The organism is Dictyobacter formicarum, from assembly GCF_016587435.1.
On record NZ_BNJJ01000022.1, the window covers coordinates 57,672 to 114,294 of the forward strand.

A 56,623-nucleotide genomic window follows, 5' to 3' on the forward strand; every position below is an offset into this window, starting at 1 on the left:
TTTTCTAAGAAGTGGAGTAAGATTGAAATACACACAAATAGAGCGCGAGGCAGGGACCTTGCAACAGCCAGTACCCCCAGAGATGATTGAGAAGATGTGTATGCGGGCGTTTGGGAACGCAGTAAACGTGGTGACCGCTCAAGAGTTAGGCAATGGCGAGTATAACAATGTCTACCTGCTAGAGTTTGCTAACAGAGATACTGCGATACTGCGTGTAGCTCCCCAGTCAACAAAACAGGGATTATGGCTTGAACATAGTTTCATGCGACGTGAGCATATGCTCCAGCCATACTTTGCTCCGATAGCACCATTGCTCCCAAAAATTCTCATGATAGACTTTACCCATCAGCTTATTGAGCGGGATTATATGTTCCAAACGTATATGCCTGGCAAGTTGTGGTCAAACGTAATGGGTGAGTTGACTGAGGATGAAAATGATGCATTGTGGCGACAGTTTGCCCATATTGCCAGGACAATATCCACGATCAAAGGGGATATTTTCGGTATACCTTATCCAGGATTGCAATTTGCCACCTGGAGTGAGAAAGTAATCAAGACGCTCGAACAGTCGCTGCAAGAAGCCATGCGCAATGGACTCAATTGCGAACCGATACAGATGCTGTGCCATATCGCTGCAAATCATGCAGGCTTGATTGATGAAATTACCACACCCTGGTTGCTACACGGAGATCTCTGGCCCTTCAATATTCTGATAGAGCGCAAAGAAAACGGGCCAAAAATTAGCGCTGTTCTTGATGCCGATAGAGGCTATTGGGGCGATCCCCTGGCCGACTGGACATTTAATTTGCTGGAGCGCAGGGTTTCTCCTCATGTACGAGATGTGTTCTGGCAAGAGTTTGGTCGACCGACGGAAACACCTGGGTTACGCTTCAGAGCGTGCCTCTACAGAGGTATGCATTGTTGTAACGCGCTCAACGAACTGCAGCGGCTCAATCTCAGGCAACAGACGGAGAAGGTGTACGCAGATTTGCATAAAGCGCTAGACGAGTTGCAGGTCTTCAAGCTATAGAAAGAGCGAGGGACTACCACATGTAGTCATAACAAGAGAGGTACAACCCACGCGCCTGAGCCCTCTCATCATTTGGCTCGCAGGATGTTGCAATGGACTTCGGATGGCAAGCCGAAGCCCATTGCAACGTCTAGGCTTGCTCACGCAGTTTCCGTTTGTTGATGTAGGTGTTGAGAGAATAGTGGTTTGAGTATCCCAGGAGCTTCGCAATCTTTCGTACAGAAAGCCCTAATACCAGCAATTCCTTGATCCGTGGGAGGTCAGCATCAAATTTACTTTTCTGAATGGTTCCCTTGGGCTTTCCCAAAGTAACCCCTTGGATGCGTTTGGCATTGAGCGCCTCTTTCGTGCGCAGACTAATCAGGTCACGTTCCAGTTCGGCGAAGAGGGAAAACAGCGTGATGATGATTTTACTGTTCATATCATGTTTATAAACATCAAGGTTTTGTTTTAGGATAATCACGCGAATGTTGCGAGAAACGAGTTCATTCACGAGCGCAATGACTTCAGCAGTACTACGGCCTAAGCGAGAGAGTTCTGTCACGACCAACGTATCCGAGTCTTGGAGCGTTTGCACCATTTCATCAATGCGCCGTTGCTTGCTTGTTTTACGAGAAGAGATGGTAATCTCGACAAAGTCATCCACATAGAGCGCTTTCTGGTGGGCCCACTCTAAGATTTCTAATTTCTGGTTCTTGACATCTTGTTTGTCTGTCGAGGCTCGCAGATAGGCAATGGTTTTTCCCATAAAGACAGCCGTCTCCTCTTAATCAAATAAATCTCGTAAATAGTATACATCCTGTAGAGGTTTTATACAATATAATACGTGCCATTTTGTAGAGGCAAAAACGATCGTTATCACTTCTACAAATTGGCCATTTCGTGCCTTCGTTTTCTGCTTGCAAATCTCTCTGAACAAGAAGAAGATCAGAATTAGTTCTTTTGATATTTTTTTGTATGTTTCGGGTATTCGTTCATACAATATAATATCCATAATATGAGGACTATCAGCTATGCTGAACATTGGTAGATGCAACACAAGAAAAATATTGCTACTTATCCTGAAACGCAGCGCACTAAAGTATTCAGGCGTTTTCATATTATTCGGACATATCTGGAAGATGGTGTTCCTCTGACACGCATTGCCACAGAACACCATCTTCCCGCTAAAGCACCAACGTCGAGTTTCTTGAAAAGGATGATGGAAGATGGGACAGCAACACACCTCTCTTACCATGCTGACAGAGGCGAAGCTCGCTGAGGCGTTACGGCGCTTTCACCTCATTCGCCCCTTTCTCGAAGATGGTGTCCCGCTGACACGGATTGCAGGGGAACACCAGATTCCGGTCAGAACATTGCGACGGTGGGTCCAACGCTACCGGATTGATGGCCTAGCAGGGCTGAGCCGACCGATGCGAAAGGACAAAGACCAGAGGCGTGCCGTGACAGCACAGGTTCAGCAATTCATTGAGGGCCTTGCCTTGGAGAAGCCTCGGCGAACTATTGCCACCATTCATCGGGAGGTTGCCAAGCTCACCAAAGCACGTGAGTGGAAAACGCCTAGTTACAGCACCGTCGAGCGTATTGTGCAACAACTTGATCCCACTCTGATGACGCTTGCTCATGAGGGATCGAAAGTCTATCGAGAGAAGTTTGATGTGATTTATCGGAATACAGCCAGTGCTCCCAATGAAGTGTGGCAAGCTGATCATTCGCTCCTGCCCATTCTGGTGCGAAACGAGCAGGGCAAACCTGCGAGGCCCTGGCTCACCATTATCCTGGATGACTACAGTCGTGGGGTTCCCGGATACTATTTGGGGTTTGCCAGTCCAACCGCCTTACAAACGGCGTTGACACTTCATCAAGCCATCTGGCATAAAGCGGATGCTCGCTGGCATCTCTGTGGCATTCCCACCCGTTTTTACACCGACAACGGATCAGATTTTACTAGTCACCATCTCGAACAAGTTGCCGCTGATCTCAAAATCGAACTGGTGTTTTCCTGGCCTGGTCATCCGCGTGGACGTGGGAAAATTGAGCGTTTTTTTCAGACCGTCGAACAGATGCTCCTGCCACACCTTCCTGGCTTTGAGGGTGCAAACGGGAAAACACCAGGCACACTTCTCTCTCTTTCCGCCTTCGACACCTGCTTTCGGACTTGGCTGCTCGAAGACTATCATCAACGGGTTCAAGAGGAAATTCGCTCAGCTCCTCAAGCTCGTTGGGAAGAGAGTGGCTTTTTACCACAGATGCCGGAGTCCTTGGAGCAACTGGACTTGCTGCTCCTGAGTGTGGTGAAAGGGCGAAGAGTGCAGCAGGATGGCATTCATTTTCAAGGACAACGCTATTTTGAAACGACGCTGGCCGCCTATGTTGGCGAAGATGTCACGATCCGGTACGATCCACGTGATCTTGCCGTCATCCGAGTTTTTTATCAGGGACGCTTCTTATGCCGTGCCATCTGTGCTGAATTTGCCGGACAGTACATCAGCCTGAAAGAGGTGATCCAAACACGTACCCAACAGCGCAAACGTGTTCGGCAAGGCATCAAGGATCGTTTGTCAGTCGTTGAACAGATCCAGACGGGAACCTCATCTGAATCATCCCAATCTGAACACTCCCCATCGCCTGTCGAAGCAACACCACCGCCCATCACCCCTCGGCTGAAGAGGTATTTCAATGAGTAAGCAACCACCAGTGTTCCAGATGGCCTTTCTGGAGACACAACAATATCGCCTGTTTACCGAGCTGTGCGACGCCTGTCGGCACTACCATTACATTGGCATCTGCTATGGCCTGCCAGGAGTTGGTAAGACCTTTTCTGCGAGATATTATGCACAGTGGCCACAGATCGAACCCCTCCTTGCCCTCAGAGGGGCAGAGTCACCCCTCAACACAAAGATAGCATCCTGTAAGACCGTGTTGTACACCCCAACGATTGCCGCCTCGCCCAAACAGATTCAGCGGGAAGTGGGAGAAATACAGGCGTGGTTACGTTTCTACCGGAAAGAGATTCTTCATCGTGAACAAAGCCATGAGAGCTGGGAACAGCCATTGCCTCCTCCTGAGGAGATGGACTTACTGATGGTTGATGAAACAGATCGTCTCAAGTTAACAGGCATTGAGCAAGTACGTGATATTTATGATCGTAATCAGACTGGTATGGTGTTAATGGGCATGCCAGGCCTGGAAAAACAACTGGCGCGTTATCCGCAACTGTATTCACGCGTCGGATTTGTGCATGAATTCCGACCGTTGGAATTTGAGGAAGTTCGCTCATTACTGCAACGGCAATGGCTTCAGTGGGGTTTCGCTCTTCAACCAGACGGCGTGGCAGAGAAAGAAGCTATTGCCGCGATTATCCGCATAACAAAGGGGAACTTTCGACTCCTGCATCGGTTGCTCACACAAATCGAACGGATAGCGCAGATCAATGCACTGAGAGTCGTCACCAAAGAAGTGGTTGAGATTGCACGCCAGCAACTCGTGATCGGGCCGGATTGAGAACAGAGGGTGACAGTGATTCTGATGACAAAGCAGTCATTTATTGTGGTGATTTACAGGCCAGGAAAGGGAACCTTCTTGATGAGTTCAGAAAACGGTCGTTATCTAAAGGCGATAAGAGAGTCATCATCATAGTCTTTAATGAGAGGAAATACTCCTTTTTTTACTGACTGTTGACGATATAACGCAGGTCCTGTAAGATAGTCTTCAACGTTCGTGATATGGGACGTTGATGAGGTGGATGTTGAAGGTGGAAAGAGGAACCCTCCATGCGTGTCCAAGAAATTCTTACTGCTGACCACGAGATCCGGTATGTGATCGTTGATGAGAGCGGAAATCTCATCATTCCTGTCGTGCGCTATCTTAAATATCTCCACGCCATTGGCCGCGCACGGAATACGCTTCGTGCGTATGCCCACAGCCTTTCATTGTACTTTACGTATCTCACCCAAGAGCGCCTTGACCATGCTTGCGTAACGCTCGATGACATGGCAGGCTTTGTGCTCTGGCTTAAAAATCCCTACCGTTCCCTGAAAGTGCTTCCTGTTCAGCCGGTGACGCAGGCTCGTACCAATACGACCATTAATCAGTGTATTACCGCAGTTGCAGGCTTCTACGACTATCTGTGGCGGCGAGATGAACTCACAACTGATTTCAATGAGCAAACGCGCAGTTACCTGCCAGCCAGGGCCCGTTCGTACAAAAGTTTCCTGCATCATATCACCAAAAGTCAGTTAGTCGAAAAGAATCTCCTCAAGCAACAGGTACCAAGACAGCAAAAGCCGAAGACGCTTACCACTGCGCAAATTGAAGCACTGGTCAACGCTTGCGAGAATCTGCGTGACAAGTTGCTCTTACGGCTCTTGTATGAAAGTTCTCTGCGGATCGGGGAGTGCCTTGCTCTCTGGATTGAGGATCTCGACATTGAGCGCTGTCAGATCTCGGTCCGCGACCGGGGCCAGCTCGTCAATAGAGCAGAAATCAAAACGCCTGCAAGTTGCCGAAAAGTTGATGTCTCACGCGAATTGATCAATTCCATCTTGGATTACCTCGTGGTTGTTCACACCGAGGAGGTGGAAACCAATCACGTGTTCATTAAGTTACACGGTAAACGCTCTGGGCAGCCCCTGGAGTACGCCGATGTCAACGATCTGTTTCAGAGATTGAAAAAGAAGACGGGAATTGATGCTCATGCTCATCTGCTTCGTCACAGTTCTTTAACCAGTTTGGCCAAACATGGATGGCGACCAGAACTGCTCCGAGAACGAGCCGGACATACCCAGATCTCCTCGACCTACCAGCTCTATGTGCATCCAGGCGACGAGGAGTTACGAGAGGCGTGGGAACAAACGCAGGAACGGCTTCGTTTGAGCCAACCAGGACAGGAGGAAAGGTAATGCCTGCATCACATTCCCACGTTTCTCCGTTTCCTTTCCCTGATCCGGTTGAAGCAGAGTTTGCCAAAGACATTTGGGATGCCCGCTGCATTCCGGGAACCCGCTATTCCCCTTGCAGAAGCGTTTTCCTCCTAAATTTCACGTACATTGCTCCGGCATTGCGTCCTGTCGTGAAGAGGCACATCCAGTTGACGCTCATGAAATACTCAGTCGATCATTGCAGAAACAAGATCCGTCATCTTGAGACCTTTCTTGATTTCTTCCTATCGCGGCACCCAGGCGCTACCCATTTTCAGCAGTTAGATCGTGCAGACATAGAAGCATATCTGGTCTATTTAAGAACCGATCATGGGAAACACTGGAGTGAGCAAGAGATGATTTATGCGCTTTCGACGCTCAAGCAATTTCTGGAATACCTCCAACAACGCTCAGCGTTTGAAGCACCTCACCAATCGATTGGGAAACTCATTTGGCCCGATGATGTGGGCAGGAAAGCCAATTACTACAATGGCGAGACGGTAAAATATATCCCAGAAAGCGTCTTGCAACAAATTGATCAGCAGATCCATCTGTTTCCAGCAGAGCATTTGCCTGTCTTCATTCTGTTACGGGCGTCGGGCTGGCGTATCTCAGATGTGCTTAATTTACGATGTGATACCTGTCTGGAACATTCTCCGAGTGGGTGGTGGCTCTGCGGCGATATTCGCAAAACCAATGTACTCAACCACAGAGTACCGATCTCTGACGAGATCGCAGCGCTGGTGACGACCCAGCAAAAATATGTTGAGGAGCATATTCCTCCTGAGAGAAACCCTCGCAAGTATCTTTTCCCAGCGCAAAAAGAAGACCGAACTGGGCTGGCTCAAAGTGCCGATGATTTTCGGTATGTGCTCACTTCCTTCAGTAAGAAAGCCGAACTGACTGATGATGCGGGAAAGCCCTTCCGCCTCAAGGCGCATGCCTTTCGTCATACCAAAGCCGTCGAATTGATCAACAATGGGATGAGCCTTTTCTATGTGCAGAAATGGATGGCTCACCTCTCACCGCACATGACTATGGTGTACGCGAAACTCCTTGATCCTACCATGCGACGAGCCTGGGAAGAGGCATTTGCGAGAGGAGCGGTGCGCATTGACCCAGCAGGAGCCCCAAAGCCAGTCGATCCTGCGCAATTAGTGAAGGAGCAAGAGATCGAATGGGAGCACATCCGGCACAACCTCGATGCTGTTCGTCTCCCCAATGGGTACTGTTTCAAACCAAAGAAGGCGAATTGCCCAACACAGGAAACTCCTTGTTACACCTGCCACCATTTTTGCACAACGCCCGATTTTCTCCCACAGTTTGAGCGAGAAGAGCGGGAGATGCGCGAACTGATCGAATTGGGGAAGAAAGCAGGAAGTGAGATCTGGGTCGAGCGGAACACCCAGAAAATGGGCAGACTGCTTCCAGTGATCCAGATCCTGCGAACAGGTGATCTGCATCATCCGGCTGGCAAAGCCTTACGTGAATATACCCCGGAAGAAAGGGCAAAGCGAGTATGAAAAATGAACCATCAGTTCAGCCAAATACACGTGGTCTCCTGGCACATGCGCAGCGCAAAGCAGCGGAAACCCAGCAGCGCGTCCACCAGACCATTGACCAACTTCTGCGAGAACAAGAAGTCGTGAATTTCAACAGTGTCGCGAAGGCGGCACAGGTGACGAAGAGTTATCTGTATGCAAACGCCGACGTGCGAGAGCGTATTGAAGCGTTACGAGCAAAGTTCAGTCTGGAGCGCGTTGAGCGACAACAAGCGGAACGAAAGCTGTACCAGGCTCGCACAGACAAAACAAAAGAGGTATTGCTTGCAGCCAAAGATCGACGCATCAAGGTCCTGGAAGAGGAAAATTGCAAGTTGAAAGCACAACTTAAGGAAGCATATGGTAAACTTTACGAGCAGGTGTAACCGCTCATCTTTTCTCTCTGAGGAAATCGCCTATGCCATTTCAAGAACTCCCATCAGACGTACTGGAGATGCTCACAAAATATGCTGCGTCACCGAGATTAGTCGCTCATCTAACTATCGTGCATGATGTTGCTATTACCCTTATGAAACAGATAGATGCTTGCTGGCCTCTGCTTGACTATGACCGGGACCGTGTTCTAATTGGAGCCGCAACTCATGACGTGGGAAAAACCGTGTATCCCAACGAACTGACCGGCCCTGGCTCTCAACATGAGGAGATTGGGCTGCAGCTCCTTCTGGACAGTGGTTTTCCCGAAACCCACGCACGTTTTGCTCGTACCCACGGCCAATGGGGCCAAGAAGCATTGGTGCAGTTGGAAGATACTCTGGTCGCATTCGCCGATACAATCTGGAAAGGAAAACGAAACGAATCGCTGGAGCAAGAGATTGCTCAGCAAATTGCGAAGCAGGGCCAGGAAGAAACCTGGGAGGTGTTCATGAAGCTCGACGATATTGCATGCGAGCTGGCAAAAGATGCTCACGATCGCATTCTTTGGCAGGGAAAATATCCTCTCTAAACGGACAGGAGGAACATCGAAGATATGTCTTCAATGTTCCTCCCACTCATTTTTGGGCTGAACTTTAGATAACGACCGTTTTTTGTACTGCTCGTGTGGGCTGCGGCTCGCGCGCTCCGGCTCCTCCGTCCCCGGCTGTGACGGTTGGCCGGGAGTCACACCGCCGGCGCTTGGTGCGCACTGTGACGTACGATCGGCTGTCACGGCTGTGGATCTCCGCTGTTCATGCCAATTTTCGCACGGCTGAGGCAAGAGTGTAATGTTTTGGGGGTAAATCTTACAAGCCGTTTGGGGACGCCTACACCTCTCTCCCTACCTTCGCTTTATCCTGCGAACCCATTTCATTAGATCATCTCGATCAACTTTGCCCAGAATAAATTGGTCCTGAGAAACCCGTTCGAGTGCACCACGAGTAAGGTAGGTCGATGTGACGATAATCCCCTTACTCGCTTTATGTTGCGTACGCGTATCAGCTAATTCGCGGATAACAGAAAGTCCCACCTTTTTCTCTGGCACGAGTTTTTTCGCTTGCCAAACAGACATGAATGACCCAACGCCCTCCAGCTCTTTCATCGCGATGATATCTTGCCCGCCATCTTTTGTTCCGCATCCTAGCTTTACTTGGTAACCATCTTTTTCAAGCAAATCCGCAATGAGCTCTTCAAACTCTCGCCAATGAAGCCGGTCCAGAGGTGCACCTTGTTGGTCAAGAATCTTCTCAAATATCCGGAAACTAGGGGAAAGACGTGCAATCTGCTGTCGAGTTTCAAGTGAGGCTAACGCTGTTTGACTATAAAGCGTATGTGCATATGCTTGCCCTGCATCCTTTTTATGACGCAATCGAGCGCTACGTCCGAAGGTCTGAACATACTGAATCATATCCTCTTCTGGATTATTTTCCTGGAGAAGTGATACTATATAGCTTGCTCCTCCTATTTCATCTAGCTTACGGTGTCTCACTAATTCATCACAAACATCGATGAAATCATAAATTCTTCCTTTTTCAGCAAAGGAAAGAACAGCCCTATAAATAGTTTGGTGTGCTTCAAGGGAAAAATCCTCTGGGCGTAAATGATCTTTCAATGAAAGGATGTACTCTGGGTTAAACAGGAAATGGCCTAATACTTTGCGCTCAATCTTACTATCTTCATCTATTTCTTTGTGATTCATATGACACGCTTTCAGTGAATATAATGGGGTCTCGACATATGCACAAAATTGCGAGGGTCTTAGCCTGCCCTTCTTTTTATTTTGCTAGAAACCCAACACACCCAATGCAACCAATGCACCTGTCAGAAAAATATATCCCCACAAAACAATATACTCCCCTGGCGTCCGATTTGAGAACGCTCCGATTCCTATGTATTCCTTATCAGGCCAAAGCATGCGGACTTTCTGGGTTGTCAGACTGTCCGCAACGATATGTGAAATGATTCCCACCAGAAGCCCGAAGGCAAGGCACCAAAATTCTTCTGGAAAGAATTTATTTACGATAATATGTCTTGTTACAAGCCAAGTTGTACCTACAACGAAAATGGTAGAGATTCCCATGATAAGTAAAAACACCAAGCAGCAACTATGCGTGAAACCTCTGTGCCCTGGTCTCGGTTCTCCTGGTGGTCGTCTTTCTATTTGATCGGGAAGACGTGCACAATAGATCAGCATAAGGTAAAACGAAAGTTTGTGGATGAAGGTGGGAACGTCGAGGAATACGTGCCCATGGAGTGCCGCGACGATGAAAGGGTAACTCCAAGGGGTCCCCATTGGATGAAAAACAACAGTAAGTTGTTGGGAGGATGGTTGGAACATAAAGCCAAAGAAGCTGTTTACAGTGATCCCGCTAGCGAGCGCGAAACCTACATGAGAATGCCCTTGCATCATCATTTCCTTTGAAAATCAATACATACATCTATATCTTCTATTATACGATATAATCGGTTGTTCTTTGGTTCTGTGTTAGATGGGGTAGCTACGTTTTTCCCCTCCAGATTACTCTCAATGGGAGGGCAAAATGTTGGGAGCCCATTCTGGCATAGCATCCCAAAGGAGACAATCGTAACGCCCTGGGCTGGCACACCCAAACACAGCAGACCGCCACGACTGCCTAGAACGTGCTACAATGCTCCATCTTCTTCCTGCCCACGCAATAAGCGATAAACGCGATGACGCAATCCATGCTGATCGAGAAACGCCTGAAGCTGACAGCGATCTTCGCGCTCAACAAAGGTCACATCCAACATTAAATCCTTCTGGGGGTAGTTCTGCCACCAACCAAACCCCTCCTGGAGGAGTTCGACTGTCCAATTATCACACTGATCAACTTCGACCTGGACGAACGGATCAACTATCAACCAATAGAACCACGTGTGTGTTTCTTGAAACTCATCAGAAAGAGTGATCATCTTGCCTCGTATCTTCCATGAACAGACCAACAGACCAGTGCCACTCAGGGACACAGGCATACGGAGCCACGTCTACAAAGATGCCCTAACAGACGATGCCACGAGGAAGGCCAGTTAGGCCCGGCGACGAAATTTACAACGTTAAGCGCCCCACGGTGCTGAGAATCTTCATTATCGGCAACGTTAGTGCCCAAAATGGCCTCGACGCTGCCGATAAGATGCAAGTTTTGAGCCCGCACGAGCACAAAAGACACTGCTGATAACCTTGCACTGCTGACGTTGGCGCAGCTCAAATCTGGCTTAACGTTGTATTTTTCACGGGCGGGCCTAATTGGCCCTTATACTCTTTTTTTGGGGAAGTAAAATTTGAACCCAGGTGTGACCATCAGCATGATGGGGGTGTTCAAGAGCAGAATTGACGTACCTTTCGTGTAAAGGGAGGCTATTAACGTGGCGAGGATAGCCATAGTGGCACATAGAGCAAGGATGCCTCTAATAATGGATAACAAGGATGGCCATCTACGAGATCTGCTTTGGTTGTGGTGTTCCTTCATAGGATCGGTCATAGGATCGGTTTGCATATACTCTTCTTCTTTCTATCTGGTCTGAATAACGTGAATTAGCTGAAAGAACAAACGAAAGATGAAGAGTATTAGTAGTTCTTCTTCTCTTGCAAGTACAGGCTTTCTAGAGTTGGCGGGCTAGAGCAGTCTTGCAAAGGATATCGTTTGTTCATCAGCTTAATACCATTTTAACATGTATAGGTTTGGAAAGCAGAATATTTGCATTTTTTGGTGGTGAAGTAGTACCTTTTGCGTATGTGATGTGTAAAAAACCGTATAGAAGTGTAGCCATTTTTGGTTGCTTATGCGGAAGGGCCTGGAATTGTGCTATTATAGTATTGATACTGGAATTTAAAAACGTACTTAGGTATGTTTTCCTATCTCTATTTCATACAATCACACTGATGATGTCTTGGCGGGCTAGAGCAGTCTTGTAAAGGAAATCGCGATAGGAACGGTTGAGAAAAATGGACTTCATTCGATATGCAATGAAGTCCATTTTTGTTAATTATGCCCCTATTGTGACCACCTCGCCGGCGTCACATGCTCCGGGCCTGGTCGCCTTCGTGACGTGGCTGCCACCGTCACTGTTGGAGATCTCCGTTGCCTCTCCTGTGACGGCCAGCCCCGTGTCACCGCTCCCAGCTCGCGGCTTGTTTGTGACGGAACGATTATTTTTTCACATCCATATAAAGCGACTCAATCAAAGCCGCCGAGCAACAGATTACAATGGTTCACCAAGGAGCTGTTCAAGTGTTTTTTTCGGAATACGATACGTCGTGCGGGGACCAGCTGCAGGGAGGCGAATAGCTTCTAATATCCCTTTCTCAATCCACCGGCGCACCGTCGTATCATCCACTCTCAAGACTTTCGCAACTTCAGGAACAGTCAGATATTCGAACATGAATTTCCTCTTCTATCAAGCAAGATGTCTGACGCCCATGAATATGGGAAACCGCTGCGCCGAGATCATGAGCGCATCAGCATCAGACGTATGTAACATTCTATGACCTCTCACATGTTCAATACCGTTCGCAGACCAAAAAGCGGAAATGCATTCACCGCCGTTCATGGATTGGCATTTATCCACACAAAACTGGAGTTCTACACACCACATCCACACAATCTAGCCACAATCTGTGGATAAACCGCTTACCACAACGCGTGCTGCTCCTGTACACTTTGAATAGGAATACCACCATCACTCACCTGTTATCATGATCAGCAGCAGGAGAACCAGCCATGTCTTCCATCATGGGACTCACGCCGCGCAGCGCGCTGCGACACCGTCCAATCAATAACGCATTCACCGACATCCCGCCCTGGGTTCGTGCCTCACAAGCGCTTCAGCAGCCCAGACCGCACCACCAGTTTCCGGGCCAGGCCGTGCTACTCCACTTTCAAACACGGTTCCCATCAGCCTCGCTGGCGACCCTGGTGAGCCTGGGTATGGTGATCATGCTTCTGCTCATTCTCATCGGGCAGGGGATCGCCAGTTGGACCAGCACGGTGGTTACCGATTGGCAGTATGGGCGGCCGCGCACCTTTCAGACAGACGCCTTTGTGGGTCATGAGCAGACCGGACAGCCCAGCCATTTCGTAGCGCTGAATGTCCGTGGCCAGGTCGAGGTACTTGAGCTCCCAAGCAACGACCCATCGCGTGCCCGACTCATCCTTGGCCCCCATCTTTCTGGACCGCAGGCCGATCTGATCCCCGTCACCATCCACTTTGTCCCGTCGTCCACTCCCCATGCTCCAAATATGCGCCTGGATATTGGGTCCACCTCCATTCTCTTTTACAATACGCATGGACAATTTCAAGCGCATATATAGTTATCCCGATGGGAACAGACAGGTACACTTGCATGTCATGAAGAATGATAAGCAAGCAAACTATGATATACTAGCGGCGGCAATGTGGAGATTTTACCCCTTTTCATTGCCTGAAGAACGCCTGGGAACAAACCGAGACCCAGACGTTCTTCTTTGTTCTGCCAAGGTGGTAACACACCAACGCCTCCAGGTACTCGCTTCCCTGAAGGCGCTCGCGTTGATTACGAATGCATTCCAACTCATTCGCGAGATTATTGTATCAGATAGCTGCATATCACTCTATCCATAGAAATCCAATGGTGACAGAAGCATGGAGCGACATCACTCGTTCGGCCCCCAACAGAAGAAGTGGGAATGATAAGCTCCTAATGCTCGGTGTAACGAGAGTATGAGTTGACGGGCCAGTGCCTAGTTGGCCTTTGCCTACGGTGGGAACAGGAATTTGGAATAGGAAGCAATGGAACGGCAAACAACGAAGAACATCGAACCTTCAAGGTGTTTCCTGATCAGCCTGTAAGCAGCAACGAATTCATGCTATAATGCTCTGGTTGCTATGAGAGGCCATCAAGGAAACATAGGCTCAGGTGGAGTAACGCGCACAATAGGCGCAGACCACCTGCGAAAAGAGATTGGTACGAACTCGATACAAGAGTCTCATTTGAGGGCTGCGTTCCTCTGCTACCAAAGGTTAAATCAGAGAATGATGCAGCATAACGAGCAGCAGAATCAAAAAGAGAGGGATGAAATGTGTCCAGAAACACTTCCAGGCTCTGGCCATCTCCCCCATTTACTACTCCCCCATTTACTCATGGAAGCCATAAGGTAGCCTTCTGCACAACTCTTGCAGACCAAATTTGGGAGCGTGACTAGCCATGTCGACACAGAAACATGTAAAAAGCTCTATTACTCGCAGCGGAGCGCGGAGACTCGGCGATGAATACCAGGACCTAGTTGCCTTGGAGATAATGGTCGATTGGCTTGAGCATGCTGAGCGATACGAGTGGATGCGAGTTGAAGCTGATGATGCGGGGGCACTTGATGATATTGTCGCACGCAAACGAGATGGCACAGGAGTGTATCGCCAGAGCAAGTTCGCAGTGCATGCTGACCAGGCAAATGATCTGTGGACCTGGAAGGCACTGCTCAAACAAGCTACTGGCCGCAAAGGCCAGAAATTGCCCTCGCTGTTGCAGGATTGGGCCACGTCACTCCAACTCCTCTCGGCCTCAACACCGCAAATGAACGCGGCGCTGTATTCTAATCGGGATGCTACCTACGAAATCCGCCAGGCCTGTAGGCAGGATGATGCTACCCTGCTCGACTTTGCCTTACTGCCCATGGAAGCGCGCCAAGAGATTACTGCACAGTTGGTGAACGAGGAAAACGCCCAGCGCTTCTTTCAACACTTTCACTTCCTCTTCAATCAGCCACATCTTCCGGAACTGGAAGACGGGCTCAAGCGACGATTCTTCCGTCTTGCAGGCACCATACAGGGGTGGCTCTCGTTGAAAGGCGCGCTTCGCTCCTGGGTATGTCATCGCAACTCGCCGCCTCCCGACGGACACATCCGTCTGTCCGATATACGGCGTGCGGCTCTCTGGAATGAGCTGGCAGAATTAACGCAAGAGTTTGCCATTCCAAACGATTATGTACCACCGAAGGCCTTCCTGCAAAGCTTCACACAGGATGTGTTGTGTAGTCACGCGCGTTGCATCGTCTTATCTGGGAGCCCTGGCATTGGCAAAAGTACCTTTATCAGCTACCTGTACAAACATTTCCGGGCAAAACTCCTCCCTGTAGTGCGCCACCATTACGATCTAGGGAGCAGTGACCACACTCCTGGCTTCCGATTGGATCACTGGCGCGCAGCCACATCGCTGATGCATGATCTCGCACATGATCACACTCAGGCGCTTGGTTCCCTTACCAATACGAATCCTCAACCTGGAGACTTGCGTCCCTGGTTGATAGCCTGTGGTGCCTATTATGCGCGAGCAGGCAAGACGCTTACGATTCTGGTGGATGGCCTGGATCATGTCTGGCGCGAACGCCGCTCCGTGGAGGATTTGACCCGCCTTTTGGAATACCTTTTACCAGCGCCAGAGGGGGTGGTGATAGTATTTGCAACGCAACCGGTAGATGACCATCAACTGCCTCCTCTCTTGCTTCGTCATGCTCCACGCGACCACTGGGTCGCGTTGTCCTCACTTGATGAGCCTGCCGTTGAGCAGTGGGTACGCAAGCATGCCAGCGACTTTCCACTGCAGGCGGGGCAACTCCAGTCAACCGTGGTCACTAACCGCTTGGCCAAAGCGCTGTATCGCAAGGGCAATGGCCATCCCTTGCACTTACACTACACCTTGAAGGCGATGCAGGAGCGTCAGTTGGCGTTCACTGAAGAAACGATTGAAGCCTTACCAGGGTGTCCCCATGAAGGCATTACTGCGTACTATACAGAACTCTGGCGAGCACTTCCTGAAGAGAGTAAGGCCATTATGCACTTGTTTGCAGCGTCCCGGTTCCCCTGGCCCTCTGAGGGCATCATTGCCTGTCTGGACCCACAACGCTACCAGATTGCCCAGGTTCGTGACCATTTGCTGCAGGTGCGCCACTTGCTGGTGTACGGCGATCTGGGCTTATTCCCGTGCCATAGCAGTATTATTGCGTTTGTCTCCCAATTGCCGGAGTATCAGGAGTATCGCAAGCCACATCTGCAGAAAGCGCGCCTCTGGCTCCAGCAAGAGGCTCCGGACTACTGGCGTTGGGCATATATGTGGGAAATCGAAGCGGCCCTGGGCAATGACGCGCCACTGTCCCAAGGCCCGAACCGCCAGTGGGTCATTGATGCGCTCGCGGCGCGCAGGCCAAGCAGGGATATCACCAATCTCCTGCATTCCAGCATGCAGAGGTCGTTGCACCAGGCCAATCTCCCACGTCTCATTGAACTTGGACTGCTGCTCGACTATGGTGTCCAGGCATGTGAGTCCTACCGCGACATTCGGGAACAACTTCTCTATGCACAACTCCAGTTGGAAGATGATCCCTATATCCGTACATGGCTATTGGCTCATCTAGACGATGTGACCGACGGTGAACTTGTGCTGTTGGCGGAGCATGCCCTTGCACAAGGCGATCAGCAGACATTCAACCGCTGTTGCCTCCTCGTTTCGGAACGTTTGCTGCTTAGTCGCAGGCAGCAAGAGACCAGCATTTCTCGCTCCTGGCAAGAGCGCTACACGCCGCAGCTGGCTCTGGATGCTATGAGCGATGATGAACGTACCATGAAGCAGGCCCTCGCATTGCTGACAAAAAACCGAGGGAACCACGCCATCTCGCAGGAGATCCTGACCCTCTACAGTGAGCACTTACGCATCTGGCATAACATCGATCCCCTACGGACACTGCTGACCTTCCCTATCGCAGAGCAGCAAACCGAACAGATAATACAGGAAGAACCGGTGCTTCTGACCGAAGAGGCCATGCTACTGCGGCGTCACACTGCTCTCCTTGCATTGGAAGAAGATCTGGACGTTGATGAGCTCGTGTCTTCTGCTGCCGAGGGCGATCCATGCGTCGCGCTTTATGCCGCTATCCACCATCTCCCGTATGATCCTCTGGGGATCATGCACTTGCCCGATCACACGCTGCTCAATTTGCGACGATATGAAGTCTTTGAGCGCCCATTCGAGGTACGTGAGTGCTTCGCTCAAGCATTCTTTGGCTTCCTGGCTAATCATCTCTCTGGAAAGAGAGAGCGCAATGGCGCCTGGCTACGTGTACCAGGAACACGCACCTGGGCTTTGCGCTTTCTCCAGGAGTTAAACGCATGCACAGCTATCGTAGCCGCCAAGATCCAGGCCTCTGCTCCCATAGACTTTGGGGCCTTCTTTGTTAACCTCAGCCGCATAGTGCCCCCTGACTACGAGGAGGAGGACCGTGCTGCATTCTACTACTACAAAGCCGCCTGTGATGCGGCTGTAGACATCGGACTCGACCTGATGATAGTGGTCGGGGCAGCCTGTGGAGATGGTATCGTGATCACACAAGCCCAGCTTACGCAGGCCTTAGCCTCGCCATACTGCGACATAGATATCTTTCTCCAACGTGTTGTAAGCCGACGGCGTCCGGTGTTGGAGGATGCCGCGGTGCAATGGTTGCTCGATGACCAGGAGAGGTTCTTACGAACGGCGATTTCCCCTTGCGCCGATCGTGCCAAACGCTGCGCACAGCTCAGTGCGCTTGCTATTCTTCATAGGAATACAGAACAGGCCCGGCAGCATATCGCTCAATGTGCCGAACATCTGCTTGCGCATGCCTACCATAAGGATATGCTCTTCTACAACGTGCTTAGTGCTCTGCAGCGGTATGCTCAGACAACTTCGACGGAGAACATGCATGGATCCTGCTGGCCCTGGCTGGCACAACTTGCGCCTGCCATTGCAGGGATCCTGGACTATACAGACGGCGACGAGACAAGGAATTTCTCAGCAGAACTCGCTGAGACGCTCGCACTGGCGGCACCTGAAAAATTGGTAGCCTATTATGTGTGGCAATGCGAGCGCAGCGATTACGGCCAGGTAGTGCATACCTTGCATGCTTTTCTTGAACACGCCAATCTAGAAGAGCCGATGGCGCATTCCTTGGCCATGACCGCCATTGATCAGGTGAGCCTGGGAATTATCGCTCGTCGGGCGGCACAAGATGATACTGGTGCCCAGATCGTTCAGGAGCGGATACAAACGAACCTGGGCACAGCAGCATTCGCTTTCACGAAGTCCAGGACCGATCAGCTGCACATCCTGGAAGGAAGAGACGCGGCCGCATTTGACCCAGCTCGTCATTCGCCATCAATGTTTGTTGATACTGATACTTCTTTGGAAGACCTCCCAGGCCCTCTATCTGCCTGGATCGACTATTGGGCGGCTAGGGGCCAAAAAAAGGAGGTGTATCGCGTCCTAACGGAGGCTGACATGCGGGGGATTGATATCGAGTGTTACGACCAGCTCTTCATGCTGGCCCGCTCGCTCTATGGGAAGGCAAAGGCTTATCCATGGTTGGTCAAGGCTCACATCAGGGGCAATGGATGGAGTTGGTATATATCCCGCCAAGACGAGGCAGAGCAGCGATGGCGCATGCTGAAGCAGCACTATCCGGAGAAATGGCAAGCTTTCCTGCAAGATACGCTGTTACAGATGCCTCTCTGGCGTTCTGGTTCGTTTAGCCATGGGGAGTTCCGACGCCTCATTGAGTACTGTCTGTTCATGGGGCAGCGCGATCTCGCGCAGCGTCTGGTGGAGCAAATGGTGAAACGGTCGCTCGAGTTGGTCTCCATGCTGCCATTCCCCACGCCTAACTGGGTAGATGCCTCATGAGGAATGTACGTATCTCACCAGAGCAAGGCCTCACTTGGCTGCTAGCACGGCTGACTTGGCCGATGATTCGTGTCCGCGAACGAGCCTGCGTCGAATTGGGAAGATTGCTGCTGCATCCTCAATTGGGTGACCTGACCCAGAGGACCTTGTTGCAGTGGATAGCCTCGCAGCGTTTGGAAAGTCTGGCGGCACTTGGACTCCTGCCCTTTCTGCTTGCCCATATGGAGGAGAGCACCTATATTGTACCGGTGGCTGATGTGCTCACATCGCTCCATGCTCCATCCCCATTGACTTGGCTTCTGCTCAATGAAATCGATGCAAACCATACACTGTCATTCGCTCAAGCGTGTCACCATGCGGAAACGGCTCCTCAGGATTTTGCACCCACACCATTTTTCGTACAATACGTCAACAATTTCCTGCCGCCTGGGAATGCAGATATCATTCGTCGTGTCGAGCAACAAGAACACATCCCGATCTGGAGACAATGGGCATTTGAATGGCAACACCTGATCACCTTACTTGGGATCACCCCGACACAACGTGAACTGGATGAGTGGCACAGGCGATTGCCTGGAGGAAAACGGTATGTAGGAATTGATACTAGGCTCAGCGAGGTCTATCGCTCAGCGTTCCTGCGTGCAATTGCATGGGCAGGAGCACAAGGCGTTCATCCAAGAGTGGCGCAGTTCGTAGCGGCACGTGCCTGTCCGGTGGACCTGGACCTCTGGCGCGTCTCACTTCAACCCCGACCGGTATGGTGGCCGCAAATTGTGCAGCCAGCAGGGCAGATCGATACCACTGCTGCGGATATCTGGCGGCAAGTAGAGAGGCTGTGGGAGCAGCGAGGAGGGGAGGAGGAGACCGTCGTAGCCGCTAGTGGCATCATCCATGACGAAGAGACATTTTACCATTTGGAGATCACCGGTCTATTTCAGTGTTGTATTGGTCCACAGACACCTGCATTGGCTGATATAGCCACATGGAAAGGAGGCGGGGCTGATACAGAAGGTATGGTTCTCGATCTCGAACGGTCTTCACCGCTTCAGTTTGGTGGAGAAGTGGTCGATCAGGACCCTGAAGTTGAGCTGAGGCGTTTTGCTGATTGGCTTGTACTGCCTGCTGCGTGTCCCGTCACGCATTCCTGGGCGGTGCCTCGCTGGCAAATGTGGCGTATAGAGCGTGATATGTGGTTACCAGCATCCTATCTTGCGGATTCGCCACTCATCGTTGCTTGTGAACCAAGTGCCATCGTGATACGTACCCATGAGAGTGAAATCGGGCGGTGGATCGATTGGGCCGATGGACTAGGGGAGACGACATTGGAGGGCATTCCTCCCAAATCTGGTCAGGCAGTGCACGTGTGCAAGCGTGTAATCGAGCAGTTTGCGCGGCAGCAGAAGCTGACCTTTTGCTGGCTCTGTCATCTTACCGGTTACCATCGCGAGCATCAGAGCCGCGAATATCGATCATTTTCAGAATACCGTACCTATGGAGCATCGTACCTCATAAGGCCTTAATAAGCGAAAGGAGAACTGGGCAGCGGCTCTGAGTGTAGGTGGAACTGAAATCTGAAAAGGGAAGATCGCCAGAAAAAACTACTCCCTCTTATTTGCAACTTGCAGTAGCATAATTGAGCAGTTACTTTATCTCGCCATGAAATTCTTCCGTGCAGAAACGACCGTGATGATGCGCCGAAATAGAGCGTATTTTCCAGCTTATTTGTGCCTTTTCTAAAATGAGCTTTACAAAATCTCAACAAAAGCAATATAGTGCTTTTGAGCTAGATTCCTATTCCAACTTTCTGTTCCAACTGTGGGCAAACCTCTAGTTGGCGTTGTGCCAACCAGCTCCCGTTCACACGGCCGACGCCTAGCCAAGTGTCACGCGCGCGAGCTGCAGCTGCGTCTGTGACGCCAGATCTGGCGTCACGCATCTGTATACTGGAAACAGAAACAAGGCTCCAAGTCCGATGGGGCGATGTTTCTTGTGCCCCTGTAGAGTAGGGAACAGCGCTGGGGTTACCAAACATTGCCAGGGGCTTTTCGCTCTCATCCCCTGGTAATGTCCTCAGTAATAGTGAATCATTCTAGCTGATCGGGATCATAGGCATCATCCCCATAATCGATAATAATGCCCCGCTCCTCGCCCGATTTTTTGGCAGAAATAACGGCATCATTAAAGGAGTTCAGATCGCTATGGAGATATTCAGCAGCCATGCCTAACCGCGTCCTCGCCGTGTTGAGGGCGTTCATATGGCGGCTCCACTCCTCATAGTGCTCCTTGCTTGGAAGGCATTCCAGTGGCTCAACGTTGCGCAAGAACTTGATCGCCTGACAGGCGGCCCTCACATGACCGATCAGCTCGGCTTGCGTGGTGGTCAAGTCGTCAAACATCACAGGCGTATTCCTCCCAACTGCTGTATCGCCTCTTTATACACTCGTGCCTTGGTCTCCAGGGTGTCAGCCACCATCGATATCGGAGCCACCTGGCGGACCCTGGCCGCTCGCTGCAGATACGCTTCTGCCAGGTGTGCCAGGTCAAGGATCAACCCATCTCTGTCCTGGATGCGATGGATCTCTATATGCTGAAGTATTTCGCGGTAGGCATTGCGCACGTTGTCATCTTCACCCTCATGGTTCGCATACTGTTCACAGTGTCGCTTGAATGTCTTCAGGTTCACGGATGCTCCCACCTCCTTATGAGCTGTCACGGCTGGAGATCTCCGCCGCCTGGTCTGGTGATTGCCGGCTCTGTGTCACAGTTCCCAGCTCGCGATGCCCATATTTCACACTCTGGTTCATGATCGCCAGAAGCTCCTGACGATCAATCAGCAAAATACGAGGATCAATGATGTCTTTTGATGTTGAAATATGATGTTTCCTGATAATGCGAGAAATGGTACTTTTCGCCACATGATAATACTGGGCCGCATCACCCAGCGTGATCCACTCTCGTTGTTCTCCCATACAGTCCTCCATCCTGTTCTGTACTCATCTAATCTTACCACGATTCGCAACGCCATCAGCATAAGATGCAATGATATGCATCATACTGCTCGTTTGTTGCAATGCTATGCAATGATATGGTATAGTATGAAATGTAAAAGTTGTATTACAAGCAAAGCATCTAGTTTGTGGTTGTACGTAATACATATTTCTTTGTTCTATTGATAGGCATACTATGATGCACAAACACCGAGATGCTATAGTATGCAGAAAGGGAATTCATCATGGAAACCGAATATGTGATGTGGGGCGACGATCCAAAGCCCGAACCGAAACCCGATGATCCCCGGGGCGACGATGGTGATTATGAGGATCTCGGCCCAGAACCATCGCCGGGAGAAGACGACAACAAGAAATAGGTAAGGACATATCCGACACGGGAGGGGAAACATACGTTTGATGTTTCTCCTCTTTTTTTCTCCCATCTCACCATGAAAGGAAGAGAAACCTATGGATCAAGCACCTGTTCCTGTGTTGCAGGATCAACTCGTCAGAGCCATCCAGGCCGAAGACGTCCAGCAAGCCGATATCCTCAACGCCTTTCGCCGCGTCCCGCGCCATGCCTTTGTGCCTGTTTTTTTTGACCGGGTTACCCCCAATGCACGTGAATGGAGGATGGTGTCCTCCGACCAGGCTGAGTGGTTGCAAAAGGTCTACACCAACCAGCCGCTCACCATCTCGATTGATCAGGATGGCTATCCAGATAGCAGCTCCTCCCATCCTGGCCTGATGGCAAGGATGCTCCAATCGGTCCAGCTCCACCCAGGGAGTCGTGTCTTAGAGATTGGCACCGGCACGGGCTATAATGCGGCTCTGGTAGCGGCTCTGGTTGGTACGACCAATGTCATCACGGTTGATATCAACGCGGCGCTCCTCGATGCCGCGCGCGCACGCATTGAGCGCATTGTTGGCCCTGGTGTCCGGGTCCTGCACGCCGATGGCCGCAATCTGCCGGCCAATCTCGGCCTGTTTGATGCGCTTATCGTGACCGGTGCGCATGAGCGTGTCGAGCCATCCTGGATCAACGCCCTGGCCCCTGGAGGAAGAATCATCTTCAACTGGGCACAGGGTTTGATCAAAGTGATGCTGGAAGCGGAGAAGGTTGGTGATACCTTAGTGGGGCGTGTCTGCGAGTACGGTGGCGAATTCATGTTCCTGCATGCGGGCAATGGCGTCAAACGCACCCTCCTTCCCTGCACCCCATTAGAGCTGGTGGAAGCAACAGCCTTTCAATCCCAGATCTTTGATGATCCCGATTTCAGCTTTTTCCTTCAGATCCATATCCCCTTGGCGTATTCGCTCTGGCGCAAATCAACGGGGGCCAAAGTGTATGTGGTCGAAGAACAAGAACACCATCGCATGCTTCAGTTCTTCCCAGAAAAAATCCGTGGGGATCGCTCGCTCTGGGAGGAGATCCAAACGCTCTACGCGCAGTTTGACAATCTTGCTCGCCCCAAATACACAACGTTTACGTTCTCTTGTACCCTTGAGGGACACATGACATTTGCGCTGGACAGAGCAACCCTCCAGCATTCCCCTTTGTAGAAGGAGCATTCCCCCGTGTGTGACACTGGCGTTCGTTGTGACTGACGATCTCTGGTCACATGCTCCATCTCGCGGCGCGGTCGTGACCATTGGCCAGCCGTCACACATGGGATCTCCATTGCGTTACCTGTGGATGTTACGTTTTGGATGGCAATCAGAGGGTTTTTATTCTCGCATTGGGGATCACAAACCCTCTTGTGGCCGCTTCTCCTCAAGGTTTCTGCGCGTTCCCCCCTTTGCTGTGCTGACGCCCGGTATGCTGATACCGTTCCCATTGATTGCGATGGGAAGAGTAGCTGCATAGCAAGGAGTATTATGACATGCAATCTCTTAGCACATACACCCATCAAGGTACGAATCCACACAAAGGAACCCGAAAGCATAGAGGAAACAGGCCGAGATACCTCTACCTCGCAAGCGTGCTCGCCCTGTTCTGTAGTCTCCTGATGCTCTCCTCTCCCCCAGCTTCAGCCCATTCATTGGCAGGACGTGGGGGAAACACATCACCCAGCAGTCATCAGGCAAGCATCAATGCGTATGCCTCCTATGTATCTTGTTCCGGCTCAGGCTGTAGCCATACCGACCCATACGCCACGGGATGTGCAAACACGATGTATACCGTGGCAGCAATCAACTGGTCCTGGGGGCGGATTGAATTAGAATATTCAAGCCAGTGTGGCACCAACTGGGCGCAGATCTATAGCTGGACCGGACCACGATCTATGAATGTCGCCATATGGAGGGCATCGGGTCCAGATGGTCCAACGGATAGCGAATCTTTTAAGAGTAGTCAATATAGTTGGCTTGCTACCTATCAACTGTATTCACCACATAATAAGGCGAGCGCGGCCTCATGCCTAAGTAACGATTGTATAGGAGAGCTTGATAACGGAAGGCTGTACTTTATATCGGGAAGCGCAGTGCAAACCGCGTACTACTAAGTCGATATTTACGAAGGGGCAGACGCCATGAGTCGATACACATTTTGCGGACAGAGTCCTCGGTATCGCATCATCACGGGATATGATCCGGCGCTATCTTCACTTTTTGCCCAAGTCGAAGATCTAGCATTTGAAACACGGGGGGCCATCATAAATGAACATGCCTCGATTGGGGATAACCCAGAGGAAGGATTACTCATCTGGGTTGGAGCAGACGCACCAATAACAGACGTACACGATATTGAAAAGGCCATTGCCGCCTATAGCACCATCCCCCAGGACATCCTGGTACGCCTTCAACGCGACCAAGAACGCCACGGACAACCACCAGAAAACATGTGCTGACTCCTGTTTTTCCCCAAAAAAAAAGCCCCTCTATTTAGAAAATAGAGGGGCTCCTTTTCACAATTATTCCAGAGTTACACGTGGATGACGGGCAGCACATGCCGTGATTTGCCGGGAGTCTTCTTCGCCTGCATCCTCTGCAGCTTTCGTTGGGCACGCTCAGCGAGAAGAACGAGCCATTGCTGGCGCCGGGGATGCTGTTCGAGTAGCATCCGCATTTCCTCAGTGAGTAATTCTGGCAGCAGATCACACAACCACCGCTGTGGTTGAAAGGAATAGCCTGACTGAATTTCTAACCAGCATAACGACCGGTAGTATTCAGGCTGCGCTCGTGCGCCTGCTAAGAGCGTTGGAACATCCCCCAGGATACAGAGAGAACAGCTCAGCCGATTGGCCCCCATCACGTAGGCCGGATGCGCTGGCCAGCCCGCCAACGCCTGCTCACGCATGGACGCATTTTGATTTGTGACCCCCTCCTGATACAGAATTCGCCGTTCATCCAACTCCTCCTGAGTCGTGCCACATGCTTGCCACACCTGCTCACGGCTCCAACCCAAGATGGGGTACCAGGTAAAAGCCAGGCGCGGACCATGTTGCGAGGGCTGCGCAGATACAGGATCTAGATCAGCAAAGAGAGTCAGTTGGTGGTAGGCATCATACTCTTCCTGGCGCTCTTGCCTGTAGAGGAGCCAGGCATCTTCCGGTGAAGCACTCTCACGGTACTGCTTCCCGCTAATCCCCTGACGCAAGCTCACTGAAGGTTTCTGCGCCCGGGCACGGCTTTCTTTCGCCCGAATGCCCTCAGCACTAACCACCAGCTGCGACGAGCGCAGATACTGATCAATGGGAGACCGCTTGAGATCGCTGGTGCAATAGCGAGCTGCTGATGATGGCCAAAAAGGCGCACTATCTTCCAGCGTAGCCCGCCGCTCCTCAAATTTATCGAGCAGGTCGCCGGCGGCGCGATGCACCACGATCAGTTCCACCTGTAGCGACTGACACAGGTGGGCGAGGAATGGTCGTGTCTGCTGCCACTCCGCTCGCCCCAGATCGGCGAAAATGGCGAAGAGCCGGCCAGAATAGCGCTGCGCTCGCCACCACGCCACGACAGCAGTGAGCAGCGCCTGACTGTCTTTGCCACCGCTCACGCTGATAGCGCAGTCTGCGCCTGCCTCGAAGGCTTCCAGCAGAACAAGAGGAATAGAAAACATAGAAAGCTCCTTCTTGCAATTACATCAAGATTAATCAATAAAATCATTAGGATGAGAAAAAGGTATAAGAGTGGAGTTTGACATCTTATCCCTGTGCGTAAACTCAATAAACAGGGAAGCTTGTACCGGCTTCTGCTGCGCATGTTTGACATTGCCAGCGTAGCGGGGATAGGACACCTGCCAGCTGTATTCACGCACGGAGAAACCACTCGCCTGGCGTAACTTGTGCTCTCGGCCAAAGAGCCCACTCCAGGCGCCGGTATCGCATGAAATCACCCCTGGCAAGGCAGACCCCGATTGGAGTTCCTTGAGCTTGACTCCCCACAGATGCAAAGGAATATCCCGGCCAATAATCGCCTGCACCCGAGCAATCACTTCTAAGATAAAGGTGAGTGGTCGCCCACACAGGCTTCCCAGGCCCACACGAAAGGAGTTGCCATATTGAGTATCAGGTTGATCATCATTCCACCACCCCGTATCCGCGTAGTAGTCGTGCATCTGCCGAATGAGGGGTAAAAGATCACGTGCATGCTGTTCAAATTGGTCGAGGGAATACCCCTGGATAGTCGAAACCCAACACCATGGCACATCCCGATAGCACTGCCAGAACTGCCAGGCCATCCGGGTGGTCCAGGCTTGCCGTTCCGCAACCAGTGCCGCCCCTGGATCGCCCCGTGTCGCTGAGAGGCAGCAGAGATCCAGTATGGCAGCCCACTGCGGCAGCCACACATAGAGCCAGCGTAAATACTGTGCTGGCGTAAACCGATAGTGCCCTCCCCATTTCAGCGTGGCCGTAAAGGCGCCGCAATCAGCTCCTTTGACAGGAGCAGCAGCCACGCTCGAAAGATGCCGGGGAGTACACAGATAGTAGTGACCTCGGCTGTTCGCCCGACAAAAACTGGCGGCCGAGAGAAGCACCGAGGAGGCAGGAATATCAGCGCGCAATTCCTTGGAGCTCACGGTGTAGTACAGTTGAGGATGCATCGTATCTCCAGGCAAAAGAAAAAGGGATGAATGCACTGAAAAGCATTCACCCCAGGATTGGGAAAGAGAAAAGAGGTCCAGGCATGCTATCGTCATACCTGGACCAGTGATAAGAAAATCAAATTTCACGTTGAAGAAGCGTGTTCCTCGGCGGAAGAGAGCATACGTGGGGATGGCACAGTGGGCAGAGACGTGGCCCAGCTTTTTGGCGTTTCAAACGGCGTTCGAGGGCACGATCTCCGTCTTCCCAGACCCGAGCCAATTGCCAGGAAATCCCATGCTCCTTGATCACTTCCATCAGGCGCGCGCCACGTCCAGAACGGTGCGCTTCCAGACGCGCTGGCAGATCATCGGTCCAGCCGAGGTAATGGCCGGCGTGCTGGTAACGCTTCTCAAAGTGGAGAAGATAAACAGTCATCAAAGGGCTCCTCCTGAATAAGCGTTACCATAGGACCAGTTGCTGCAGGTCCTTCGGCAGAGGATCAGGTTCGTGGAGAATCCGGAGTGCTTCCCCCATTTCCTCTTCGCGTCGTCGAGGATCGGCAATCTCGCGATAACCATGCGGCTGGGGCACTGTCGCCAGACGGCGAATCGCCATAAAGTAACGGCGGGCTGCGTGACCGAGCGCATAAGCCATAGCCGGCATTACGGAATCGATCACCATGTCGTAGGACTCACCTAGCGGTCCTACGAAGCGATAATCGCGTGGAAAGCGATGCAGATTGGCGCACTCCCGAACTGAGAAGGGCCGGACACCTCGCGGTGCCCAGCGATCTCGGACCAGGAACAGGCTGCGGTCTCGCCCGTAATTTGCAAAGAGGTTGACGGGCTCCTCTTGCTGGGGGTCGTAGATCTTCGGAGGGTCCCGATATTCCCCATCAAGTCGTTTATACACATACTGGGGAATGTGGAGAGGCTCATCTTTCTCCAGGTAGGCGGCCAGTTGCTGACCCGGCCGGGCCAGTTGGACCTGGGCAATATGATCAAAGTCAAATGGTTGCCGGTGCAAGATGAGAAATACGCGTGCTTTGCGCTGCAGCGTAAAATCCTCACCATAGAGCACCACTTCGGTGCAGTAGTAGAGCGGCAAAGCGCGAAAGGTCTCCATCACACGCCTGAATTTGCGCATGCCCAGGACGTTCTCCAGAATAATTATCTCTGGAAAACGCAACACGATCTCGCGCAACGCTTCTAGATACAACGCATCTCCGGTCCATGTTCCGTGCATATTAGCGGCCAGCGTATAGTGGTCGCACGGAAAGGTGACAAAAAAGAGCGGGATGGACCCTGGCGGATAATCAGCCAACATCAACTGCTGAATAGGCCCTTCATGCACCGTGCATGAAGGAAAATTATGCCGAAGTGTTTTGCAGCGGTAGGGATTCACTTCCACGGCAAAGTGGGGGACCCATCCAGCAAGAGACAACCCACACATGTCCCCACCGGCCCCCGCAAAAAAGTGTGCTGTGTGCAGAACATGTTTAATATTCATTGCGCTGGTGTCGCCTTTCCCCAACAACAAAAAACCCTTTGCTCGCTGAGGAGCAAAGGGTTTTTCTTCTTTCTTCACCGTATCCGCCATGCCGAAAAGCAAACGGCTCCATCTTACGCTCCTTCCCCTGATTTCTCAGCTCTAAGGCACAGGAGCCGGTAGTGTTCTGGGTCATGTGCTAGATTACGCAATGTGTCGTCGCTGATCGCTTTAATACCTCCAGGGATGAAGACAGAACAATCAGAAACATAGGTACCAGGCTGCATGGTGCCGGTACTCAAAAAGATTTGTAAGGCCAGCTGCGTCTCACGATGAATGCAATGCATCCGCTCCATCTGCTCTCGGCTATACTCCTCACCAAGCTCCTCATTGGGTTGAGTAATCCCAATGATTTCGGCAATATCGCCATAGATATCGCTATTGCCGTAGGTTCTATGGCGGCTAATGGCAGGTGCTCCTGGGTTGGATGGAGAGCTTTTGCAATCCTCCCAGCAGACGTGCATACGCTTTATGAGCGCGATGTGCTCTGCGGTCACGGTAAAGAGATACAGGATCTCTCTTTGTGGTATATTCATAAATCTCCTCGTATCAAAAAGCTCCCCTCGCTGTTTCGCGAGGGGAGCATATACACGCTTTTTCTAATCAGCGGATGTTAGCGCCCAAGACCGGTTCGTGTTCCCAGCTAGCGATAATATGAACCTTATCCACACTCATCAGCATCTCAAATGCTCGCTCCAGACCATACTCTGCGACAAGATAGGCTGGAATATACGCCCAGGTCGCGACAGCGTCAGACGGATAAGGACCATCACCTGTGTAATCTTCGTCATACTGCACAGGCACAAAGTAGGTATCCGCATACGCTTTCGTGTATGCGTCTCTGCGAGCTTCTTGATTGTGAATAGCCGCGTTGCCGATCTCCACACCATGCTCCTGGATAATACGCGCTAAGGTCAACAGTTCTTCAGGCGCAAGAACTTGGCCATTCAACGTAATGCGGGACATGACTAGCCCGGTAATGGGTTGTTGATAAAAGAACTGCGAGATGGTTAGAGCCTCGCCAAAGGTGGCTTGCCATTTGAGTGTTTTGGGATCTGCCACGGTGAATACCTCCTCAATAAAAAGTTCCCCTGGGTATCACACACCAGGGGAACTTACACACGCTTTTTTCGTGCTACTACATGCGTACTATGCTAGATTGCCGCCAATTTCTGGATATATCTTGACCTCAGCCAGAAGTTCCCCAATCACCAGAACATACCGCTGGCGGCATACAGGACAGACAACAACGCGCTGCGTATATTCTTCGTCGAGCGGATATAAGAGCACGTGCGTACACTCTGGAGTGCGGCATGGCACAGCCACCAGAACTTGCATCGTCCATGCAAGTTCCTGCGAGGAATTGACGGTTACATCTGTTGTGTTATCATGGGCATCGCTACATTCAAAAATGTCAATGTTTGTTGCGTTATTCATGTCGTTCATAATGAAATCTCCAATCAATACTGACCAAGACAAGCTCCCCTGGGTATCACACACCAGGGGAGCTTTTACATGGCTTTTACATGTTTGAATACTTGAATAACTTATGCAGGGAAAGTCGTGATATATGTTTCTTCGTTGAAGAAGCACATGCCTTCGCCAATGGACGCACAGTGCCGTTGTTCCGCTTCTAGCACTAGTTCATCAGAGGAACATCGGAGCTGATGAATGCAGCCATCCATGTCAGCCGCCATGACGGTATGCCCGTTTGCCCAGGTGAGTCGCTGCGGAAGCCAGCCACATCCTGAGTTATACACAATAGATGTGTCCTGCTGAATAGAAAAAATCTGAATGATGCCGATGTTGCCACCGACGCTCGTCTGGCTACATGCCAGGTGCATACCGTTAGGCGACCAGGCAAGGGCATTGATTTCATTCATCTCCAGGTTATCAGGCTCGGTAGCAAGTGATCCAATATAGGCTTTGAGCTTCACTCCTGTCTGCGGATCTGAGAGCACAATATCCCCCAGACTATTCCCACTCGCCAGCTGCCTGCCATCTGGCGACCAGGCGACACTGGCAACATAGCAATCATGATCATAGGTACTGATGGGCTCGTGCTCGTGGTTGGTTCCCATTGCCCATACACGCACCATTCCATCGCTGCCAACCGAAGCTAGATAACGGCCGTCAGGTGACCACGCGAGATCAACAATCACAGTATCGCTGTGGGCCTCCCACTCCTGGAATAGGTACCCATCAGTGTTCCACACCTTGATCGTGCGTCCCATGCCACATGAGGCCAGAGCACTCCCATCTGGCGACCACGCCAGCGCATAGACCTCCGCTGGATGCCACTCACTTTTGGAAGCAACCCAGATAGGAGTCTGTTGTGCTGGTTCATACACTGCGACCCGGCCATCGTAACTGCCGGCTGCAATGCGTTTTTTTGCTGGAGAATAGGCGTATGAGAAGAAAAAGGCAATAGCGGGAATGGTGGATGAAAAACTCATTTTTTTATGCTCCTATGCGTGAAAAGACAATCACCTTCCGCATATGCAGAAGGTGATATTTTGATATGAGAAACAGTAAAAGGATATGCCCATGTTGGAATGCCAAAGTACACGGTGGCCCACGGGCAAACCACCCAGTGCAAGAGACGGTCATTTACACCTCGCTTTCTTCATCTTCCGCTCGCGCAAGAAGCATCTGTCCAAATTCCTTAAACGTGATCTTGACTCGTTCGCTGGCTTTATCTGCTGCATGGTCAAGCAACTGAGTAGCGTCGGCTTCGCTTTGAAATCCACTATAGCGGTTCTCAACCGGAGTATGATCATCCACGAAGTAGCGAATGGCCCACGAGCCCTGCTTTTGCCAGATCGCATAATACACGACCTCAACAGACCTGCAGGACCCAGTTGCTTGTGCATACTGCGGATAGGAGGGCTGCACTGACAAGGCGGCCACCGTCTCCTCTGCTGCCACAAATGACCAGAGATCCTGTGGTGACTGGGCCGCGCCTCCGCTTGCTCCTTTCGGCTCTGCTTTTGCGGGTGTTTGAGCATCTGCGACCGATTGCTTGGCAGCAAAGTCCCACAGCGTCATGGCAGGCGCTACTGGCGCCTGGGTACGTTTGGATGCTCGTGTCACGCGTGGCTTGCCAGCTGGTGCGGCCGTCACTGGGGAAACCGGGCGCCCTGGTTCCACGGCTGGAATATCACGCACCTCAACCTCAACCCGTGTTTTCGTCGCACTCCCCTTGCGCCGTCGTTGACGAGCGAGTCGAATGTGCTCGTCATTCCCGAAGATCAGTTGCGCCTTGGTACCTGGCATAGCTGCGTTTTGTCCCGATCGTCGTTGACGTGTGACTGGCTGAGGAGCAACCTGTGGCCGTTGCTCCTCGCGTCGTGACGCTGTTGGCTGCGGTGCACCAGGTATTCCTTGCTTTTTAGATCGCTTCACCACTTTTGGCAGCTTCTCCGGCTGCTCTTCTTTTGAAGAGACCGCGGGTGTGCTGGATGTTGGGGGGCTTGGCCTGCCTGGTGGCATCGACGGCGCGGGAGCAACCGAGGCAGGAAATGGAATCAGTTTGCCATGTGTGGGCGTATCGTTCGTCGCCACCTGGCCCGCGTCGTTGGTCCCAGCATTGTCGTTCCGCTCCTGCGGCTCATCTACTGCTTCTGGGAGAAGTGGGGTAACAGCGTTCCCCATCACTGGCTGCGTAGCCAGTGACCCGTCGACGACATGCACAACTGTACAGGCCGGAGCATGTTTCCACACACTCGGACGCTTACCGGTAAAGAAGGCTGGCAACCGATCTGGCAGCATATCCACTGCTCCGATCCAGGTGCGACCTCTTTGGAGCGTCTCACGCTCCTCTTTGGCCCGCCGTGCAAACGCCTGGGCCAACTCATCTGCATCCTCTCCTTTGAGCAAGGTTAAGAGGGCTTCCCCGGATTCGGCCTCATCGTCGGCAAGGAGCTCAGTTTCTACTGTTTCGGAGAACCGGGCCAGGGTAGTGCGATCCGCCCCGGCCTCTTCGATGAGTGCTCCTCGTGCTGGTTCCCCAGCGAAGGCGGCAGCTGCACCACTCTGACCGCCCAGCTTGCGCATCTTCTGATGGCCTGCAGTCCCCGCGTAGGCCAGATAGTAGATGCGCACCTCTTCGCGCTTACCCAGCCGCCAGGCGCGCCGGGATGCCTGTTCGAGCATGAAGAGATTCAAGGCCATCTCGTACCAGATGATCGAGTCCACCACGCTCTGCAGGTTGATGCCCTCATTGACTCGTGAGTAGGGCACGATGGCAACCTTGACCGCGCTGCTGCCATCATTCCGACTACTCATCGCGTCAATGATTTTCTGCTGCCGATCCTCCGGCTTGACCGTGTTGGGCAGCGTCCAACTGGCAATGCCAGCCTGTTGCAACACCCATTCCAGCCGGCGCGCCGTCGAGCGCTCCTGATTCTGGTCAATATAGAGCATCAGGCGGCGCTTCTCGCTCAGTTCCTGCTGGACCAACTCAACTAAGCGACGCTCCAGGGGATACACATAGTTCCAGGCCAGTTGCGGCGTCTTGATGACCAGGAACTTTTTCTTTTCATCGCCCCATACCGTGCGCTCTGTGGTCCAGAGTTCGTACGGTTTCTCGCACGGCAGCACCGCAAACCAGCGAGGAATCGTCCCCTGAGCCATGCGGGCGGCAGCATTGCCTTTACGCGCCTTTTTTGCCAGGTCTTGCACAATATGCAAGTAGGACCCCAACAGATCGTGACCCTGCACCCATTCCTGGATCTGATGGCTTTCCGCACGCGCCAATTCCAGATCTCGGCGGGCCTGCTCCTCTTGCCTACTCCAGTCTTGCAGTACAGATGGGTCAGCCTGACCATCACGCACAGCGTTGAACAACTGGGACTTCTCCTCCTGCAAGCGCACCAACCTCGCTTTGGGCTCGACCAAGATCTCCTGGGCTTCTTTCGTTTTCTCTTCGACCAGCGGGTCGCGCATGGAGACGATCTCAGGGATTTCGATTTTGGGCGGCATGAACGCGCCTACGTCCAGCACCGTCAGGAAACACAGGCACTCTAACAGGTTGGGGATGAGTTTGGCCGAAAGGCCGGGCGCGGGCACGGTCGAGACTTGCACATTCGATTTGCCGCTCCCACGCCGGGCCTCTGACTCGTACTCCTTGGTCCAAAGCTGGATCACCCCATAGCGGCGCAGAGCCTCCGACGCCTGCTTCCAGCTCAGACCCAGGCGTTTCCAGAAGTGGGGATAGAAGCGAAACCAGTAGAAGTAAAAACTGATGATGTCCCCACCATAATGAGTCCCACTGGTAAGCATATGCGTCTGGGCCACCCGCATGGCGCGATGGAGGGCACGAGCGATGTCCGAGTTCTGCGCGCGCCCATTGTGACTCTCATCCACAATGGTGAGGGCCACAGTGCCCTCGAAGAAGCGGATCAGATATTCATAGACGCCAAAGCTATCTGGTGGGGGCGCTATGCGCTCATAATAGCGCATGCTCGGTGGATCAGCTGCATCCATCTCCGCCCCTTTCCCTGCCACCGGCACGCTCGGCAACGCAATGGACGCCATCCCTTCCGAGGAAAGCGTCAACCGACTTGTAGCGAGCGGTTTCGCCTCGATGACTGGATCTGGGGGCACGTCTCTCCCCTCGCGTGCACACTTCTCAAACAGTTTGATGCGATCGCCCCTGAGTACCTCGGCACGCGTGCGCAAATCCGGCAAAACATTGTTCTCTATCACAAAATCCCAATCTCGATAAGGTAGAAGGGGATACTTTTGCTGGGTCAACGCGGTGCGGGCCTCAGTCCACAATGCCGACTTGAGTGGCTTCTGATGCCGTTGTGCGCGCTCCTTATTGCGCGTCGTATGCGCACATTTGCACCACCGTGGCCGGTTCTCAAACCAGGTAATACTCGTCACCGTCTCCCGTAAGCTTTCATCTTCCTCTTCCTCCGGTTGCAAGAGTGCTGGACCCTGCTCTCCTCCCAGGTCGCTTTTTTCTTGCTGCTGCCCATCCGGCACACCTTTTACGGGCTGCAGGCACTCCGGGCAGAGGAAAAACCGATGGATGCGCTCATCCATTAATATTTCGCCCGTCGCGCGCATGCGATAGCCGACAAGCCGCTCTTCTCCGCTGGTGGGGTCAACTTCACGCATCGGCTCCAGATCGGGAAGCAGATCCTTCTCTGGCTTCAATTGGCGCGTGCGGATGACGCGCTGCCTGGGCAATACGGCTGGTTGCCAGTTACGGCCCGAACCACGCGGTTGTGACTGCGAATGCGAGCAAATCGCAATCACCGCCGGGGCCTGACTGTCTGCACAGCGCTCCAGCCAGCGTGGAATGTCTGTATAGCGCTGCACCATCACCGTCTCCGCTTGTGGCCAGGCAGCGCGGATCTCCTTCTCATACTCCTTGGTGACTTTCTTCGGGGTCGTCACCAACACCGGCAGAGCTCTGGGGCCTGCCTGTTCCGGGAGCACTATCACGCCCGTAGATGTGTGACGATAAGCCACAATCTGGCCCGTAGAAGCATCCTCGCGGATCTGAGCCACACCCTGTTCAGGATTAGGCAGCCGTTCCCCATACACCGGCTCCAGATGGAGCATGGCCAACGTGCGCGGATTTTTGAGCCAGGTACGCCGCAGGTTGCGCATCCATGCTGGCTGTTTGTGCCCAGGGGTATCACGGCGCCGTTTCCACGCATAGGCTTGCCGGGCTGCGGTCGCAATAGCCATGCGTGTTTTGCCGGTCCCCGGCTCGCCTTGAATCGCAATCAGCCCCCGCTCATCTAGCGAGCGAGCCATCGCCAGCACCCGGTGCATCTGGGCCGGAGCCAGGCCAGGAAACTCGGCCTTGGGCAACTGCTTATCGATGCCGAACTGGGCAAGCACCTCCAGTTCCCAATCCTCTGGGTCCAGTTGATAGAGAGGCGGGCGCTTTTGCTGGGCATACTGCGACAGCGTCACAATATGCGGCGCGAGGAAATCAAAGACGGCCGTCCCTTCATAATAGAGGGTCCGCCCTCGTCTGAGATTGAGAACGCCCAGCACAGGATAGTCCTGCAACTGCTTGGCTGAGGCACTCACCACGCCTTTAGAGCGTAGGTTCTCTTTGGTATCGGCATCCAGGGTCATCTTTGACCATTCGGAGCCAACAAATGCCGTGAGCAGGTAGGGGCTTCCGTCCAGTTCGATCACCTCGCCTCCCAACATGCCAGTCATGATCTCCGCCGCCACATGCGCGACACCCGTATAGGGCATCGCGGGACGGTCCAGGGCCGCCTCCTCCTGCCAGGTAGTGGCCTGCGCCCATTCAGCAGAGAGATCCGCACCTGCTCCCGGCTGCTCCTCCGTTCCCAACAGCGTCTCCAGAATCAGGGCTTCATCCGCATTCTGGACATCGAAATAGGGGAACACGGAAACAGGAGGAACCACATAGGGATCATCTATAGGGGTCGAAGGAAGAGTGGGTGGTGCTTCCGCACCCGCCCACCCTTCTTCCTCCGGGTGTTTGGGGTCCTTGCGCCAGCGATAGGCCAGAAGTGCCTTGACCAGGGCCTCATCGAGATCGCGGGGCGTCGCCCGTTTGCGGCCCACCACTACGATCTGGGTATATTTCTCAAATGGCGACTCGGTTTCGCCTTCCGCCTCTGAGGGCATTTTCCATACGCGGATATCGTCGTACCAGCGAGCCCAGTACTGAGCCATGGTACGGTTCCAGGCCGAGCGTGCTGGAAGGATGGCGCCCAGAATGCCGCCCTCCGCCAACGCGGGGGTCGTGCGGGTCACGAATTTATATTCGGCCCGCTGACCATTGACAAAAAAGTACGGGGGGTTGAGCACCGCCAGGCTGACCCCGCCCTGGGGCACCTTCACCCCTTCATAAGCGCTGGGAATGATGCTCGGCATCAGATTCGCCAGGCGGGTGCGAGCTGTCACGGCACGCTCGGCACTGATCTCAATACCAGTACAGACCAGGCGCACCGGCATCGCAGCAGAAAGATCGAGCAAGGGGAGCAGGAGATCCCCCTCCCCCGCCGACGGATCGAGAACGCTGATAAAGGAAGAACCAGCCACCTCATTCTCATCGGAAGCATAGGAAGCAGGAAATGACAACAGATTTTGATAAATGCGTACACCAATCCCTGGTGGGGTTCGTACAAACGAGGAATGTGACAGGTTCTCAAGGGTTCCATGAGCCATAGAGGTATCTCCTTGGCACGTTACGCGCCACAAAAAAGGCCCCGTTGGTTGTAGAGAACCAACGGGGCCTGTCCTACACAGGGCATCACATGACCTACTCCCAGGGGAGCCAGCCTTCCTGGACACCCTGGGCGACCAGGGCATTCCATTGATAGACATCGGGCTGGATCTTCCACATGTGGACCCCCAGCGCGGGCAAGGGCGCAAGCAATGAGCGTTGCAGCCCACGATGCCATAAGGCACTGGCCCACATCTGAAGCCGTTCCGGATGCGCATCGTCCCGATAGAGCAAGACCACTCGCAAGGCACGAAGGTGGCCCAGGAAGCTCAAAGCGTGCGGGGTCTCCTCCTGGAGATTGCCCAGCACATAGCGCGCGCCCGACTCAGGGATGCGCACCTCTTCCAGGTGGGGGTGTTTGCCCATATGTGGCGCCTGCAAAATCCCCTCACCAATGTGGGATGTAAGAGGGATAGCAATCGCATGCGTCAACTTGAGGTGGGGCAGCTGTGTAGCAAACTGCTTATAGTTGTAGTCACCCCGCTTGAACACCTGCGACGCGTCCGGCCAGGCCACCGTTTCGGCATGGCGGAAGACAGCCTCTTTCTTCTTCCAGATCTGCGCCAACACTGCGCTGACGCTGGTATCACGTCCAATCAGGCTCATGAGCGCGATCTGGCTCTCATCAAAGGCTATCGCGGCTACATTGACCACCTGACCGTCCTGTTCAATCGTGCCCACAAATCCGGTGGGATTAATGGGGCGCACGGGAAGGGTGCCAGCCAACATCGATGTCATTGGGGACGAAAAAGTACGTGGGGCAAGCATGATGGGTCCTTTCTACGAGAAGCTATCTCGTCGCTGTAGCTTTGGATGTAGATTGAGAAGAGGAAAGGCGCGAGGCGGCAGCACCAATAGCGGACGCCTTGTTAGCCTGCCCCTGCAGGCGCTGCGTTAAATTCGCACGCTGCCCTTCTGACAGCGCGGCTAGGGAGCGGACCCGGTAATTGGCGCAAATATCCTGAATGCGCACGGGGTCGCGGCCCACCTGCGAGGCCACCCAGTCCAAAAAGAGGTCATTGGGGTAGCTTACAGGCTGCTGTGCGGAGGGTGGTACACCCCCAGTTGATGGGGTCATGGCCGGGGCCGGGGTCTGCGTCAGTACCGAGGCTTGATTAGAGGATTGTGCCGGCATCGCTCCTGCCACAGACACGTGCAGATGCTGAGCCTTATAGAGCTTTTCAACCCAGGCGAGGCGCTCATCTTCAGATAGAGCGATCTGTTTGATCTTCCCGTTAAATGGTAAATTCACCTTCGGCAGGTCGTAAAGGTACCGACCCAGCCCAAATTGGGAACACGCACGGCGAAACGCCTGGCTGTATGCTTCAGTTGCCGTGTTTTCATCTTCGCGCGGGCCTCCTTTGCCAGGGGCCGTAAAGAACGCCTCACCGTAATCGGTGTGCGCAACGCCACAAATCACCACCGTGACCGGAACAATCAGGCGATTTCCCGCCGTCAGTGGAGCAACGAAGGGAGTACTCCACTCACCAAAGGCAATCGCATTTAAGCGATCTTCATAGATGCGCTTATTCGCGTAGGGGAAAGCGGTACAAAATGTTTTGCCATTTGACTCAAAAACGACCTTGGGCAAAAACCGGATGGACTCTATGGGAAACGGTTGGGCCAGGGCTTCTTTCAACGATGCTAAGGTAAGACTCATCTTGTAATATCTCCTATTCAGGATCTATGCATACAAAAAACAGCCAGGCCGAACGTGCCCCTATATCGGGGGTCCACGTCCAGAACCTGGCCGTTAAAATGGATAAGAAAAATGAGAAGGATCAAGGGTGACGCGGTTGGCGTCTAGTCGTCACCGCGAACAACACGGATTAACTACCATTGCTGCTCAGTCATGGCTTTCCTCCTGAGCGGTCAGCGTCCAGACACCTCCTGGCCGACACTGCAAACGTGCCTCCTGGCAATCTGCCGACCAGACCCATTCGTCAGGCAAGCGATATCGTGCAGGTGCATACACAGTGCTGACGCGGGGGGTTTGCGTCAGCAAGCACGTCACACAAGAGACCAGAGATGCCTGAAGCATCTCTGCCTGCTGGAGAAGATCATTTCCCCGCGTCTGGGGATAAGGATAGGGAGCTGTCAATGTGCGCCCCGCCGGCGTTTGCACAACTTCAGCAGCCCGGAATGTGGCATAGTAGACGGGGCTTGTGGCACTACTCTTCGCCGTCACATGCACCCCCCATTGCCGCACCACATTTTTTCCGGTGTAGACAGTCCGGGAGATGGGCATGAGCAAAACCGACTGTAGCATCACAGTAGAAAGTAGGATCTCCAGCGCGCCACATTCAACGGCAAGTCCTGCATGTTTGATTTGCAAATTGGCGTGTGTTATACTCTTCGTCATGATGAAGGTTCAACCTTTCTGGACCTCGTTCCGATGGCAAAAAGTGGACGAGGTTCTTTTTTTTGTCATGAAACAATAAGTCACGATATCCATCGTGAGTGAACAAGTGAACATAAGCCACTAGAGCCGTTCTGCAAGCAACGCATGACTCACATAGAGCGCTTGCATGCCCACGTCCCCGCGCCGTCTCCAGCGCTCACTCCAATCCTTGCCCCCTGCACCATCAGCCGGCAGCACGCAGGATTCGACCAACAAATGATCAAAGGCAAGATCGCGAGCGATACGGTCACTTGCCTCGTGCCCAGCTTGGTCAGCGTCAAGAGCGAGCAGCAGCGCTCGTATCTTGCCTGCCAGCCACCTGGACTGCAAAGCCGTACCCACCAGGGCAAGGATTTCACCAGGTTGGAAGCCGCCGGAGGCCAAGACAGCCAAACGATCCAATGGACCCTCCACCACAACCACTGGCTCGCGCTGCGGAAGGTCTATTGGGTCCCAGAACCACCACGCTGGATTGGTCTTGATCCAACGTTTCTTGTCCTGCTGCTCCAGATACTTTTTGTGGGCTACCTCGTCTGGATAATATTGCCAGGACGAGAGCAGTCGCCCCGCATATCCATCCAGAACCAAACCACCTGCAGCTGCGGAGGGCGCTGCCTGCAGCGGGAACACCAGGCGATCCTCCCAGCGACGCAGCAATTTCTGCTGGTAGCGCTCACTCGCGCCCGGCTCCAGGTAACCAACACCAGCCGTGAGCGCAATCTCCAGAGGAATATGGCGGGCCGCCAGATACGCCTGGGCATTCCAAGCCTCGGGGCGCTCTAATCGTAGAGCCCCCTCTGCCTGAAGGGTGTGGAGGAGCCGTCGCTCCTCTTCCTGCCAGGGTTGGACCGTGGCCAACCCTGGAGCTTTCGGCGCCGGCGCCGGTCTCTTCGGCTTCGAGAGATCAGGAGACGTCGGAGGAAGCGCACGAAGGGTCCGCGCCGAGCAATCAAGAGCGGGCAGCTTCAATACTTCGTGCGCATGTCGCACCAACGCAGACGCCAGGCGCGGATTCCAATCGCGTATCAACACACGCTGCTTGCACCCAAAGCATTGCCCCCAGCCATTGCTGGCGTTAATTGACAGCGATCGCTGATGATCGCTGTGGTGCTTGGGACAATAGGCACGAATGTTGGTTCCAGAGCGCGAAGAGAGCGGCTCTAGATCATACCAATAATAGATGGCAATCTCTTCTCCTGCCTTCGTCAACCCTCGGTCCGGCAAGGGCCCGCCAGGAGAAGAAATGGGGATGGGAAGAGCCATAGAAGGTTTTTCTCCTCTCAGGACATGAATACACAACAATAGGGAAAACGACCAAAGAGTACTGTGCAAGGCGGTCCACGAATAAGAGGCAGGGCCATATCGTCTCCTCATGAGTGCACAAAAAAAACCGCGTCGGATCTGGGTAGATATCCGAGCGGCGTTAAAGCAGATATATGATGAGGTATGATAACAAAAGATGCAACGCAAGGAAGAGGTATAGATATATCTATACCCCTGTGTTCCTACTTCATGCGACTGGCGAGCTTGGCTTTCTTTTCCTCAAGCTCCTTTTGCCTGCACTCGATCTCGGCCAACTCCTCCAGGAGGGACTCTTCCTCTTCCAACATACGCTTATCTTCTAAGCGCTGTTTGACCAGAACCGAGCGGTCGTAGGCATCTAGTTCTTGCTCCTGGATTGAAATCTTCCAGGATTGGAACCCGACAGAATTGGCCTGCTCGACCAAACGGTCGTGCTCAGGGAATTTCGCCTGCAGGCGCGTCAGCTCCTGAAGCTCAGCCTCGGCCTGTGCGAGCTGCATCTGCAGGGTCGCAATCCGCGACCGTGCTTGAGACACCTGATGAATGTTCGTTGCTCTGAGCGACGAACTGATCAGGGATGCAAACAGGGATGCCGGACGCTTGATATCCAGAACAAAGGACTCATCAGCTTCAATACGCTCCTTGAGCGATTGAATCTGATTTTTTTGGGTCTGGATGCGAAATGCGTAGGTGGTTTTCTCAGAAAAAGCCATGGGTTTCTCCTCTCAACAAAGCCCGCCAGAGGCAAGCGAAAGGAGAAGAAGCCAATAGGCATTCTTCTGTGGTGGTTTCACCTCCTTTCGCTCGCCTCTGGCGGGCTAGACTAGACGACGATAGATTGTGGGCTATTTGCAGGAGCAACTCACTGCTGGAGCAAGCCCATGCGCTCCGGGCACTGACAAAACAGCACCCTGGTCCCATGCAGGAGCAACTCACTGCCGTGGGGGACCTTGGCCACATAATTTCTGTGCACTTGTCCTATACCATCAGGCGCCCATCAAAGCTAGTGGCAACGAAAGCGGCAACGTGGGAATTTCACATCGCTCCCTTTACTTCTCACCAGGGATCACTACGTCAACGGGGCCATTTTGAGCTCATCATTGCCGCAAGGGAGAGGGGGTACAACCACATAAAAATGCATCAAAAGATTCCAGAATAGAGAGAAGCTTGAATATGCGAATTCAAACTTCTCTTGTAGATCAGAATGAGTCGCCTTTTAGCATGAAATACATCGAGGATAAAGCAGGGCTATTACAGGAGCACCTCTCTGTTAAAGCCAGCCCCATCAAAATGAGACATCTGAACCGCTCCTTTCGCTTACCATCTGGCAGCTAGACGAGATGTGACGATAGACGGCGGGCTATGACTGGAACAGCACCCTGGTCCCATGCAGGAGCAACTCACTGCCGTGGGGGGAATCTCGCCACGTGATTCGGCAGTATTCATTCTATAGCACTACAGCCTGAAGAGGCATGGGCTAACCACCTGCCCACGCAAACACTTACCGGGAGCAGATCCCCCATATCCAAGAAATGAGAGGAGATATTCTCTCTAGATTCCCTCTCCATTCAAGCTCGAAACATCTTTTTTTTGCGATGCATTCATTGCATCACAGAAACGCCCCTATTTTGCACAAAAAGATTCCAGTTCGGCCTGACGCCGGGCGCCTCGGTTCTTTATAATCGTGATAGTTATGAGGTATAAAATAATTATACTCTCACAACATTAAGTCTCTGCACCCCTGATCGCCTCAGGCAGTAGAGAAGGCGAGGGCGAGAGAATGAGAAAAAGTCACATCCCAAAGACCAGCTAGGAGGACCCCCGCCGCCAGGTTGTGACGGGCGATCCGGGGTCACATGGGCGCGCTGCAGCTGCGTGTGTGACACCCATTCGAGAGTCACACAACCGGCGCCTGGCCAAACAGCGTGATCCACTTCGGGGTCACAGCGCTCCTCCCTCATACTCGCGTTTGGTCGGATTGTTGCGGGTACGTGGTTGAGCACGCTTTTCCAGCCGATCCAAGATATCGAGCAACCAGCCACGATAATCAAGCCGCGTCTGTCGGTGCTGGCGCTGATGTTGATACGTTGCCTCCAACGTGTCAATCACATCCCATACAGAATAGTCAGTGTACAAGGGGTCTTCTGTGCGCAGATACACCAGCTCCTCCAACGAGAATTGAAACGCATTTTCCATGCAGGTGAACAAATACGGGACGCGATTGACTCTCCCCTGGCGATTGGTATGCGCTTTTGCGTATTTGGCAGCGGCTGCCTTCGCCTGATCAAACACGTGCCAGAACATGGTCGGACTAAAGTGTTCCAACACTTCTTCGGCGGTAAAGTAGAGCTTCAAACCGCGCGTCATATCGCTCTGGATGAGCTCTGGATCATCATACTGGCGGGCATATTCCTCAATCGTGCGTTCAACCTGAGCGGGTCGCTCACGCTCCTGGCGGTTGGCCTGAGCCTGGGCGGCTCGCTCACGCTCGCGCTGCTCCTCCAGCTCACGCTGATCCTGGCCGCCCTGCAGCTTTCGGTATTGCTCGGCGGTGACACCGATAGCCGCCGCGCCGCGCTTCTTTACATCGTGCTTCAATTCGTACTCATTATAACCTAAATAATCTTCTGCATCTTTTGCCGCCGCCGCGCCGCGTTCTTGTCTGGTTTTGTTTTGTTTCGATTTCGATTCGGTTGGGGTAAGATGTTGTGTTTCGGTTGTGTCAGCGTTGGATGGTTGTTCGGTTGCATTTCGTATAGTCTTTGGCGGATAAACCGTTCCTTTTTTAGATGTCGAAGTCTTCGGAAACCTATCTCCATCAAAGTTTTCTGTAGAAGTACTTCGGTATACTGAATGTTTTTGTAATTGTTCTGACAATTGTTTCTGCAAAATTGCTTCTTCATCAGCACTTTTGCTATTTTCTGCATCTTCTGCATTACCATGAAGGATGCTATGAGCGGTGGCTAAAAGCTCATCAATTGTTTTGTTGTACCAGCGCTGCCGGGGTTGCGTCTTGGGTCCTGGCTTCTTGAGCAATAAAATTTTACGGTAACACTCAAAGCGCAGGAGCTTTTGAAAGAGGGCGGCATCCTGAATGATGAACTCGGCGTTCTCCCGCTGTGGCGCGATATAGAAGGGGTCCTGGCTCCACAGGTGGAACTCATGAGCAAGATCATACAACCGCTCAAAGTTCTTGAGCGTGACGAGCTGCATGCGCGGTATACCGTCTGCGGTCACAATGGTGCGCCAGGCTTTGGACATCTCCAGTAGGCCACGCTCGGAGAGATCCGCCAGATCCTGGTAGATTTTGCGCTCACAGCGGCTTGAGACAGTGGCGATCCGGGCCACGCCTGCATAGGCACCCTGGCCGGGGGCCTCGCGGATCGTTAGATTGTGCCACGTCCGAAAGAGAGCAAACGGCATGATGCTTTGTAGAATGCTCTCCAGGTAGCGCTCACCCGCAAATCCCGCGAACTCCGGCCACTTGTACTTGTTGATCTGAGAGTCCTGGCACACCTCGGCGGCAGACTCATCTCTCTCTCTCTTGCCTATAAGAAAATTATCGGTACATTCACATTTGGGTCCTGTGCCCTCTTGCATCACTATAGGGAATGCTGTTATACTGTCCATAACAACTAAATACTTTCTAATCGGACACACAAATGCCCGATACGTTCAAGAATAGGCGGCTAAACCGGGCCAATGGTAGGGCCGCTTTTTCTTGTCCAAAATTTCTTCTTAATATACGCTTCTTTGAACTTCACGTCAACAATGTAGCCCTATTACTGCTCGCGCTTGTGCATGCGTCTAGCATGCCAGATAGGGAAGTTGCATACCATAGCATCTGTTTAGCATCATCGTTACAGGCAATATGCCTAGTAAATGCGGAGGTATGCGTAGTTTTAACTTCATGCCTCAATCACATCTCCTGGGTAAACCATGCGAGAGGAACCTTCTCCCTCGACAAACGCCACAAAGACAGTCGGGTGGCTCCTGCCTCCCTGGATCGCCGGGCTGATAGTCAGCTCGCCCTGCTGGTTGCTGCTCCTGTTTGCTTATTGACTTCTCTCCCTCATGTCCATTTCGTTACAAAGCACGGTTACGTTTTTGCTCTGGGTGTAACGCTTGGCCAGGAGTCACGCTCACAGCTGGAGCTGCTAAACGTGACCCGGCTGCGCTGTCTCATAGAATGATCCCTAGCCTCGCAGTGCTTCCCCTTCAGTAGTATCCTTTTCTTCTAATCGCCCCATCCCATGGCTGCCTACTCCTGGCCTCGGATCTGGTCAAGAGATTTCAACGCTTCGCCGACCTGCTTCCGTTCCTGGCGAAAGAGCTCTATGGATGCGATGGCTTGTTGCAAGCTTGCCCCTTTGGTCGATCCAGTAAAATCACTCACCTTGATCTTTACGCCTTGCTTCGAGAACCACACGATAGCCTGATTGCGCTGGCACCATGCTAACTGTTCCTTTTCATTCATCTCTGCCTGCTCTGCCTCCTTCTCTCTGCTTTCTCATCCAATTGTGACCCTTGGTCAGGGGTCACACCTGCGGCGCCTGGCCACCTTTGTGACGCCGGCTTCTGATCACATTCCGTCCACTATCGCTTGTCCTTGGCTCTCTGGAACTGCACCAGAAACCAATGCTTGACCTGCTCCCATTCGTCGGCGCGGATCTCCTGATAGCGCGGACAATCAAAGGCAGTTTTCAACTCGTCATAAATGGTCCCGTAAGGCTTGCCGGTGGCATCATGCAGCTTCTTGACATACACCTGGACCTGGCGCTGCTGCTCTATACTGATCACCTCTGGCCCGAGCCGGTCAAGGATCTCGGGGATCAATTGCTCAACAGCCTCACGGGCCTCTAACCGGGCCTCATGGTCTTCTAACCTGACGCTGAGGCCCTTGCGCCACGCCTGAGCATGCTGCTTTGCTTTCCAGTAAGCCCATACGGCTAAATCCTCGTAGTAACTAGCCAGTTCCTCATCGGTCGCTCCTTGCGGTGGTTCCTGCTGGGGTTTCATCGGCTCGGCTGCTGGCACAATAACCGTGCGAGCTTCTACGGTGGGCGCAGGTAAAGCAAGGCGATCCTTTGCCGCAAAATGTTGGTAGAGCACATCTACTGCTTCAAGCTGGTAGGCAATGATCATCTCTCGGATATGGGCGGCCCGCTGCGGATCGTCTCCATCTGCTACTTCATGGGGGTTGATACCCAGTATCCAAACGGGAAAACCGCGCAACGTCAGCGCGGGCATAGTCTGACGCCCACCTCCTTTTGAGCCGGCCTGTCGGGGCTGTACCTTCACCCTCACCAGCTCGTTGGCTATCGCGGTAGTGCGCTCTATGCGCTGCGTCTGTGCCTGAGGATTCATGTTCAGGATTTCACATACCCAGCGCAACACAACAGCGATGCGCCCATCCTCTAGCCTCACGGCGGTAATAGTGTGGTCATGGAAGGGAATATCTTCCTGTATAATTGGTTCTAACACTGTCTGTGGCTGCCGGTTGCCGTTTCGCGTATCGTGTTGCATCGCTTCTACCTCCCTCACGTGGGGGTATGCATTTTACATACTCCCATGCTCTCATCTCTCCTGTGGGGGTATGCATTTTACATACCCCCTTCCCTCTGTAGCTCCTAGCCGGGTATCACGCTCCAGATCTGGAGCTGGCCTTGTGACATAGGATTTCAAGCACACCTGCGGCGCCTGGTCATGTATGTGACGGCCAGCTCCCGGTCACGTTGCTAGTCGCCTCCGTAATATCCCCTGCTGGGCCGCTCCTCTGGTGCCGGATAGGTTCCACCTCGGTCTGCAAGAGCTCGCATGACACCGAGCGCGGCCAGGGCATCACCAATAGCCCGGTGGTATCCATGGGCGGGAACGCCCAGCTCATGACAGGCCACGTCGAGCGGTTGCCATCTATCGCGTTCCCAATAGTCCGAGTACTCGCCATAATATCTGGAATACTCAAGCATTAAACAATTCCAGCTTGTTGGTGATGTGATCTGCTTTGGTACCTCCAGCTTGAATCGTTCGGCGCTGGCCAAGATGGCATCTCGATCAAACTCGGCATGATAGGTCCATAGTTGCTCATACCTTCCCAGGATCTCGACAAGCCTGGGCCAGATCTCCACAAAGCTGGGCGCATCTTTAAGATCGGTATCCGTCAGGCCATTGATCCGGCTGGCCTCGGCTGGCATGGGAATATCAGGCTTGGCCAGGGAATGAAACACCACCGTGCCGCTCTTGTCTACTGCGGCGATCTCCACGAGCTGAAAGCCGGAATGATCGGGTAGCCCGGTCGTCTCGGTGTCCACAATCAGGAGGTCATCTTGCGCAAGGGTAACGTGCATGTTGTGTTCAATCACATGCCGGTCACGCGCCCAGATGAGGTAGTCCCGACATTCATAGCAGTACTGCCGCTCCTGTGGCTGCCCTGCCTCGTCGCACCCCTCCGTCATCGTGACAATCCCCTGGTAGCGGCGTTGCTTCCCGTGGCTGGAGTCGTACCAACCACACCGCTCACAGGTATACTTCAGCTTTAAGGCGGCCTGCATCTTTGCAATGGCCTCGCGCTGCGCCTCCGTTGGCGTTCGGCGTGGTTGCGCACCTGCGATCTCGTAAAGATAGATATACTGTTTGTCCTTAAGCCTGAAATAACATCCTGCTGGCGGCTCAACGGCTTTGAGCTTTCGCACCTTGAGCTGGGTAGCCGTCGCTAACGTTTCCCACGGGATGGATCGATACTGGTAGACCTTGGCCCCTGGGCATGGACTGTCTGGCGGCTGCTTCCAGGTCAAGGCGCAACGGATACACGTGTACCTGCCATCCTCGCTCTGCTGCAACTCGTGTTGGTGGTCCTGCTGGTCCTGCTGTATCATCTCAACCTCTCTACTGAGACGAACATGGATGGTCCTCATTCAAGTTCCCACATCCATCTTGGAAGCTCCTGGCGTCGCTGCTCTGCGTAGTCTGCTCTTCCTTTTGCTCCGCCTCCTGGCGGATCTCTTCTAATCCACGGAGGAGATCGGCGGCCAGGACAAAAAACTGCTGGTAGCGATCGTCTGTCCTGGTATGGCGGCCGCGCCTCTCACGGTCCTTAATATACTGGTGCGCATAGCTACAAAAGTCTTCGAGTTCTGCTTGCTGGGCAGCAAGCCAGTCAGCCCGCTCCTGCTGGCTCATGGCCGACCAGGGCTTGCGCCGCTTATTCATCTTCGTCCTCGCCCTCGTCGTCATCGTCCTGGAGGAAGAAGTCAATGGCAAGATCGGCATTGTCGCCTGCGCTCTCAGACTCTTCAATGATTTCAATCTCGCTCAGCTCTTCTGGTGGTTCGGCATCCTTGACGCGCGGGGACCGCCGCTCCCTGGAGGGACGTGGTGCCCGCTCACTGACTGGCTCCGGCGCTGGCTGCTGCTCCATGCGCTGCGGTGCATAGGCGGGAGCAGAACCAGCACTCATCGCGAGACCGGAAACAATGATGCCACGCTGGACAAGGCGGTAGTACTCGGTCAACCGGAGAGCGGCCAACTTTGCTAGTTGGTCGCTCATCTGGTGATCGGCAGCATCCTGCTCGATCTGCGCCAGCACCCAGGACTCCCACTCCAGACCGATTTCCAAGTATTTATATTTCTTGGTGTTCTTTCCCATAGCGTCCTTCTACCTTATACCTTTGCGGCTGCGCGCTTTTTGCGATCCAGCAGAGCCTGCGCACTCAACGCATACCCACGGCCATTTGCAAATACGGGTTCGTTCGGCTGCGAAAGATGCGGGATACGCTTTTTAAGGGCATCATAGAAGTAGTACACGCCACCACCGATACCCAGGACCGGGTTGAAACGCGCCGCGATGGCGTTTGTCGCATCCGATTGCCGCCAGGCAGAAGACACGAATGAGACGATTTCGCCGGCAGTGAAGTCAATGGCCTCGGTCACCAGCCTATCCAGCTCAGCATCGGGTATGCGCTGGCCGCTGACGGTGATTTCTGGATAGGTGCGCGGCTCCGTTTTTTTGCGCTTCGTCGTTTTGACTGGGGTGCCTGCTGCCGCCGCCGCCGCTTCAGCGCGTACGCGTTGGGCATCGGCATAAGCATGCATCAACTCCCGCGCCTCCAGGGGCGTCAACTCTACCCCATGGATATCTTCAAAAGCATCTCTGACCATTTTCGTGGCGGTTTCCACGCCGACCGGCTTGCCCTGGCAAAAGTCTGACACGGGCACCTGGCCGCGAGCTACATAGAGATCCGTGGTCCGGCCACCAATATCAATGATGGCACTGGCTCTGGCCCCCTGGTCTTTCGAGCCGTAGGCGATCAGCGCGCCGGCTCCTTCCATCACAATGGCCCCAACTTCTACCTGGCACGTGCGCCAAGAGCGGCCGCCATCAATGGAAAAGACGTGTTTGCCGTTGAGGGCTGCCTTAATTTCTTTGCGCAGGCCGGGGTTTTTCTGATAGGTCTCCGCCGGCAGTCCCGTGACAACCATCAACCGATATTCTGCGTCAGGGATCATAGACGCTGACATTGCGAGCAGGCTGCGCAAACTATACGTGCTGGCATAGCGGGTAATATCACCGCGCCCGTTCCAGGGATCGGTGGACTGCGACAGAGCGATCGAGCCAATCCCGTAGGACACTTGCTCGCCTTTCATCTGGACCACCAGCGCCTCGCTCATATCCACGCCCATGTTGCGCATGATCTTTGTATTGATCTTCGTAAATGCCGTGGGGACTGAGCGCGTGACCACGGTCTCCCCTTTGCGTAAGACACCGCCAATTTCTGAGTTCCCAAAGTCATGGCCATAGGCATAGGTCTGGGGTTCCAACACAACATACTCTTTTTCCGTCGCGCCAGTGACATCGATCGTTGTATCTGTGTCCGTCATGGTGTCTCTTTCTCCGTTTGCTGTTGCCTCGCTCATTGATGTGGCTTCCATCTCCTTGCCCTGCAATGTAGTTGGGAACGAACTTGTCTCCACCTGGTTCATAACTTCTCCTATACTAGTCCTGTACCACACTAATTGGTACGAACTTCTCCTATACTAGTAATAAACTTGTTTAGAACTTGTCCGGTACATTTACCGCCTGGAAGAGCCTGGCTGACAGATGATGTCAACCAGGCCAGGAATGTTGGGCTACCATGACTCAGAGCTCACCGTCTGAGTACATCAACCGGGACGGCGTTCTCTCTGCGATATGCCAGCATATCGCTCCTCGCCACGCGCTACGTTTGCACGGACTTGTGCATGTCGGCGCGGGTGAACCGGCTTCAAGAGAATGGCTCCGGGGACAATCTCCTCCTCCATGTCTGTGAATGAGATCGGGGGCTCATCCTGGAGCAAGGCGCTCTGTCCCATCACCACATCCTGCATGCGCTCTGTGCTGCTCTCCTCCTCTTCATCCGGTGGGTTGGCATCATAGCGCTGAGACGTTAACAGCGTCACGAGCCGGACGAGCTCCTCTGATCGTCCCGTCTGATACTCACCCTCCGTTCGGATCTCTCGCACCTCTGATCGCAGTTCTCGCAGATCTGACCGTATTGCCTGGATCGCCTTGAGCAGAGCTTGTAAGACCGGCGATTGTACCTCTGCGGGTGAAACCTGTGTGCCTACTGCCAGCGCATTGCTGGTTGCGTTGGCCTGCTTCTGGTTGCGGCTCTTCTCGGCTTGATCCATCGCGTGGTATCCTCCTTCCTTGAATGTATCTATACCAATCTGCCTACATCCTCTTTGGGCAACTGGCGCGCGGTAGTGCTGGTATCGTGCATCTGACTCGGGCTCAGAAAGAAACCCTTGCACCGGACGCAACATCCGGCACGATAGTAATTGGGGCCGGGAATGCGAACCAGCACGACATACAGTTCCTCGCTGCGACAGCCACACCGAACACAGATCATGCGCATGAGGCGAACACCTTTCCCTAGCACATAAGCTGGTCAAGTGCGGCTCGAATGTTGGCTACAGTACGCTCGATCACCAACAACTCTTCCTCAATCATCAGGGCTGCCTTGATGGCAATCTGCTCGCAGCCCTCCACCTTCTTCTGCTCTCTCGACTCCGTGGCCTGCTCCTCAGATTTCATAGCGTGTACTTCCTCTCGCTCTCGTTGAGCCTGGCTCATACGTGGGCCTCCTCTCGCTGTGACTGTCCTCGCTGCGGCTCCTGTGCTTGGACATTGGCCCAGGAATAAAAACAGAATGCGTGGCCGTGACTTACATCACCATCTTGAACTTCATACTTGCACGGGAGCAGGACAGAGGCCGCAATACTGCGGGCCTCGTCCTGGGTCTGTGCTCCTGATACCTCAAGGACTGCGATCTCACCATGGGGAAAGAGCAAGGTAAAGGTCTGCGTCATGATCGTGCTCCTCCCTCTTCGCTGGTGGTCTCTGGCCTCTGCTGCTGGCGTTCGATCAGATCAAAAACAACGAACTCCTCGACGCCATCGTCACTGTGCAGCAGAGCAAGAAAAGCAGCTGGAAAACCACTGCGACATGTCACCACAAGGTAGCCGTCAAACTGTTTTTGCATGATGCCGTACGACTGTACGGTCACACGCGCTGCATCTTCAACCTGCTGCTCCAACACTGATGTCAGCCGGTCAACAACCGACACCACTTTCCGCTTGAGGCAGATGATCACAGCACACTGCGTCTTCGCCTGGCGATTCTGGGGTTCAGGCTGTCCGGTAGTGAAATTAGCAGTCATCACCTTGCTCTCTTTCCTCTTGGCTGGGAACACTCTCCTTCTGTAAGCGAAGTCTCCGATTGTTGACCTGACGCTGCTGGACTGGTGCTAACAGTCGCGCTTGCGCTGCCGGTGCCTGGTCAAGCTCGGCACGCGCGGTGTTGACTGCCGCATGCACAGCCTTACTTAATTTATCGATCTCCTGGAGGAGCTGCTGCCGCTCACGTATCTGCTTCTCCTGAGAGCGGCTTCCCCTTGAACGCATAAATGCAGTGAGGAGGATACCGGCCTCCTCCAACTTGTGCTCGACGGTGTAGAGGCGACTAAGATAGCCGATCGAGGTGGCGCTAAACAAGATGGGGATCGGGGTCGTCCTCAGGCTCTGCTCCTTCGAGAAAAGAGACAGACAGGCCGTCTCCGTCTGGTGGATCGCAGAGAGATGCTCTTTGAGGATGGGAAGCCAGAAAGAGGCCGGGCGCGGTTCCCAATCCTTGCCTAACTCCTCGATTGCCGCATCGATAGGTTGTACGGCCTCCTCTAGTGCCTGGTACGCCTGGCATGCGCGGGCGATGAATGCCATAAGGGTAGCTGTGTCGTCCGCAACCCCATAGCCTAGAATATGGCTCATGCCTGCCCCTCCTCTCCGGCTTCAGCCTGGCTCTCCTGGGCCTTCTCAACCAACGCGGAAAGCTGGCCAGCGAGCTCGTCGAACGTCGCAAACATCAGAGGATACAGATGCCGGACCATTAATTGGAGCTGCACACGTGCGTAGCTAGGCTCGCTGCAGATCGGCGTCAGGGCATCGAGCAACAACAGCAACTCTGTAATCTGATCGTCGAGGTAGGCAAGTTTCGTCAGCGTTCCCCAGGGCGCGATCACCTTCATCGCCTGGGGGTCGAGCTGACTGTAGAAGGAGTAGGCGGCCTGGGCCGCCTGACGCAAGGCAAGCAGGTGCTTCATGGCCTCCTGGCATTGCATCGGCAGGATCGCAAGGTCCTGGCACAGCACTTCGCCAATATTTCGGAGCTTACGCTCGCGGCGTGCCATGCGCCAATACATACCATCCATCCTCATAATCAGCCAAGCGGCGCGGCGCTGGTTAGACTGCTGATCCTGCTGCTGCGCCTGACCCTGGCTACTGATATTGCGGAGTGCTACCATTGCCGCACCTCCTTCTCTTGAGGGAGCAAGGTATCAAGATAGCCGTTCACCACAGCTACGAGCCCGCAATATTCCTGGGGTGTCAACACTGCTGGCACCTGGGCCTCTGGCTCCTCTGCAACGCCTAATCCAAGCAGGCTTGCAAGGATAGCAGTCGTGCATTCATCACACACGATCACACGTGCTGCTGTAATTTGGCAACTACACATACTGTCCCCTCCCCTTACTTCCCGCTCTTGATAGCACTGGTCACGTTGACGCTCCAGGAGGTCTGTGGTCGGCTGACGGCCAGGCCATTCGCCCCATACGGTCCCACAGCCTCGATATCAACTACATCTCCCTGAGAGGTTACCTCAAGCATCGCCTCCTGGGGGTGGGTAAACCCGGAGAGCGCCGGGCCTTGCAGGATGCGACTTTTGCTCATATCTCCATCAGGAATCATGAGCGCGTCCAGGTGCCCTTGTCCGTCCACGAACGCTCGTACCTGCTCAGTGTGGCCCGACTGCTGCGTATGGACGGTCACCACATCTCGGTGTGCGCTCTGCGTGTAGTAGCCAGGATCGCTGACAGCATTCATCCACCACACATAGGCGTTGACAAAGACCACAAAGGCCAGAAGCAACAGGCACATCCCGCCACCAACCCAAACAGCCGGATGAAGCTTCATCCGGGGTTGGTGCTGCTCCGGCTCTGGCTGCGGATAGTGAGGACGCGTCGGCTGCCGCTTGATCTTCTGAGCATCAGACTGCTGCGATCGTGACGCGAGGCGCGGTGAAAGGTGGGAATCGGTCGCCCGGTCGCGTGTGGCTCGCCTGGTCAGCGTAGCCCCTGCCGGTCGGGCCGCTGGCCGAGAATCGGTGGTCTGATACCGACGGGTGCTGGTGCCTGGCCGCGTGATGGGAGCAGGTCGTGACGCGGGTTGATAGTCTTCCACGTCCACCTCATAGCCCAGATAGGTAGAGTTACTCATCTGCGGCCTCCTTCCGAACGCGACAGGGTACAGTAGAAGTGCAAACGCAGGCGTTGCAGGGGAGTTAAATGGTCGCGCTCGCCGTCATCTTCGAAGGCAAAGCCGGTGGTGGTAATGCGAGGTGGTTGGCTGCCGCCATCTCCAGGTTGGAGATGGAACTGGATGCCGTTCTCGTTCACGTTATCGGTGGACAGGAAGGCAATGGTCGCGTTCCGATAGTTAGACGCAATACGATCCAGAATACGAGTCTCGTCTTTGTCACGTGGTGTGACACTTATAGGGGGTGCTACCTGTGTCATCATTCAAGCCTCCTGCTTGACTACATGACACCTCTCCCCGCATAATGCGGTAAGCGGGTGTCTAGATCACTGAAAACGGTGTAGACGCCTGTTCATGGGTCGGTGCTGGTAACACCGACCTTTGTTATGGTTAGATAGCTATGTCTCCAACCATAAATTCAGCCCCTATTATTCTCCACAAGGAAATATGATGCCTTGAGCGTCCCATCGTTATGCTCAAGAATGTCTTCCCTCCGAAGGTATCGGCCTCGTTCCCAAGCATACTTCAGAAAGTCATATTTTGTCAAGCTTTTTCTTATTTATTCTGGAAACTACTGGAATATCTTTGACAAGAGCAGACCTTTTCATGTAAAATATCAAGACATTCGTTATAAGTAACAAAGGGAAAAAAGTCATATGGTAAAAATAGTAAATGGGCAAAGATTTCTCAACGGAAAAGAAACGATGGAGCTCTTGGGCACATCAAAACAAAGCTTTTATGATAATGCGAAGCGACATCTAAAGCCGTACCATTTTGACGCTAAGCGAACAACGTGGTATTCCGAAGCGGAGGTCCTCAATCTCAAAAATGGAGTTGCTGTGCGCAAAGGCGCCGTTCGCCTAAGCAACATCCAGCAAAACTGGATGCAAGATATTATCGCTATGGGGTATAACGCAAGGACAGAAAACCGGGGCGATGTTGAAATTACGACTCTGCCCGAAGAGGCCATTAATGCGTTCCACCTTCCTCCAGCACAGCAATTTGCCAAACGATCTCGTATGACGGTCGTAGACAACGCTCCCATTTGTATCTGGAGCAGCTACTACCCGCTAAGTCTTGTCGAGGGTGAAATCTTAGAAGAGATGCGCCAAAGTTCAACTGACGTGGTTCAGCGCATCAAAGAAAAGCATGGGGCCATTATTCGGGTCGTCAGAGAGAGGTACACGGCTCGGGCAACCACCCCAGAGGAACAGACGCTTTTGCGCCTAGTCACTGATGATCCTGTTCTGATCCTGCAACGCGCATCCTATACCCAGGGTAAACAATCCTTGGTGCTCTTTAGCGATATGGTTTTGCTTGGTAGTTGGTTTGCAAGCGAGCGGGAGTATAACGTTGACACCTGGGGCTAGTAGAAAGGGAAGTAAAATTTGATTTTGACTGGCATCACAAACTATCTGTATGAAGTCGGCCTCCTTAAACATCAAAAGCGTACGGGGATGTGGCGCATGGGTGTCAAGGATCCTGAATCAGTCGCCGAACATAGTCATCGAACTGCCATTATTGGTTATATGCTTGCTTCACTTGAGGAAGATGTTAATCCTGAACGGGTAGCGGTACTTTGCCTGTTTCATGACATCGCAGAAACCCGAACAGGTGATTTGAGTTGGCTAAATCAACGCTACATTGCTGATGTAAAAGAGGGAGAACAAAAAGCGATCAACGAACAGGCTGCTCAACTTCCTGCGGGAATCGCACAGAAAGTACTCGCTATATCAAATGAGTATAATGGTCGCCTATCACGAGAATCTCAACTAGCTAAAGATGCTGATACATTGGAATGCTTGTTACAATGCCGAGAGTACGAAATACAGGGATATGTCAAGGCCCATTCCTGGGCGGAGATGTGTTATGCAGGGCTACGTACCGAAACAGCGCAACGGTTGGGAAAAGAGTGCTTAGATGCCGACCCGTGCAAGTGGTTTGAAACACTGCAAGATAATCCGAACGGAACATCTCAGCATATTCTTTCTGCTCAGATAGCTAGCGAACTTTCCGCCAAGGAAGAAGTCACATATGCCCTGTCAAACCATCAAACCCAAAAGAGCTTTTTCAGGTTCTTTAAGTTTATCTTTCAGCAACTCACATAAAACCATAGCAAGGAGAGGGCTGAAGCACAACGGAATGCGTGTCAGATCTCGCACTTTCAGTCCCTTTTATGCATGGCTTGATGTAAGTAAAGCGTGAGATACTTGCAATGCTAACTATCGAAATTGACAAAAATGGCATCTAACTATCTGCTTCTGACGCAGTTTTTACCAAGTGCTGAATAGTTTATTCCTGGGTTTCACCTTAAAATCGGATCTTGGTCACTTTCGGTGTTTAAGCTCATCAACAGATGTGAGGGAAGCGCCTGAGAAGCATATGAAAGGATCTGTTGTTCAGCTTTTACACTGCATTTGAGCAAGACCCTTAAAATCGGTTCGTGTTTCATCCAATTTACTAGTTACACTTGGCCATTATCCGTGAGCACTTACGATTGTTGCACACAACAATGGCAATCGTTACAGTCTTCTGGTGGACCATCAGACACGCTTTTACGATTGCCTCTTTTCTGCTCTATTTGAACTTACCAACCGCCAAGAATAAAATGCATCTCGATCCATTTTATTGAGAGCGGCATACCGACTACGACTGCAAGCCCGGGCGCCTGGGGATTGGCTCGTCTCTTCTCTATCTCCGATAAATGTATGAACACAGAACGACAAGCCATCGCGGAACGCTTACGGTAGATCAACGCTTACGGTAGATCATAGCACGAATTCATCGGACCGCGTACGCGGTGGAATTAGGATCGCGCTAAAATAGCCTCAATCCTCTCTTTGATCGTTTCGAGTTCTTCTCGCTCAGACTGGCTTGGTACGCGATCTCCGAGCACCTTTTCATAGCGCTGAAAACTCTTGAGAGCAGAAACAACCTTCTCTTTCCCCTGCGCTGACTCAATTGAGATGGGCTCGCTCTTCCCACTTTTCTCATTCTGAAGAATCTGTTCTACGAGGTGCTTAACCTGATCAGTCGAGATCTCTCCATCGAGGAACTTTTGGATAATCGGAGCGCGTAATGCTGCTGCCTTCTCTCCTCCCAGCTCGTCAAGTTGCCGGAGATAATAAAAACAGCGCTGGCCTCGCGACGGATCTGCCTTGAGCATATCCTGAATATCGGGGGCGGATTCCGCGGCGAGCATACACAGGGAGACATGAGAACGGCTTACCTTCAGTTCGCTCGCAATGCGCTCCTGGCTCCAGCCTTCATCCTCTTGCAATTGCCGAAACGTCAATCCCTCCTCCATCAACGTCAGCGGCTGCCTTCCATTGTTTTCAAAGTAGGTACCCTTGGCCAGCTGCAAGCGATCGTAGTCCTTGATCACCGCTTGGACTTCCTGAATGCCCAGTTCTTTCGCCGCCTGAATACGGATGTGCCCCCCCATCATGAGGTTGTAGAAGCGCTCATCATCCGGATCCTGGCACAAGACAGCCGTAAACTGGAAACCGAGATCCCGTATCTGATCTTTGAGTTGCTCATATGTTTGTGGATCGAGATGTTCCCGCTTTTGATAACGGCTTGGTCGAATGCGCTCTATGGGAACAACGGTCAGCCGACGTGCGACTGGCTGCACGGCGCCCACGCTCTCACGGCT

The 56,623-nt window shown here is 52.9% G+C and carries 58 protein-coding genes (1 of these 58 running past the window's edge); 17 read left to right on the forward strand and 41 right to left on the reverse strand.

Going from position 1 to position 56,623, the window contains the following annotated elements:
- Positions 1 to 22 precede the first annotated feature (22 nt).
- The gene (locus JMI88_RS30295; protein ID WP_201365796.1) at positions 23 to 1,030 is read left to right on the forward strand and encodes a phosphotransferase family protein; all 1,008 of its coding nucleotides are present in this window, start codon (positions 23 to 25) and stop codon (positions 1,028 to 1,030) included.
- Positions 1,031 to 1,160: 130 nt separating this feature from the next.
- On the opposite strand, the gene JMI88_RS30300 is transcribed toward JMI88_RS30295, so the two are convergent.
- Complete coding sequence (locus JMI88_RS30300) at positions 1,161 to 1,778, reverse strand: recombinase family protein (RefSeq protein WP_201365797.1); 618 nt, start codon at positions 1,776 to 1,778, stop codon at positions 1,161 to 1,163.
- Between the two features lie 460 nt (positions 1,779 to 2,238).
- Here JMI88_RS30300 and JMI88_RS30305 point away from each other — a divergent pair, with 460 nt between their 5' ends.
- The 6 genes from JMI88_RS30305 (at position 2,239) to JMI88_RS30330 (ending at position 8,454) form a co-directional block, all read left to right on the forward strand.
- Complete coding sequence (locus tag JMI88_RS30305) at positions 2,239 to 3,717, forward strand: TnsB C-terminal domain-containing protein (protein WP_201365798.1); 1,479 nt, start codon at positions 2,239 to 2,241, stop codon at positions 3,715 to 3,717.
- Positions 3,710 to 4,534: an AAA family ATPase gene (locus JMI88_RS30310; protein ID WP_201365799.1), complete on the forward strand. Its 825-nt coding sequence runs from the start codon at positions 3,710 to 3,712 to the stop codon at positions 4,532 to 4,534. The genes JMI88_RS30305 and JMI88_RS30310 overlap by 8 nt, the downstream gene beginning before the upstream one ends.
- Positions 4,535 to 4,803: 269 nt before the next feature.
- On the forward strand, positions 4,804 to 5,931 hold the full coding sequence (locus tag JMI88_RS30315) for a tyrosine-type recombinase/integrase (RefSeq protein WP_201365800.1): 1,128 nt from the start codon (positions 4,804 to 4,806) through the stop codon (positions 5,929 to 5,931).
- Positions 5,931 to 7,472: a tyrosine-type recombinase/integrase gene (locus JMI88_RS30320; protein ID WP_201365801.1), complete on the forward strand. Its 1,542-nt coding sequence runs from the start codon at positions 5,931 to 5,933 to the stop codon at positions 7,470 to 7,472. Before JMI88_RS30315 ends, JMI88_RS30320 begins: the two co-directional genes overlap by 1 nt.
- Complete coding sequence (locus tag JMI88_RS30325; protein WP_201365802.1) at positions 7,469 to 7,876, forward strand: DUF6262 family protein; 408 nt, start codon at positions 7,469 to 7,471, stop codon at positions 7,874 to 7,876. Before JMI88_RS30320 ends, JMI88_RS30325 begins: the two co-directional genes overlap by 4 nt.
- A 32-nt stretch (positions 7,877 to 7,908) precedes the next feature.
- Complete coding sequence (locus JMI88_RS30330) at positions 7,909 to 8,454, forward strand: HD domain-containing protein (protein WP_201365803.1); 546 nt, start codon at positions 7,909 to 7,911, stop codon at positions 8,452 to 8,454.
- Between the two features lie 312 nt (positions 8,455 to 8,766).
- Here JMI88_RS30330 and JMI88_RS30335 read toward each other — a convergent pair whose 3' ends face one another.
- The 4 genes from JMI88_RS30335 to JMI88_RS30350 all read right to left on the reverse strand — a co-directional run bounded on the left by JMI88_RS30335 (position 8,767) and on the right by JMI88_RS30350 (position 12,323).
- Complete coding sequence (locus tag JMI88_RS30335; protein ID WP_201365804.1) at positions 8,767 to 9,624, reverse strand: restriction endonuclease; 858 nt, start codon at positions 9,622 to 9,624, stop codon at positions 8,767 to 8,769.
- A gap of 84 nt (positions 9,625 to 9,708) precedes the next feature.
- Positions 9,709 to 10,338, reverse strand: a complete 630-nt coding sequence (locus JMI88_RS30340; protein WP_201365805.1) for a metal-dependent hydrolase — start codon at positions 10,336 to 10,338, stop codon at positions 9,709 to 9,711.
- A 230-nt stretch (positions 10,339 to 10,568) separates the two neighbouring features.
- Positions 10,569 to 10,856: a hypothetical protein gene (locus JMI88_RS30345; protein WP_201365806.1), complete on the reverse strand. Its 288-nt coding sequence runs from the start codon at positions 10,854 to 10,856 to the stop codon at positions 10,569 to 10,571.
- A gap of 1,287 nt (positions 10,857 to 12,143) precedes the next feature.
- On the reverse strand, positions 12,144 to 12,323 hold the full coding sequence (locus tag JMI88_RS30350) for a helix-turn-helix domain-containing protein (protein WP_201365807.1): 180 nt from the start codon (positions 12,321 to 12,323) through the stop codon (positions 12,144 to 12,146).
- 338 nt (positions 12,324 to 12,661) lie between these two features.
- Here JMI88_RS30350 and JMI88_RS30355 point away from each other — a divergent pair, with 338 nt between their 5' ends.
- From JMI88_RS30355 to JMI88_RS30365, 3 genes are all read left to right on the forward strand, one after another.
- Positions 12,662 to 13,252 carry a hypothetical protein gene (locus tag JMI88_RS30355; RefSeq protein ID WP_201365808.1) on the forward strand — a complete coding sequence of 197 codons (591 nt, stop codon included), beginning with the start codon at positions 12,662 to 12,664 and terminating at the stop codon, positions 13,250 to 13,252.
- A gap of 872 nt (positions 13,253 to 14,124) precedes the next feature.
- A complete protein-coding gene (locus tag JMI88_RS30360; protein ID WP_201365809.1) occupies positions 14,125 to 18,624 on the forward strand; it encodes an ATP-binding protein in 4,500 nt (1,499 codons plus the stop codon).
- Positions 18,621 to 20,144, forward strand: a complete 1,524-nt coding sequence (locus JMI88_RS30365) for a hypothetical protein (protein ID WP_201365810.1) — start codon at positions 18,621 to 18,623, stop codon at positions 20,142 to 20,144. The genes JMI88_RS30360 and JMI88_RS30365 overlap by 4 nt, the downstream gene beginning before the upstream one ends.
- A 564-nt stretch (positions 20,145 to 20,708) precedes the next feature.
- On the opposite strand, the gene JMI88_RS30370 is transcribed toward JMI88_RS30365, so the two are convergent.
- Genes JMI88_RS30370 through JMI88_RS30380 form a run of 3 tightly spaced genes read right to left on the reverse strand, consistent with a single transcriptional unit; the run spans position 20,709 to position 21,593 of the window.
- Positions 20,709 to 21,023, reverse strand: a complete 315-nt coding sequence (locus tag JMI88_RS30370) for a hypothetical protein (protein WP_201365811.1) — start codon at positions 21,021 to 21,023, stop codon at positions 20,709 to 20,711.
- On the reverse strand, positions 21,020 to 21,307 hold the full coding sequence (locus JMI88_RS30375; RefSeq protein ID WP_201365812.1) for a hypothetical protein: 288 nt from the start codon (positions 21,305 to 21,307) through the stop codon (positions 21,020 to 21,022). The genes JMI88_RS30370 and JMI88_RS30375 overlap by 4 nt, the downstream gene beginning before the upstream one ends.
- 16 nt (positions 21,308 to 21,323) lie before the next feature.
- Positions 21,324 to 21,593, reverse strand: a complete 270-nt coding sequence (locus JMI88_RS30380) for a helix-turn-helix domain-containing protein (protein WP_201365813.1) — start codon at positions 21,591 to 21,593, stop codon at positions 21,324 to 21,326.
- A gap of 263 nt (positions 21,594 to 21,856) precedes the next feature.
- Here JMI88_RS30380 and JMI88_RS40260 point away from each other — a divergent pair, with 263 nt between their 5' ends.
- The 5 genes from JMI88_RS40260 to JMI88_RS30400 all read left to right on the forward strand — a co-directional run bounded on the left by JMI88_RS40260 (position 21,857) and on the right by JMI88_RS30400 (position 24,463).
- The gene (locus JMI88_RS40260; protein WP_268906036.1) at positions 21,857 to 21,991 is read left to right on the forward strand and encodes a hypothetical protein; all 135 of its coding nucleotides are present in this window, start codon (positions 21,857 to 21,859) and stop codon (positions 21,989 to 21,991) included.
- A gap of 91 nt (positions 21,992 to 22,082) precedes the next feature.
- A complete protein-coding gene (locus tag JMI88_RS30385; protein WP_201365814.1) occupies positions 22,083 to 23,177 on the forward strand; it encodes a methyltransferase domain-containing protein in 1,095 nt (364 codons plus the stop codon).
- Between the two features lie 19 nt (positions 23,178 to 23,196).
- On the forward strand, positions 23,197 to 23,481 hold the full coding sequence (locus JMI88_RS30390) for a hypothetical protein (RefSeq protein ID WP_201365815.1): 285 nt from the start codon (positions 23,197 to 23,199) through the stop codon (positions 23,479 to 23,481).
- Between the two features lie 142 nt (positions 23,482 to 23,623).
- The gene (locus JMI88_RS40930; RefSeq protein ID WP_373323990.1) at positions 23,624 to 24,118 is read left to right on the forward strand and encodes a DUF2690 domain-containing protein; all 495 of its coding nucleotides are present in this window, start codon (positions 23,624 to 23,626) and stop codon (positions 24,116 to 24,118) included.
- A gap of 27 nt (positions 24,119 to 24,145) precedes the next feature.
- Complete coding sequence (locus tag JMI88_RS30400) at positions 24,146 to 24,463, forward strand: hypothetical protein (protein ID WP_201365817.1); 318 nt, start codon at positions 24,146 to 24,148, stop codon at positions 24,461 to 24,463.
- Between the two features lie 74 nt (positions 24,464 to 24,537).
- Here the strand turns inward: JMI88_RS30400 and JMI88_RS30405 are convergent, their stop codons facing one another.
- From JMI88_RS30405 to JMI88_RS30555, 32 genes are all read right to left on the reverse strand, one after another.
- Positions 24,538 to 25,674 (reverse strand): phosphoadenosine phosphosulfate reductase domain-containing protein, encoded by a 1,137-nt coding sequence (locus JMI88_RS30405; protein WP_201365818.1) that lies wholly within the window; start codon positions 25,672 to 25,674, stop codon positions 24,538 to 24,540.
- A gap of 30 nt (positions 25,675 to 25,704) precedes the next feature.
- Positions 25,705 to 26,658, reverse strand: coding sequence for a hypothetical protein (locus tag JMI88_RS30410; protein ID WP_201365819.1), 954 nt, complete (start codon positions 26,656 to 26,658; stop codon positions 25,705 to 25,707).
- Positions 26,659 to 26,776: 118 nt separating this feature from the next.
- Entirely contained in the window at positions 26,777 to 27,076 is a 300-nt protein-coding gene (locus tag JMI88_RS30415) for a hypothetical protein (RefSeq protein ID WP_201365820.1), read from the reverse strand.
- Positions 27,077 to 27,100: 24 nt separating this feature from the next.
- On the reverse strand, positions 27,101 to 28,150 hold the full coding sequence (locus JMI88_RS30420; RefSeq protein ID WP_201365821.1) for a DNA cytosine methyltransferase: 1,050 nt from the start codon (positions 28,148 to 28,150) through the stop codon (positions 27,101 to 27,103).
- On the reverse strand, positions 28,140 to 28,262 hold the full coding sequence (locus JMI88_RS40265; RefSeq protein ID WP_268906037.1) for a hypothetical protein: 123 nt from the start codon (positions 28,260 to 28,262) through the stop codon (positions 28,140 to 28,142). The genes JMI88_RS30420 and JMI88_RS40265 overlap by 11 nt, the downstream gene beginning before the upstream one ends.
- Before the next feature lies 1 nt (position 28,263).
- Positions 28,264 to 28,725, reverse strand: a complete 462-nt coding sequence (locus tag JMI88_RS30425; RefSeq protein ID WP_201365822.1) for a hypothetical protein — start codon at positions 28,723 to 28,725, stop codon at positions 28,264 to 28,266.
- Positions 28,726 to 28,792: 67 nt separating this feature from the next.
- Positions 28,793 to 29,251 carry a hypothetical protein gene (locus JMI88_RS30430; RefSeq protein ID WP_201365823.1) on the reverse strand — a complete coding sequence of 153 codons (459 nt, stop codon included), beginning with the start codon at positions 29,249 to 29,251 and terminating at the stop codon, positions 28,793 to 28,795.
- Between the two features lie 87 nt (positions 29,252 to 29,338).
- A complete protein-coding gene (locus tag JMI88_RS30435; protein ID WP_201365824.1) occupies positions 29,339 to 29,635 on the reverse strand; it encodes a hypothetical protein in 297 nt (98 codons plus the stop codon).
- Positions 29,636 to 29,736: 101 nt separating this feature from the next.
- Positions 29,737 to 30,645 carry a WD40 repeat domain-containing protein gene (locus JMI88_RS30440; RefSeq protein ID WP_201365825.1) on the reverse strand — a complete coding sequence of 303 codons (909 nt, stop codon included), beginning with the start codon at positions 30,643 to 30,645 and terminating at the stop codon, positions 29,737 to 29,739.
- A gap of 154 nt (positions 30,646 to 30,799) precedes the next feature.
- A complete protein-coding gene (locus JMI88_RS30445) occupies positions 30,800 to 36,361 on the reverse strand; it encodes a DUF6094 domain-containing protein (RefSeq protein ID WP_201365826.1) in 5,562 nt (1,853 codons plus the stop codon).
- Positions 36,362 to 36,455: 94 nt separating this feature from the next.
- Entirely contained in the window at positions 36,456 to 37,187 is a 732-nt protein-coding gene (locus tag JMI88_RS30450) for a hypothetical protein (protein WP_201365827.1), read from the reverse strand.
- A gap of 22 nt (positions 37,188 to 37,209) precedes the next feature.
- A complete protein-coding gene (locus tag JMI88_RS30455; protein ID WP_201365828.1) occupies positions 37,210 to 38,079 on the reverse strand; it encodes a Rad52/Rad22 family DNA repair protein in 870 nt (289 codons plus the stop codon).
- A 186-nt stretch (positions 38,080 to 38,265) separates the two neighbouring features.
- The gene (locus tag JMI88_RS30460) at positions 38,266 to 38,781 is read right to left on the reverse strand and encodes a hypothetical protein (RefSeq protein ID WP_201365829.1); all 516 of its coding nucleotides are present in this window, start codon (positions 38,779 to 38,781) and stop codon (positions 38,266 to 38,268) included.
- Between the two features lie 120 nt (positions 38,782 to 38,901).
- Complete coding sequence (locus JMI88_RS30465; RefSeq protein ID WP_201365830.1) at positions 38,902 to 40,083, reverse strand: toprim domain-containing protein; 1,182 nt, start codon at positions 40,081 to 40,083, stop codon at positions 38,902 to 38,904.
- Between the two features lie 242 nt (positions 40,084 to 40,325).
- A complete protein-coding gene (locus JMI88_RS30470; RefSeq protein ID WP_201365831.1) occupies positions 40,326 to 40,835 on the reverse strand; it encodes a hypothetical protein in 510 nt (169 codons plus the stop codon).
- A gap of 1,228 nt (positions 40,836 to 42,063) precedes the next feature.
- On the reverse strand, positions 42,064 to 43,752 hold the full coding sequence (locus JMI88_RS30475; RefSeq protein WP_201365832.1) for a hypothetical protein: 1,689 nt from the start codon (positions 43,750 to 43,752) through the stop codon (positions 42,064 to 42,066).
- A gap of 631 nt (positions 43,753 to 44,383) precedes the next feature.
- Entirely contained in the window at positions 44,384 to 44,599 is a 216-nt protein-coding gene (locus tag JMI88_RS30480) for a hypothetical protein (RefSeq protein ID WP_201365833.1), read from the reverse strand.
- Between the two features lie 119 nt (positions 44,600 to 44,718).
- Positions 44,719 to 45,648, reverse strand: coding sequence for a phage antirepressor N-terminal domain-containing protein (locus JMI88_RS30485; protein WP_201365834.1), 930 nt, complete (start codon positions 45,646 to 45,648; stop codon positions 44,719 to 44,721).
- Between the two features lie 212 nt (positions 45,649 to 45,860).
- Positions 45,861 to 46,997, reverse strand: coding sequence for a 3'-5' exonuclease (locus JMI88_RS30490; RefSeq protein WP_201365835.1), 1,137 nt, complete (start codon positions 46,995 to 46,997; stop codon positions 45,861 to 45,863).
- A gap of 10 nt (positions 46,998 to 47,007) precedes the next feature.
- Positions 47,008 to 47,331 (reverse strand): hypothetical protein, encoded by a 324-nt coding sequence (locus JMI88_RS30495; protein WP_201365836.1) that lies wholly within the window; start codon positions 47,329 to 47,331, stop codon positions 47,008 to 47,010.
- The gene (locus tag JMI88_RS30500; RefSeq protein ID WP_201365837.1) at positions 47,324 to 47,767 is read right to left on the reverse strand and encodes a hypothetical protein; all 444 of its coding nucleotides are present in this window, start codon (positions 47,765 to 47,767) and stop codon (positions 47,324 to 47,326) included. The genes JMI88_RS30495 and JMI88_RS30500 overlap by 8 nt, the downstream gene beginning before the upstream one ends.
- A gap of 14 nt (positions 47,768 to 47,781) precedes the next feature.
- On the reverse strand, positions 47,782 to 49,101 hold the full coding sequence (locus JMI88_RS30505) for a ParM/StbA family protein (RefSeq protein WP_201365838.1): 1,320 nt from the start codon (positions 49,099 to 49,101) through the stop codon (positions 47,782 to 47,784).
- A 180-nt stretch (positions 49,102 to 49,281) separates the two neighbouring features.
- A complete protein-coding gene (locus JMI88_RS30510) occupies positions 49,282 to 49,788 on the reverse strand; it encodes a hypothetical protein (RefSeq protein WP_201365839.1) in 507 nt (168 codons plus the stop codon).
- Between the two features lie 29 nt (positions 49,789 to 49,817).
- Entirely contained in the window at positions 49,818 to 50,015 is a 198-nt protein-coding gene (locus tag JMI88_RS30515) for a hypothetical protein (protein WP_201365840.1), read from the reverse strand.
- A 17-nt stretch (positions 50,016 to 50,032) separates the two neighbouring features.
- Positions 50,033 to 50,233 carry a hypothetical protein gene (locus JMI88_RS30520; RefSeq protein ID WP_201365841.1) on the reverse strand — a complete coding sequence of 67 codons (201 nt, stop codon included), beginning with the start codon at positions 50,231 to 50,233 and terminating at the stop codon, positions 50,033 to 50,035.
- Positions 50,230 to 50,469 carry a hypothetical protein gene (locus JMI88_RS30525; protein ID WP_201365842.1) on the reverse strand — a complete coding sequence of 80 codons (240 nt, stop codon included), beginning with the start codon at positions 50,467 to 50,469 and terminating at the stop codon, positions 50,230 to 50,232. Before JMI88_RS30525 ends, JMI88_RS30520 begins: the two co-directional genes overlap by 4 nt.
- A complete protein-coding gene (locus JMI88_RS30530; RefSeq protein ID WP_201365843.1) occupies positions 50,466 to 50,819 on the reverse strand; it encodes a hypothetical protein in 354 nt (117 codons plus the stop codon). The genes JMI88_RS30525 and JMI88_RS30530 overlap by 4 nt, the downstream gene beginning before the upstream one ends.
- Positions 50,809 to 51,426, reverse strand: a complete 618-nt coding sequence (locus tag JMI88_RS30535) for a hypothetical protein (RefSeq protein ID WP_201365844.1) — start codon at positions 51,424 to 51,426, stop codon at positions 50,809 to 50,811. The genes JMI88_RS30530 and JMI88_RS30535 overlap by 11 nt, the downstream gene beginning before the upstream one ends.
- The gene (locus tag JMI88_RS30540) at positions 51,423 to 51,959 is read right to left on the reverse strand and encodes a hypothetical protein (RefSeq protein ID WP_201365845.1); all 537 of its coding nucleotides are present in this window, start codon (positions 51,957 to 51,959) and stop codon (positions 51,423 to 51,425) included. The genes JMI88_RS30535 and JMI88_RS30540 overlap by 4 nt, the downstream gene beginning before the upstream one ends.
- Entirely contained in the window at positions 51,953 to 52,168 is a 216-nt protein-coding gene (locus JMI88_RS30545; protein WP_201365846.1) for a hypothetical protein, read from the reverse strand. The genes JMI88_RS30540 and JMI88_RS30545 overlap by 7 nt, the downstream gene beginning before the upstream one ends.
- A gap of 14 nt (positions 52,169 to 52,182) precedes the next feature.
- On the reverse strand, positions 52,183 to 52,929 hold the full coding sequence (locus JMI88_RS30550) for a hypothetical protein (protein WP_201365847.1): 747 nt from the start codon (positions 52,927 to 52,929) through the stop codon (positions 52,183 to 52,185).
- Positions 52,926 to 53,231: a hypothetical protein gene (locus JMI88_RS30555; protein ID WP_201365848.1), complete on the reverse strand. Its 306-nt coding sequence runs from the start codon at positions 53,229 to 53,231 to the stop codon at positions 52,926 to 52,928. The genes JMI88_RS30550 and JMI88_RS30555 overlap by 4 nt, the downstream gene beginning before the upstream one ends.
- Positions 53,232 to 53,807: 576 nt before the next feature.
- Between JMI88_RS30555 and JMI88_RS30560 the strand changes: the two genes are divergently transcribed.
- Positions 53,808 to 54,338 (forward strand): UTRA domain-containing protein, encoded by a 531-nt coding sequence (locus tag JMI88_RS30560; RefSeq protein WP_201365849.1) that lies wholly within the window; start codon positions 53,808 to 53,810, stop codon positions 54,336 to 54,338.
- Between the two features lie 18 nt (positions 54,339 to 54,356).
- Entirely contained in the window at positions 54,357 to 55,076 is a 720-nt protein-coding gene (locus JMI88_RS30565; RefSeq protein ID WP_201365850.1) for an HD domain-containing protein, read from the forward strand.
- A 698-nt stretch (positions 55,077 to 55,774) separates the two neighbouring features.
- Here the strand turns inward: JMI88_RS30565 and JMI88_RS30570 are convergent.
- Positions 55,775 to 56,623 carry the 3' portion of a ParB/RepB/Spo0J family partition protein gene (locus tag JMI88_RS30570; RefSeq protein ID WP_201365851.1) on the reverse strand. 96 nt of this gene lie beyond the right edge of the window, so the window shows 849 of its 945 coding nt (coding positions 97-945); the start codon falls outside the window, past its right edge; the stop codon is at positions 55,775 to 55,777.

What these genes read in the sequence shown, in the direction of transcription:
- JMI88_RS30300 (WP_201365797.1), bottom strand. Translation starts at nt 1,778, where the DNA reads ATGGGAAAAACCATTGCCTATCTGCGAGCCTCGACAGACAAACAAGAT.
- JMI88_RS30305 (WP_201365798.1), top strand. Translation starts at nt 2,239, where the DNA reads ATGGGACAGCAACACACCTCTCTTACCATGCTGACAGAGGCGAAGCTC.
- JMI88_RS30310 (WP_201365799.1), top strand. Translation starts at nt 3,710, where the DNA reads ATGAGTAAGCAACCACCAGTGTTCCAGATGGCCTTTCTGGAGACACAA.
- JMI88_RS30315 (WP_201365800.1), top strand. Translation starts at nt 4,804, where the DNA reads ATGCGTGTCCAAGAAATTCTTACTGCTGACCACGAGATCCGGTATGTG.
- JMI88_RS30320 (WP_201365801.1), top strand. Translation starts at nt 5,931, where the DNA reads ATGCCTGCATCACATTCCCACGTTTCTCCGTTTCCTTTCCCTGATCCG.
- JMI88_RS30325 (WP_201365802.1), top strand. Translation starts at nt 7,469, where the DNA reads ATGAAAAATGAACCATCAGTTCAGCCAAATACACGTGGTCTCCTGGCA.
- JMI88_RS30330 (WP_201365803.1), top strand. Translation starts at nt 7,909, where the DNA reads ATGCCATTTCAAGAACTCCCATCAGACGTACTGGAGATGCTCACAAAA.
- JMI88_RS30335 (WP_201365804.1), bottom strand. Translation starts at nt 9,624, where the DNA reads ATGAATCACAAAGAAATAGATGAAGATAGTAAGATTGAGCGCAAAGTA.
- JMI88_RS30340 (WP_201365805.1), bottom strand. Translation starts at nt 10,338, where the DNA reads ATGATGATGCAAGGGCATTCTCATGTAGGTTTCGCGCTCGCTAGCGGG.
- JMI88_RS30345 (WP_201365806.1), bottom strand. Translation starts at nt 10,856, where the DNA reads ATGATCACTCTTTCTGATGAGTTTCAAGAAACACACACGTGGTTCTAT.
- JMI88_RS30350 (WP_201365807.1), bottom strand. Translation starts at nt 12,323, where the DNA reads ATGTTCGAATATCTGACTGTTCCTGAAGTTGCGAAAGTCTTGAGAGTG.
- JMI88_RS30355 (WP_201365808.1), top strand. Translation starts at nt 12,662, where the DNA reads ATGTCTTCCATCATGGGACTCACGCCGCGCAGCGCGCTGCGACACCGT.
- JMI88_RS30360 (WP_201365809.1), top strand. Translation starts at nt 14,125, where the DNA reads ATGTCGACACAGAAACATGTAAAAAGCTCTATTACTCGCAGCGGAGCG.
- JMI88_RS30365 (WP_201365810.1), top strand. Translation starts at nt 18,621, where the DNA reads ATGAGGAATGTACGTATCTCACCAGAGCAAGGCCTCACTTGGCTGCTA.
- JMI88_RS30380 (WP_201365813.1), bottom strand. Translation starts at nt 21,593, where the DNA reads ATGGGAGAACAACGAGAGTGGATCACGCTGGGTGATGCGGCCCAGTAT.
- JMI88_RS40260 (WP_268906036.1), top strand. Translation starts at nt 21,857, where the DNA reads ATGGAAACCGAATATGTGATGTGGGGCGACGATCCAAAGCCCGAACCG.
- JMI88_RS30385 (WP_201365814.1), top strand. Translation starts at nt 22,083, where the DNA reads ATGGATCAAGCACCTGTTCCTGTGTTGCAGGATCAACTCGTCAGAGCC.
- JMI88_RS40930 (WP_373323990.1), top strand. Translation starts at nt 23,624, where the DNA reads ATGCTCTCCTCTCCCCCAGCTTCAGCCCATTCATTGGCAGGACGTGGG.
- JMI88_RS30400 (WP_201365817.1), top strand. Translation starts at nt 24,146, where the DNA reads ATGAGTCGATACACATTTTGCGGACAGAGTCCTCGGTATCGCATCATC.
- JMI88_RS30405 (WP_201365818.1), bottom strand. Translation starts at nt 25,674, where the DNA reads ATGTTTTCTATTCCTCTTGTTCTGCTGGAAGCCTTCGAGGCAGGCGCA.
- JMI88_RS30410 (WP_201365819.1), bottom strand. Translation starts at nt 26,658, where the DNA reads ATGCATCCTCAACTGTACTACACCGTGAGCTCCAAGGAATTGCGCGCT.
- JMI88_RS30415 (WP_201365820.1), bottom strand. Translation starts at nt 27,076, where the DNA reads ATGACTGTTTATCTTCTCCACTTTGAGAAGCGTTACCAGCACGCCGGC.
- JMI88_RS30420 (WP_201365821.1), bottom strand. Translation starts at nt 28,150, where the DNA reads ATGAATATTAAACATGTTCTGCACACAGCACACTTTTTTGCGGGGGCC.
- JMI88_RS40265 (WP_268906037.1), bottom strand. Translation starts at nt 28,262, where the DNA reads ATGGAGCCGTTTGCTTTTCGGCATGGCGGATACGGTGAAGAAAGAAGA.
- JMI88_RS30425 (WP_201365822.1), bottom strand. Translation starts at nt 28,725, where the DNA reads ATGAATATACCACAAAGAGAGATCCTGTATCTCTTTACCGTGACCGCA.
- JMI88_RS30435 (WP_201365824.1), bottom strand. Translation starts at nt 29,635, where the DNA reads ATGAACGACATGAATAACGCAACAAACATTGACATTTTTGAATGTAGC.
- JMI88_RS30440 (WP_201365825.1), bottom strand. Translation starts at nt 30,645, where the DNA reads ATGAGTTTTTCATCCACCATTCCCGCTATTGCCTTTTTCTTCTCATAC.
- JMI88_RS30445 (WP_201365826.1), bottom strand. Translation starts at nt 36,361, where the DNA reads ATGGCTCATGGAACCCTTGAGAACCTGTCACATTCCTCGTTTGTACGA.
- JMI88_RS30450 (WP_201365827.1), bottom strand. Translation starts at nt 37,187, where the DNA reads ATGCTTGCCCCACGTACTTTTTCGTCCCCAATGACATCGATGTTGGCT.
- JMI88_RS30455 (WP_201365828.1), bottom strand. Translation starts at nt 38,079, where the DNA reads ATGAGTCTTACCTTAGCATCGTTGAAAGAAGCCCTGGCCCAACCGTTT.
- JMI88_RS30460 (WP_201365829.1), bottom strand. Translation starts at nt 38,781, where the DNA reads ATGACGAAGAGTATAACACACGCCAATTTGCAAATCAAACATGCAGGA.
- JMI88_RS30465 (WP_201365830.1), bottom strand. Translation starts at nt 40,083, where the DNA reads ATGGCTCTTCCCATCCCCATTTCTTCTCCTGGCGGGCCCTTGCCGGAC.
- JMI88_RS30470 (WP_201365831.1), bottom strand. Translation starts at nt 40,835, where the DNA reads ATGGCTTTTTCTGAGAAAACCACCTACGCATTTCGCATCCAGACCCAA.
- JMI88_RS30475 (WP_201365832.1), bottom strand. Translation starts at nt 43,752, where the DNA reads ATGGACAGTATAACAGCATTCCCTATAGTGATGCAAGAGGGCACAGGA.
- JMI88_RS30480 (WP_201365833.1), bottom strand. Translation starts at nt 44,599, where the DNA reads ATGAATGAAAAGGAACAGTTAGCATGGTGCCAGCGCAATCAGGCTATC.
- JMI88_RS30485 (WP_201365834.1), bottom strand. Translation starts at nt 45,648, where the DNA reads ATGCAACACGATACGCGAAACGGCAACCGGCAGCCACAGACAGTGTTA.
- JMI88_RS30490 (WP_201365835.1), bottom strand. Translation starts at nt 46,997, where the DNA reads ATGATACAGCAGGACCAGCAGGACCACCAACACGAGTTGCAGCAGAGC.
- JMI88_RS30495 (WP_201365836.1), bottom strand. Translation starts at nt 47,331, where the DNA reads ATGAATAAGCGGCGCAAGCCCTGGTCGGCCATGAGCCAGCAGGAGCGG.
- JMI88_RS30500 (WP_201365837.1), bottom strand. Translation starts at nt 47,767, where the DNA reads ATGGGAAAGAACACCAAGAAATATAAATACTTGGAAATCGGTCTGGAG.
- JMI88_RS30505 (WP_201365838.1), bottom strand. Translation starts at nt 49,101, where the DNA reads ATGAACCAGGTGGAGACAAGTTCGTTCCCAACTACATTGCAGGGCAAG.
- JMI88_RS30510 (WP_201365839.1), bottom strand. Translation starts at nt 49,788, where the DNA reads ATGGATCAAGCCGAGAAGAGCCGCAACCAGAAGCAGGCCAACGCAACC.
- JMI88_RS30515 (WP_201365840.1), bottom strand. Translation starts at nt 50,015, where the DNA reads ATGCGCATGATCTGTGTTCGGTGTGGCTGTCGCAGCGAGGAACTGTAT.
- JMI88_RS30520 (WP_201365841.1), bottom strand. Translation starts at nt 50,233, where the DNA reads ATGAGCCAGGCTCAACGAGAGCGAGAGGAAGTACACGCTATGAAATCT.
- JMI88_RS30525 (WP_201365842.1), bottom strand. Translation starts at nt 50,469, where the DNA reads ATGACGCAGACCTTTACCTTGCTCTTTCCCCATGGTGAGATCGCAGTC.
- JMI88_RS30530 (WP_201365843.1), bottom strand. Translation starts at nt 50,819, where the DNA reads ATGACTGCTAATTTCACTACCGGACAGCCTGAACCCCAGAATCGCCAG.
- JMI88_RS30535 (WP_201365844.1), bottom strand. Translation starts at nt 51,426, where the DNA reads ATGAGCCATATTCTAGGCTATGGGGTTGCGGACGACACAGCTACCCTT.
- JMI88_RS30540 (WP_201365845.1), bottom strand. Translation starts at nt 51,959, where the DNA reads ATGGTAGCACTCCGCAATATCAGTAGCCAGGGTCAGGCGCAGCAGCAG.
- JMI88_RS30545 (WP_201365846.1), bottom strand. Translation starts at nt 52,168, where the DNA reads ATGTGTAGTTGCCAAATTACAGCAGCACGTGTGATCGTGTGTGATGAA.
- JMI88_RS30550 (WP_201365847.1), bottom strand. Translation starts at nt 52,929, where the DNA reads ATGAGTAACTCTACCTATCTGGGCTATGAGGTGGACGTGGAAGACTAT.
- JMI88_RS30555 (WP_201365848.1), bottom strand. Translation starts at nt 53,231, where the DNA reads ATGATGACACAGGTAGCACCCCCTATAAGTGTCACACCACGTGACAAA.